Origin of the sequence: Polyangium jinanense (genome assembly GCF_028435265.1) — a bacterium.
Classification (GTDB): Bacteria; Myxococcota_A; Polyangia; order Polyangiales; family Polyangiaceae; genus Polyangium; species Polyangium jinanense.
This window is the reverse complement of sequence record NZ_JAGTJK010000013.1, coordinates 1-57,671: the sequence shown is the minus strand read 5'-3', so window position 1 is coordinate 57,671 and position 57,671 is coordinate 1. Positions and strand designations below refer to the sequence as shown.

Sequence of the window (57,671 nt, the reverse complement as noted above, 5' to 3'; positions counted from 1 at the left end):
TCGCGGAGCCGGCGATGCCGCCCGATGGGCAGCCTCTCCCACCGCCGGTTCGGACGAGGGCCATCGAGTACGCGGCCGGCGACGTGGGGACCTGCGACATCGCCAGGATCTGCGTACTCCCGCCACTACCAGGCTACAGGCTTTGCCGCGTCGCCTACGGGCTGGGGGCCTTGGCATCGTGTCCAGCGGGCTGGACGGACCGACATGATGGTTGGGCAGAGGTCGAGGAGCAGCGAGTTTGCTCGGCTTGCACGTGCGGCGATCCGCAAGGGGGAGCATGCTCGGTACGGGTCTGGGCTTATGCGAATGAGTCTTGCACGAACGAGCAGGGAGTTCTCGTTCTGCCCTCGACTGAGGGCCCGAAGTGCGTCGACCTGCCAATGGGCACGGCGCTCGCGAGCAAGGCGGCCGAGGTCGTCTTCTCAGAGCCTGGTACCTGCGAGCCCAGCGGGGGTGAGGTCATCGGCGCGGCGTACACAGGCGCTCCCGTCACCTATTGCTGCGTCCCGGAGCTCGCTCCTCCGCCATAGCGAGTCCGGCGCTAGAATCCGCAGATCCCGTTCGAGCAGACGAGGTTGAAGCAATCCTCGTTCTTCGTGCAGGGATAACCGTCCTTCCACACACAGGTCCCACCGAGGCCGCATAGCTGCCCGGGGAGGCAGTCGGCCCATGGGATGGGACCGGCGATCGGGACGCATTCCCCATCGACCTCGCACTGCTGGCAGCCATCGCAGACGACCTTGCAGCAGACCCCAACCGCTGCACAGATCCCCGTCGCGCATTGCTCGTCGGTCTCACACTTGTAACCGGTGCAGACGGGACAGTGGCCAAGCAAGGAGCCGCAATCGACGCCCGTTTCGTCCCCATTCTGGATTCCATCGTCGCACCGGACACACAGGCCCTCCCAGCAGTAGCCCCCAGGGCAGTCAGCATCCACGTTGCAGGTCCCCGGGCACAGCGGGCATGACCCGCCGCAATCGACCTCGGTCTCGTCCCCGCTCTTCACGCCGTCATCGCACCGTGAGCACACGTTTCCGGGCTCGCAGGTATGCCCCGGCTTGCAGTCCGCGTCCTGCAGGCACCCGATGCACGTGCCCGCGCCGTCGCACACGCCGGGGCACTTCTCACCGCTGGCGCAGGGCTCGATCCGGCAGCGGAAGCCCACGCGCTCGTTGAAGCTGCGACAGGTCCCGTCGCAGATCCAGCCCGTGCACATGGGCGGCCTGCCACACTCGGCGCCTGTTGTACACGGGCAGCCCTCGCCGCCGTCCTTGCACGCAGGGCCGCTGCATGACGGCAAGGTGATGAAGACCGGGACAAGAAGCGCGAACGTGAGCGCGACGACGACGCGGGGCAGGATCATGGAGATAGCCTCCTCGGCTCCGTCATGCCCCCAAGGCTCCCTCATGTCGAGAGGGGCACTGCAGGCGCAGCTCGCGACGGCATAGAGCACCCCGCGTATCCCGCGCGTCGACCGGGTGTGCCGCGCCAAGAACTTGGCCCGTTGGGTGCGCCTGTGGCAGGCCCGCTAGACCACGCGGAAGGGGGCGCATGCCGGCGGCGGCCAAATGGGGGGATCTGGTTCTCGGGATCGACATCCACATGGTGGTCGTGCCGGGCTCGCCGAACCCCTGGCCGCTCCCGCACCCCTTCATCGGCATCGTCTTCGACCCCCTGGGCGCGGCGCTTTCGGCCGTGCTCGGCGGCGGCCCCGTGCTCGTCAACGGGCTGCCCGCCGCGACGGTGGCGACCGACGTCCTCGGCCTCTCCCACGCCCCGATGCCCCCGGGCACGACGTTCGCGCCGAACGATGTCCCCGACAACGCGGGCACGTTCGTGACCGGCAGCAAGACCGTGTACTTCGGCGGCTTGTCGGCGGGGCGCGCGGGCTCGCTCGTCTCGAGCTGCAACTTCCCGATCAACGTGCCCACCTCGTCGTGCATCGCGCCCCCCTCGGGGCCACCCGTAGACGTCGGCGGCCCGGACGCCTTCGACGCCGCGGCATTGATCATGCGGGGAATGCGCACGAAGTGGTTCTCCAACAAGATCCACAGCGCGTTCCGGATCAAGCCCCGCTCACGGATGAGCAAGCTGGTCTGTTTTCTGACGGGACATCCGGTGGATGTCATGACCGGCGAGGTCCTCACGGACGCGGTGGACTTCGAACTCCCGGGGCCACTCCCTCTTGTCTTCGAGCGCAACTACTACAGCGGCGACGAGACCGCGGGCACGCTTGGCCCGGCCTGGCATCACCCGTTCGAGGCGAGCGTCGACGAGAGCCCGCTACGCGGCCACCGGCTGAGCCTCGATGTGCGTCTGCCTGATGGGCGCGTGGCGCGGCATCTGGACCTCGCCGTGGGCGCTTCCGAGTGGCGGGACCAAGACCGCTACACGCTGGCGCGTGACGAGGCCGGGTACACGCTCACCTTCTGGGACGGCACGAGCTACCGCTTCGAGGCGGTCGAGGGGGCGGCTGTGACGCACCCGCTCGCGAAGATCAGCGATCGGTGCGGCAATGCAATCACGCTGCGCTATCGGGATGGGCGGCTGCACGACGGGACAGATAGCGCGGGGCGCCATCTTCGCTTCGTCATGAAGGGCAGCCGCCTTGTCGCAGTTCGCGTGCTGCGTCCCGAGGGCGGTGGCGACACGTGGCACACGCTCGTTCGGTATTCGTACAACGAAGAAGGCTACCTCGTGGCGGCCGAGGAGGCCGCGGGGCACTCGTTTCGATATGCATACAAGGGCGGCGTGCTCATTCAGGAGACGAACCGCAACGGCCTCTCTTTCTACTTCGAGTACGACTGGTACGCGCCTGGCGGCTACTGCGTGCACACGTGGGGGGACGGCAAGATCTACGAGCGGAAGCTCACGTACCACAAGGAGCAGTTCGCCACGGTCGTGGAAGACGGGCGCGGTGGACGCACAGCGTACTTCGGTAACGGCGACGGTCTCGTGGAGCGTGAGATCGACCCGATGGGGGTCGAGCGACGCTACGAATGGGATGACGGTTTCCGCAAGGTCGCCGAGATAGACGGGCTCGGCCGCCGGACAGAATGGGCGTATGACGCGCGTGGAAACCAGACCCTCGAGCGCGATGCGCTGGGGCACGAGACGCGGTGGACTTACAACGCGTTGAACCTGCCTGTGGAGATGGTCGACGCGGCTGGCGCGGTGTGGCGCTGGGCGTACGACCATCGGGGCAAGCTCGTGCGGGAGGTGGATCCGATCGGGGGCGAGAGCCGATTCAAGTACGACCGGCGGGGGCTCCTCTTGTCCGTCGAGGCCCCCCTGGGACGCAATGTACAGCTCGAGCACGACGGCCATGGCAATTGCATCGGGGTGATGACGCCTGGAGGTGCCGTCAGCCGGTACGAATTCGACGACCTGGGGCGGGTGATCAAGGCGGTCGACGCCCGCGGCGTGGAGGTGCGGCTCGAGCATGACTTGTGCGGCCGCGTGGTACGCGCGGAGCGCTCGGACGGAGCCTTCATTCGCATGAAGCGGGACGCCGAGGGAAACGTGATCGAGGGCGAGGATGAAGCGCGGCGAGTGTGGCGCTATGCGTACCGTGGCCTCAACAAGCTCGAAAAGCAGGTGGACCCCGAAGGCGGGATCGTGCAGCTCTCCTATGACAGCGACGAGGCCCTTGTCGCCCTGACGAACGAGCGGGGAGAGGTTTACCGCTACGAGCGAGACCGCGCGGGGCGCGTGATCAAGGAGGTCGGCTTCGACGGCCGCACCCTGGCCTGCCTGTACGATCGGGTGGGGCACACGAAGCGCGTGACCACCGGCGGTGGCAAGCACATCTCGCTTGAGCGCGACGCGCTGGGCCGCCTGATCAAGCTGCGGATGCCGGGGCCGATCTTGCCGGGCGCGGTGCTGCCCTCGGTCCAGGAGGTCGAGTTCGCCTACGACGCGAGGGGCGAGCTCGTGCGTGCGACGAACGCCGCATCCGACGTGACCTTCGTGCGCGATGCCCTTGGGCGTGTTGTGGAGGAGCGCGCGGGAGACGTCATTGTCGAGAGCCGCTACAACGCCGCGGGAGAGCGGGTGCTCCTGCAGACGAGCCTCCGACACGAAGCGCACTTCGGCTTCGATCAGCGGGGTACGCTTGAACAAGTATCGTTCGGTCACAGCCAGCGGTTCGGCGACTTCACGCCGGAATCGCTGCGTGAGGGCGGTCCGCGGGTGCGTGCGCCGTGGAAGTCGGCCATCGCGCGGGACCGTGTGGGCGATGAGGTCGCGCGGCAGCTACCCGGCGAGGTGACGAGCCACTGGGACTGGGATCATGTTGGCAGGCCGGCGGTTCGCACGATGGAGGCGCCGGAAGCCGCCCTGGAGCTCGGCTATCGCTGGAAGTCCGATGAGGAGCTCGAGGCGCTCGTGATGGGCAAGGGGCGAGAGGTCGTCTTTGGCCATGATCGACGGGGATATCTCATCTGGTCGGTAATGCCCGGGGGACGTACTGAACATCAGCCGGTCGACGCGGTCGGTAACGTGTATCGAAGCGAGGGCCGATCGGATCGAAAGTATGCAGCAGGCGGGCGCGTCGAGGAGGCCAACGGTGTTCGGTACGTGCACGACGCCGACGGGCAGCTCGTGGAGAAGGTGCTGCCGGACGGGGCGAGGTGGCGGTACGCGTGGGATGCGCTGGGGCAGCTCGTCGATGTGGTGCGGCCGGACGGGGCGAAGATCTCGTTCGCATACGACGCCCTCGGGCGGCGTATTCGGAAAGACAGCCCGGGGAAAACAACACGGTACGTCTGGGATGGCGACGACCTAATCCACGAGATCACCGAGGGTGCGCCGCTCGAGACGTGGCTGTGGGAGCCAGGCAGCCTTTCGCCGGTGGCGAAGGCCGTGGGAGATGAGCGGTTCGCCGTGATTGCAGACCACCGGGGTGTCCCGCTGATCCTGGTGGATGAGGAAGGGAAGACTGCCTGGCTCGGCGGTATCAGTCCCCTGGGCGAGGCGTGGATTCAGGTGGCGGAAACCGCGTGCCCCTGGCGGTTTGCGGGGCAGTATGCCGACGAGGAGACAGGGCTCTACTACAACCGCTTCCGCTACTTCGATCCCGGCCTCGGGCGGTACATCAGCCAGGACCCGATCGGGCCTGAAGGCGGGCTCGGGCTGTACAACTATGTGCCGGAGCCGTGGGCGGGGATCGACCCGCTGGGGCTCGCGTGCAAGAACCACCAGACCGGGAAGAGGGGCGAGCGGATCGCGAGGAACTACCTCCAAAAGCTGGGGTTCAACATCCTCGGGAGCATCCGGAACAAGTCGGGCCACGGCATCGACATCGTGGCCCGCGATGCGGCCGGAATGCTGCGGTTCTTCGAGGTTAAGACGACCGAAGGACTGTATGCGGCCGGGCTCGCCGGTGCACAGAAGAATGGCGCCACGCAGTTCGTATGGAGCCGCCTTGTTCGAGCCGCGCAAGGTCGCCGCTTCTGGCAGGCGACGAGCGATCCACAGACCCAGAGCAAGGCTTTGAGTCTGATGCAGGAGATTCGGAACAGTGGCGGATCGGGCTCTATCAAAGGCGAGGTGTTGAGGGTGGTGCTGGGCAACGGAACCATAACGCGAAGCCCTTGGTGAATAGCGTGAAGACGGCTGCACAGAGAGAAAAACACGTCCGAAGCTTTGCCCGTGATCTGAATGCATGGTGCAAGAATCCTCGCCTCGACCAGCGAAAGAAGCTCTTCGCCGACATCGAAAAGTGGATCCGAAGTGGAGAGCCACGTGCGGCTGCTGTTGCAGCCGGCATCCTGCGCCAGCTTGGGAATTGGTACGCTCAGCATGGCATGTTTGATGTACTGGGCGGTAGAATCGAGGGTTGGGCACATCTTGACCGGGTTCTCCACTATAACTGGTGGGATACTCGTATTGATCCTGGTGGAACCCATGTCCTGGATGCCGCCCACACCCTCGCGCATGCTCTTGTTTTCGGCGAGGAGCGGATGGCCGCGTGGCTTGCCTCACGGATGATCCGAAGCCTCGATGACAATGCCTTCGGTTCTTGGGATCTCAGTTCGTTCGCGGTCTTCATGCTGGAGCTATGGCATCGCTACGCCGGCGCGCCTCGACCGGAGCTAGATCGCCAGGGGATTGCACGCATCGGGGTCTACCGTTCCGTGCTTGACACCTGGAATGATGGGCAGGGCCTTGTCACCGCCTTGCTGAACGCCTGTGACTACCACCTCGACGAGGCCGTGTACTCCGATGCGAACAAGGAGTTCCTGACGTCGCCCTACGATCTTTTCCCCGTCGACATCCTCGCCATCGCGGCCGTCCGCGCGAAGCAGGGTCTCCCCATGCCCGAGCTCGACCATCCCCTCATGCAGACCCCACTGGCCAAGCCCCCACCGAACGACATTCGGCCCCGGATGCCGCCCGATCCTCTGCTCGATGCCGTGATCGAAAAGGCACGGAAGCAGGGCTTCTTGCCGGCTGACGGAGACGTGTTCGCGCCCTGAAAGGAGATGTCCATGGCAAAGGTCTCGCTCGGAACGCTGGGGACCACCGCGATGAGCATCGTGGACCGCCTGCGCGATCTCGCTGCCGGAGCCCGGCTCGACTTCACCTTCGCCTGGGAAGGCGCTCCTGGCCCGAACCCATGGGACCATCTCCCGGTCGTACGCTTCGCGGCCCGCGAGGCCATCTCGACCCTTTACCGCTACGACATCACCGTCCTGCTCCGCGGCCCGGGGCTCGACGACCCAGAGGAGCTGCTCGGGGCCCGCGCCTGCCTCCGGATTGCCTCCCTCACCGATCCCGGCTTCCGCATCGTTCACGGAATCATCACCGAGGCTCAGGAGCTGGCCCTTGCCCCCGAGGGCATGCTCTATCGCGTCACCCTCGAGCCTCCGCTCGCCCTCGCGCAGCGCCGCACGCGCTCGCGCATCTTCCTCGACAAGACCCTCCGCCAGATCATCGATGCCGTGCTGGCGCCGATCTTCACACGCACCGACGGGGCTGCCGCCCACGGCGACGAGCATCATCCCCTCGCGTTCACCCCTGCGGCTCCGCGCTTTTGCTACCGCATCACGGATGTCAGCCGCCTCGATAACCCGGCCGCCCGACCATACTGCGTCCAGTACAACGAAAGCGACCACGCGTTCCTCTCACGTATCCTCGAAGACGAGGGCATCGCCTACCACTTCGAGCACGGCTCGGATATGTGCCTCCTCGTTCTCTCGGACGCGGACGAGGGCAAGACCTGGCTCGCCCCCTTCCGCTCCCTCGGCCCAGGTGTCCACGGTCGCGACATCACCGCAATCACGCTCGGTGCACGCCTGCGCGAGAAAGCTGTGCGACTCCTGGATTACGACTGGCGGAAGCCCAACATTGCCCTCCATGCCGAGGCCGGCACACATGCTGACCTGTTCGAGGAGCAGTTCCCAGGTGCCTTCCAGGACAAGTCCGCGCTCGGCGCGCCGCTCGCCCGTGCTCGCCTCGATCGCCACGCCGTCGAGGCGTCATACGCAACTGGCTCGGGGGGAGTCCGCGTCCTGTCCGCCGGCACGGTTTTTCATCTCGACCATGACGGCACCCATCATGATGGCGAGTACCTTGTCACGCGCCTTGAGCTCGAGGCCGAGCAGGCCGGCGTGGTGTCGCTCCCTTCCGGCGACAAGCCAGAACCCTTCAAGTCGCGGTTCGAGTGCGTGCGCCGTGGGCGGGGTTCTCGGTCTTCTCCCTCGCGCTTCCGGCCCGCCCGTACCGTGCAGAAGCCCCGCATCGTGGGTTCACAGACGGCCTTCGTGACGGCTGAGCCATCGACCAAAGGCGCGGAGATACACGTCGGGGGACCACCGGGCGCCGAGATCGGCTGCGTACGCCTGCGCTTCCATTGGGACCATGATCCGGAGCGTCACGATGCAGAGCCGACGTCATGCTGGGTCCGCGTCAGCCACGCCTTTGCAGGCGCAGGTCGGGGCGCGTTGTTCCATCCGCGCGTCGATGACGAAGTGGTCGTCGAGTTTCTTGATGGCGACCCCGATCGACCCATCGTGACCGGCTGCGTCTACAACGGCCAGAACCTCCCCCCGGCGCCAGCCAGCGGGTCACCGACCGTGAGTACAATGAAGTCCTTCTCCACACCGGGTGCTGGTGTGGTCAACGAGTTTGCCTTCGACGATGCGAAGGGACGCGAGCGGGTCGTGCTGAATGCCGGCCGCGACTTCTGCGCGACCGTCGGCCATGACAGGGCCGAGAAGGTCACGAACGACAGCAATTCGCGGGTTGGCGTGAATCGGAGCGAGCGTACGGGCTCGAACCGGAGCACAGACGTCGGGGGAAACAACGCGGAGCATGTCGCGGGGAACGAGAGCATCGCGGTCGACGGGAACCAAAACACAACCATCGGATCGAATCGTTCCACGAAGATCGGTGCGGACGACAGCCTCAGCGTCGCCGCCAACAGAACTGCCATGGTCGGCGCGAGCGACGCTCTCAACGTCGCGGCGGCCCAGCGCATTCAGGTAGGCGCTGATCAGACGGTAGATGTGGGCGGAAGCCGCGCGGAGACCGTCGCAGGCAGTGCGAGTCTCATTGTCGCGGGAAGCCGTTCCATTGCCGTCGCAGGTAGCGACGAGCAGAACATTGCAGGTAACCGAACCGTTGCCGTCGGAGGCAGCGTGCTCGAGGCCATCGGGGCCGCGTTCCTGCGCAGCATCGCAGCCAGCGCAGAGGGTGCCGTGGGCGCGGATGCCTCGCTGGCAACTGGCGGCGGGGTCAACGTCCAAGCCGGAGGGAGCGTGGTTGTCCTCGCGCAGGGAGAGGCGGCCATCCAGGCGCCCCTCATCAACCTGACGGCCGACGGGGAGATCGTGCTCAGCGCGGGCGGCAGCGCAATCAAGATCGGCGCCGGTGGTGTCGAGATCATGGGTCCCTCCGTATCGGTCGCCGGAGGCACGGTCAATGTGGCCGGGGGACTGGTCAAGCTCAACTGAAGGGAGGACCCATGGATCCGGTATCCGCTGCGGCGTATCGTTTCGTCTCGGAGATAGCTGAATTCTTATGCGCCGAACGGGTGCGGAGCCTTCGGATCGTGGCGGAGCCAGACCGATACCGGGAGGTCATCAAGGCGCTCCGGCTGCTCGAGCACGCGCCCGACAACCGGCGCCCGTTCTTTCTCTTCGACGAGCCCTTCGAGGATGCACATCGCTACTTCACCGCGCTCACGCAGGCGGTCACCACGCAATACGAGCAGCTTCGCGGGGGCGTAGGTGCCGAGGGCATCGAGCTGCCCCGCCTCGGGCCCTTGCCGCCCGGAGATGCGTCCCACCGTGCTGCCGTTGCACTGGCCCACGTGGCGGAGTTCTTGGCGCCCCATCTCGATGGCGTGCTCGTGGGTCTCCTGCCCCGACATGTATCTGATGGGCCAGGCTTTCTCGGAGCCGTACAGGCATGGCTGCGGCTGCCTTTCCCGCCCGGCGTGCGGTGTGCCGTGCTCGATGAGTCTCGGTCCGTGAAGAACCTGGACGCCGAGGCGCGGTTTATTGTCCCCGAGGGTTCGTTGTTCGGATTCATGAACGCGCTGCCGGCAGAAGCAGCGATGCAGCCTCTCCGCGCCGCGCTCCTCGCCGCGGCGCAGGCATCGGCAACCGGGGAGCCCCAGGCGGCGACGGGAGCGTACGAGGACGCGGTCGAGCTTTGCCGCGGGCGTGGGCTCGCGCGGGAGCTCGGAGGGGTGTTGATGGCGCTTGGGGCCGCCGCGCTCGCCAGAGGGGCCCAAGAGGATGCTCGGCGGCGGTTCACGGAGGCCGCGGTCCATGCAGAGCGTGCTGGGCTCCCGGCCCAGGCGGCGGCGGCGTGGATGGCTGTTGGGTCGCTCGCGGCGGCCGTCGGCCTGCAGGAGGTGGCGGACAAGGCGCTCGAGGCCGCCCGCGCCGCGGCCGAGCGCGGGGGGATCGCATCGCTACGGGAGCACGTCGAGCGATTGCACAGTTGATCGCGCGTCCTGGCGCCGACGTCTACTACATGTTCGGGGAGGACGACGATAAGTGGGTGCTGCGGGCCAATAACCGCGGGGAGATGGCGCTGAGCCGCGAGCGATGGGGGCTCGCGTTCACGTACGGCGAGGCGTGATGCCGGAACCCAACAACGGGGGCTACTTGCCCGGCGGCTTGGGGCCCGAAGGCAGGTTGGAGGGGACCGGCTGCCCGCGCGACTGATAGTACACCGGGCTGGTCGGGTTGCCCTGATTGCTCTTGTTGTTGCCGGCAGGCGTGCCAGGGGCCGGCTTGCCGCCGCCCCCTTTGGCTCCCGAGCTCCCGCCTGCTTTCCCACCACCACCCTTGCCCATGGACCACCTCCGATGATGTAGAGCCGGAGAGGATCATACATCTCGCTCAAGATGGCGCTACGCGAGATCTTCAGGCACATCCATAGGAGGGCGGCCCAGCAACTCCAGCCCAGGCAGAGGGATAAGAACGATGGAGGGAATCCTCATGAATATCTTTCGTCGTGTTGCCCATGCCGTTCTCGATCTAGAGAAGGTGCGCTGCGAGAAGACGGTGAAGCTCTTCCGCAAACTCGGGCTCTACAGGCGCATCCTCGAATCGACCGGCACCGAACCAGAGGTCGCGGCGGCGATCGAGCTCCAGATGCTCTCCATCACGGAGGAGGGCATCCTCGAGCAGCACAAGCTCTGCTCTCGCTTCGTGCGGGGCGAGCTCGCGTTCGCCGAGTTCGTGCAGGAGTGGAAGGTCTGGTACGCGGAGTACGCCGCGTGGTGCGACCGCGTCTCCCTCGACGCGTTCCGGCACGCCGCGTGAACCCACATGGGAACGGGCTAAATGCCCGTTCTTTTAGCTCCGCTGGCCGTTCTATTCCGAGCGTGTTTCGGCACGACGTGATGACACTCCAACCATAAGTTCGTCCTCCGCAAACATTCGTCAGGCTGCGGGATAAGAACAATGAGGAGAACTCCTCATCATCGTTGAAACGTCTCCGCGCCTGCGTGGCGCGCGTTCTGCGCGTCACGGGGCAAGGGCCTCCGTGTGCGCGCTCCATGGAGGACCCCGTGACGACCACGATTCCGAAGAACATTCGCCAGGAGTTCGAGAAGAAGATCCGACGTGGCATCTTCAACCCCGTCGCGCGCTTCCTGCACGACAACATCCGTGAGGATCGAATGCAGGAAGCACTCGGCTTTACCTGGGCGCTCTACAAGAAGCACGCCGAGGTGGGTGACATCCTCGACGATGCCCTGCTCGTGCATGCCTGCCGTCTACGCGCCATTGACCTGAGTCGCCATCTTGCCTCCGGCGATCGGACCCAGAGGCTGAAGGACGTCTTCGACCAGCGCAACTACAACCACCGCCGCGTCGAGGTCCTGGGCCTCGGCGAGTACGTCGCGGAGTTCGAGGACAACCCGCAGATCGACAACCAGGAGTCGAACGCGGATGTCGGCAGGGCACGGCCCCGCAGCCTGAATCCGATGGGTCGGATCATCAGCGCCATCAGCTTGAACGAATGGCTGGATACGCTGGCCCCGCGGGATCGCCAGCTCATCGAGCTGCGGGCCGCCGGACACGGCCTCGATGAGATCGGCTCCGTGCTCGGCATGGACAGGGTCGCGGTCTGTCGCAGGGTCAAGGAGCTCGGCGAACTCCTGGCCCAGCACGCCGGCATGCCGGACGCTGTCCATCGCCGGCAGATCAAGCGGGCGAAGGCCAGCGAGGAGCCTGCGCCGGAGAGCGGCATCCGGGCGAAGACGCGGGGCCGGCTCAGAAAGGCGCCGACCCCGGGCACCATCAAGAGGGACCGGCCCTCTCGGTGGGCACGTCGCGCGGCGTGATGCCGCGGGGAACGGGCAGGGCCCGTTCTCATAGCCCCTTGTTCCAGCGTGGTGCGGGCAGACATATCCTCGGTGTCCCAGGCGAGTCATGAGAGACCGCGAAGAAGATCGCGCGCCCTCGTCAGCGAAGAACGCGACCGTCGCGTCTTTCGTCAGCGCCCGGCACTGAGCGCCGGCTCGGGGAAGCTCTGTGACCGGGGGAAATGCGCGTTGTCCTCAGGCGCGCCAGGCGGTACGTGGCCAGTTGCAGGACCTGCGGCTGCGAGGGCAGCTCCCGCGCGCTGCTGGGCGGGGTTGGATTCTTTGGTCGGTTGGTCTCGAAACCCATCGTTCTTCAAGATGTCGTACTGACGGGCTCGATCACCAGATTGAAGAAGCCGCGCTCTACCGAGACGCAGAGCCGCTACCTGGTCTTCCTCCACACCTATACGGCCGTCCACGGACACGCCCCCTCTGAGGCGGAGATGTAGAAGCACTTCCAAGTGAGCGCGCCGTCCGTGCACCGAACGATCGTCACGCTCGCGCAGCGCGGGCTGATCGCGTGGGAGCCCGGCGTGGCCCGCTCGATCAGGGTGCTCGTCCCGGAGGCGGAGCTGCCGCCGCTCGATGTGCAAAACTAGTTGTCGTCAATGACGATGGTACCCAGCATTGCTCAGCGGGATTTCGCGGGACGACCCTCATGTCGATCTACCTCGAGAGAGCCCTTGAGCCATTGGATTGCTTCTTGTGTCGGTTCACCATCGTTCAAACGATATTTTTTGAGCACCTTTTGCACCTGCGAACGTGAGAGTTCACCGCAACGCAGGAGTTCACGAGCCACTGCTTCAAGTGGCTCTAAATTTAATCGGATCACCGAACCTGTACGGGCCAATAGCCAGAGGAGCCACGCTCGGCGCTCCCGCTCTGGGGTCTCCGAAGGTATCGTGAACGGGCCGAGGAGCTGAGAAGCCCCTGTTGTATCGCTGTGCGCGCCTCCAAGAACCGTTCCATTATCAGTATGGCACACGATCCGTTCTGCTGCGAGCCCACCCAGCCCTACCATCACAATCCGTTGAATAAACTCCCGTAGCTCAACAGCGCTTGACGTCTTGCTCGCCAGGAGAGAAGCCATCGGGACCCTCATCACGAGCCCTGCCGCTTCTTGCTCTTCCGGGTTGAGCGTCACGCCCGAGTAGTCGAGGTCATAAAGCTCGTGTAACAAGACATGACCAGCCTCGTGAATAGCTGTGCGCCAGCGTTCCTCCTCAGGCGTTGGAGCCTTGATCTCCTTGCCCATGAGACGCAGCACGAGTTCCAATTTCCTGCCCCGGTCGCTGACGCCGGCAGCCGCACACATGCTTTTCAGCTCGACCCGCTTGAGCTCCATAAGCACGCTATCGAAGCTGTCGCAGAGGGCGCCGAGCTGCTCCAGCTCCGTCGTGTAGCTCGCGCCAAGGCACTCGGAGAGTTCGGCAATGCGTGATCGTGACAGGGTTTTCAGTAAAGATAGTTTCAGCGCGGTCGACGATGCCTGCGGTAAGGCTTTCCCATCCGCAAGTGTGTTTCTTCGATCGTTAACGCGGCGCGCACTGTTCGTGGACACGATCCCAAGGCTAACTCATCGCTTCGTTGTTCATCAAGGCCGAGGTCAGCGTGTACTGCTTCTCCCGGAACAAGTCGGCCCAGCGGCAGTGCTACGTACTCCTCGTCTTCCGGAGTTCGAAGCCGCGGACGCACCGTTCGTTTCGTTCAGACTGCCCTGGCTCGTAGGTAGGCAAGGGCGCGATCCCGGAGCTCGACCAGCTGTCCCATGTCGCCCGTCCCGCCCTTATCCGGGTGCTCGGTCTTCACCCGAGCGCGGTAGGCACGGTAGACGTCATCGACGGTGGCCGACCCATCAAGGCCCAGCTCGCGGAGGGCGGCAAGACCCGGGTCAGGCTCTGCCGTCGCGCTGGAGAAGCCGTCGAAGAAGTCTCCCACGCGCTGTTTGAACCGTGCATCCTCAGCGGCTCTCCGCGCCCTCTCTGCGCCCGCCGCGCGCAGTTCGTCAGCGGTTGGCTTCTTGAGGTACGCCGTCTCGGCATCATCACCACGCCCGAGGCGGGCTTTGCCTTCCACGGCAAGCGTCATCATGTCGACCGTCTCGCTCGCCCAGTCCTCCCCTGGCCGTCGAACCTCGAGTTCGTAGCGATACACGCAGTCGCCAATGACGTGCCCGATCGCTCTCCGCGCTGCGCAGCGGGTCACCTGGTCGGGCGCGCCAGGCCGAACTCCGGGGCGCGAGATCCAGACATGCTTGGGGGGCGACTTCAGCAGCGCCTGCTCGAGGTGTCGCCGCCGGAGCCATTCCGCTCGCTCTTCTCGGGTTGGCAGACGATCGTACACCAAGACGGCCAGATCGAGCGACACCGGGTTGTATTGGTCGTCCGTCCTAAGGGCTCCGAGACCTCGGGAAACGCCGTTCTTGGCCAGTTCTTCCCGCTTCACCGACATCGACCCGTACGGGGTCTCGACTTCCATCCCGTCACAATCCGAAAGGACGCGGCGCTTGACGGCCAGCGGCAGGTCGTCGAGACGCCCAGGGACCCGGTGCAGCGTCCAGACATATCGCGGAGACCAGCGCGAGCGGAATTGCGGCGCGACGCCGGGACGCGCACGCGCATTGGCTGTCCATTCCGTGGCCACGGAATCCTGTTCACATTTTGTGGCCACGGAACCGACCACCGCGTTGGCCGTCTCCTCCGCGGCGAGCCACGCGCGGAAGAGGTCCGACGCCGTCATGCCCTTCTTCTTGGCAATGGCGGCGATGCGCTTCTTCTCCTCGTCGGTGACACGCACCTTGAACCAAGCGAGGGAAGCGGAATGCGAGCGGGGCGGGCGTGCCATGGGTGCGAATCGTGGCCACGAAACCCACTTGGATGCAAGAGCGCTGCGCGGCAGCGGCTCGCAGAGCGACACCCCGACGCGGCCCGTGCCGATCCCAGCCCTCTGGAGACCGAAACCGCGGCTTTGAAGCCAAATGTCGAGTCTGACCGGGGTCGGCGGTCCGGCGTAAAGGAACAATTTGGTGCCTAATCCCGAGGGAGTCATAGGGACGACGCACAGAAGAACGTACGCCCGGATGAGCGCAGCGGCCCGATTCGTCGCCCCAAAATTGAGCATTTTCGATGGCTTGCCCATCCATGGCCCGTGCGGGCGAGAGGACGACGTTCTGCACGACCACGGCCAGGATCGGGCACTTGTGCGTCACGGCCAGGGGGCGGCTTGGTGCGGTCGACAACACGCCGTGCGCGCTCTTCAGCAGACCCATCCGTCTCGCAGCGGTCACCTCCGTGCCAGGTTTTGCGCGCCCGCCCGCATGACGTCGCTCACCGTGCGTCTCGGCCCGCGCAGATGGCGCCGTCGCTTCGGGAACTGCTACAAAGGACCGCCCCGCGTCGGCGGCCACCGACCGGGGCGGGCGGCTCGTACGCTCTTCTCGGGAGCGCGAGCGGAGGGAACCTAGCATACGCACGCCCTCGGGGTCGCTCGGAACCTACCGGCCACCTCGACCGGCATGCCCATTCCTGAAGTTCAGCGCCTCCTCGCCCGTGGACCGGGCACTCTGCCCGACGTGCTCCTCGTGGACGTCGGGGCGCTGATCCGCTGGGGGTACGACGAGGATCCGAACGCGGACATCTGGCCCGCGGTGCTCGAGGCCGGGCAACGGACGCACCGCCGGCTCATGTGGATCGTCGCCGGCACGGCCGTGCCCCATCCTGCCCTCGATCCTGCCACCCTCGGCGCGCTCGGGGCCAGGCTTGCGGCCGCGTTCGGCGCCGCATCGGTCCTGCGGTCGCACGAGCCGCTCCCCGCCCTGCTTGCGGCTGTTGCGGCCCCTGGAGACCGGGTCGGTGTTGTTACGGCTGGGCTCGACAACCGGCCGTACGAGATGTGGTTGCTCGACGATGGCAAGGCGAATGCGCTGGTCGACGTCGCGACGGGGCAGATCTGGACGCATGCCGATGCCGGCGAGCATCTCGGGGATCCCTACCTCCTACCATTCTTGTACGCGATCGTCGGCACCGAGCCTGGTAGCCGCCCCATCGTCAGGGAGGCGCGGAACTACGTTGAGGTGCTCCGACTCGCGGCCGTCTCGGGCACGCCTTTCGAGGATGCCGACGTCCCGCCGCGGGTGAAGAAAGCGCTGGTCGACAACAAGAACAACATCGAGGTCGAGGCACGCCGACTACGAGGAGAAGGGCTGGCAGATCCAGCAGCGCGCGCATGGCTGCGAAGCTGGCTCGATGCTCCCTCACCTCTTGAAAGCGTGCGGGAAACGCCACGCACCACGTACGTGCTGGCCGAGCTCGATCGTGCTGGCGGCGCAATTGTCTTCAAGCGTGTCAGCGTGCAGCACGGGGTACAACATCGAGCCGTAGCGGGGCACGGGCCCTCGTTGTCCTTGTTGAAGAGTGCCGTGCAGGATAACCCGGACCGCTGGTTTGTCCCTCACGCGCTCGATGTGCTCGGCGGCATGGCCGATCACGGGCTCGTGCTGCCCTCCGCAGCCGTGGACCCGGCCTACGTCGCCTTTGCGCTGCGTCCGGACATGCCACTGTCTGTCACCGATCGCTGCACGGCCGCGTTGTCGCTCTCGACGGCGGCCAGGCGCTGGCTGGAGGACGCCCAGCGGAACCTACCGTTTCCAAATGCAGCTCCAGACTGGAACGACCTCATCGAGATTCTGCCGATCCTCGATCGAAATTTGTCCGGTGCCCTTCGACAAGAGGGGCTGGATGACCTCCTCGAGCACGACATCGGCCCGACGTTGCCCGTGCTCGCGAAGCTCGAACGCCAAGGAGCATGGATCGACATCCCCGCCGGCTACCCGAGCTGGGATCATGTTCGGCGCAAGCTCGAGCGGCGGCTCCGCTTCCTGCAGAAAACCTTCATGCCGCTGTTCTCCGATCTGGACCCATACCGCGCCGAATTCCGGGAACTCGTCGGCCTGCTGAAGAGGAAGTACGGCTTGATCCCAAGCGCTGGCTGGTCACCCGAACTCTCCGCGGAGGACGAGTTCAATCGGTATGTGGTGCTCGATGCTCCTGAGGCGGTCGCGCTGGATCGCGCGCGGAGCATCGCGACCTCGGCGTTCTACTGGCAATCATCGCTGCAACAAGCTGGAGGGCGTCTGCGCGGCGTGCTCGCGCCGACGGCCACGGGGCGCTGGAGCTTTCACGACCTGCCGCTCCACAACTTGCCGAAGAAGTCGATCGAGGGGCAGTTATTTCGATCCGCTCTCCGCGCTCCGCCGGGCTACATCCTCATCGGTTGTGATTACAATGCGTTCGAGGCGCGCCTGCTCGCGGCGCTCTCGGGCGATCCAGCCCTTGTGGTTGCGGCAAACGCCGCCGATATGCACGCGGAGATGGCGAAGCACCTCTCGGGCACCGATCCTGGTTCGATCTCGAGAGACGATGCAAAGGTCGGCGTGTACGCGATCATCTACGGCCAGAGCCTCAAGGGCTTCCGCCGCAGGCAAGCAACCTTCACGCATCAGGGCTCGACCGAATTGTACCAACGGGTCGAGGCTACGGTCGCCAGCGCTCTCGCCTACCGCCATGCAGAGCTCGGCGCCTTCGCGAAGAACAAGTACGTCAAGACGCGAGGGGGCTGGCGCAGATGGGCGCCCACCAAGCGCGCGGCGTTCAACACGCTCATCCAGGGCCTTGGTGCGGACATCCTGCGGCGGGTTTTGCGGGAGCTCGATTGGCAGCTCGCTGGCACGGATGCGTTCATCGTGCACCAGGCCCACGACGAGGTCATCGTCGCAAGCCGGCCGGCCTGCGCGGATCATGTAGCCCAGATCTTGGAGGGGACGATGAAGAACATGGCGACGCAGGCGCCACGACCGCTTCTCCCCCGACCTGTACCGCTCCACGTCAAGATCCACCGAGGCGATCGATGGGCCGATCTCTTGTAACCCTCTCCAACCGCTGGAGGGACTGCACCCGCTGCGCGCGCCACCAGCGTCGCCTGGCCGTCTACGCACCCGTTTGGCCGGAAGAAGTAGAAGTCGTCGTTCTCGGCGCAGGGGCTTCGCGAGCGGTGCAAGCGGCGCAGACGCCAGGGCCCGATCTTCTGGTAGTTGTAGAGGCACTACAAAGGGAGCTCGGCCTCTCGGAGAAGACGTGCATCGCAGACTATCTCGCAGCATGCGGCATGGGCACGCGCCTCACCGCTGACGAGGTTGCAGCCTGCGCGCAGCGGTTCGTGCAACATGCGGCGAGCGGCGCTGGCCCGAAGGTGATTGTTTTCTTCGGGCAGAAGGCGCTGGGGGTGGCGTTCGAGGCTGGGCTCGTCGACGCAGATGGGCTCACCTGGCGGCCGGTGGGCGCGACTGTCGCCAAGGTCGTCACCATCGAGGACCACCGCGCGCTCGGAAAAGGCATCCAGCGCGTTGCGCGCCTGCTCCAGAAGAATGCGGCCCCGATGCGCAAGGAAAACCGAGGGCTGCTCAGCGCAAAGGCCCAAGATCTGCTGCACGCGCTCGGCGATCACACTGGCCATGGCGTGCTCGAGGCCGAGGCCTCGTGGAACCGATCGAAGCGTGGGCGTCTCAGCATCAGGCACGTCCAGGCGCATCTCGCCGGGAAGTACTACGTTGCCCCCTTCCATCCGAAGGGTTCGTGGCCCTTCGTTGTGATTGATGTTGATCGCCACAACGCCGTCCAGGAGGCCGTCTTCCCGAAGACGCTCGGGAGCCTCCAGAAGCTCTTCCCCAAAAGCGTCGCGATCAGGAGCTCGCCGTCGGGTGGCATTCATTTCTACGTGCGGCTACCCCCCGGCCTCTCGTACGCGGATGGTGCGCTGGTATTGCGCGCATTCGTCACGCTGCACAAGCTCCGCTGGCACCACGCCGGACATCGGCAACGCTCCCTCCGGGCTGAGATCGTCGAGGTCCCCGAGCAGCCAGTCCGGCTGCCGTTCGGGCACGGCTCGTTCTTACTCGGGTCCTCGAAGGCGCTGCACGAGCAGTTCGACGAGTACATCCAGTTCATCCGACGCGCAGATCATGACGACTTCGACAAAGCGAGCCGGTATGTCGGCAAGAAGCTGAAGCTCGGTGGGCACTCTCTGCTGGTGAGGCGCGGGTTGCTCCTCAAGAGCATGCTCGCGGAGGAAGTGCGTGGGCTACCGCGGCTGCCGCTCGGCGACACGGATCCCTGGCAGGAGGTGATCAAGAAGCTTCCTGATTCGCTGCAGATCATCGCGGCCAGTGGCATTCCGGCCTATGGCACGCGGCACCGCTGGACACGTGCGCTCGTAGAACATCTGGTTGACCTCGTGCCGCCGGAAAACGTCCGGAGCCTCATGCGGCACTGGTTGCACAACCGCGACCACGTGAGCGAGGACTGGGAAGTCGATCCTGCACTCGTCGAGCGTCAGACCGTGACGATCATCAACGGCATCTACAAGAAGCTACACGGCGTGCCGGAAGAATTCTGGAGTCACATCGAGCAGCACATCTTGGCGACGTTCCAGCTCAACTCCCGGCCGCGCGTGGGCTCCAATGAGCACTCGCTCACGGCGGGTCGAACCGGCTGGAACTTCCAGTTCGAGTTGGAGGACATCGTGCGCACCGTCTTCTTCATCGCCCGCCGCTTCTTCGACCTCGGACGCAGGGAGCGGACGGTCTCGTTTCGGGAGTTCGGGCGCTTCGTCGGCAAAGACAATGCCCGCGTCATGCGGCGCATGATCGTGGGCATGGGCGCGTGGCTCTGGCAGACGGCCAGCGCGGAGCCTGGGAAGCACGCTAGGATCTACAGGCTGACCGACGCCGTCTGGCCACCAACGCCAGGACCTCGGCTCTTCTGCCCTCCGATACGGGACGCATCAAAGACCTTGTTTTGAAGGACTTTGCGCGCATCGTGCCCTCCCACGAACCTTCTAAACTTCTAAAGCTGCGCGGGGTGGGTGGGTGGTTCGTAGGCGCCGGTTCGTGGATGGGTAGGGGATGTCGATCTTGGTATGTGTGGGGTGGGGTTGTCGTGGTTGTACTTGTTTTCAGGTGTGGTGTTTGGGAGGGTTGGTAGGGGCGATCCGAGGAGGTCGATAGACCGCCCGAGGAGCGCACCCCTTTCGCTTTAAACGGTTCGACACGGCCGCGGGCACTCACGAAGTCCTTCAAAAATAGGTGTTTTAGCGATCGGCTGCCGGACGAGGTGAACCCGATGAACCACGCCGGAGAACATGTTGTACATCGGGCCTTGGGACCCTCGACTTCATCTTGCACCGGTCAATGTTCCACTTATGCTACGCCCTCCTCACGAGCTGCCGAGGAACAACACGGTTATGCCAAACGCTGACGACGGGTGCGAGAAGTACCCCATGCCCGACGAAGACGAGCTCGAGTGGCTCATGCACTCTGCCAGGGAAGAGCCACCGGAGCCCGGCGACGCAGAGGTCGGTGCGCGTGCCGTCCACGAGGCCTGGGTGATGGCGATGCGCATCTCCGAGATGGCCTGCAGGTCGGAGACGATGAAGAACTCGCACCCCAGCGTCCTCGAAGCGCGGCGTGTCGCGATCGCTCCGGCTCCCCCCCGCACCCAGCCGCGATCACGCGCGCCCAGAAGAACACGAACGCGCAGAGCTTCCACGACAACCTGTACGGCCGCCAGCGACGACGGCCCAGCCCCAGCTTCAAAAGAGCCAGCACCGACCGAAGCAGACCCAATGGCCTCTCGGGTGAGCACACACCTGGGTCGCGGGGCTCGGGTGCTGGTTGTCCAGAGCAACCTGCCGCGTTTTACCAGTGTCCCCGCATGGGAGCGAGAATTGCTCCTCCCCCACGCCGTTAGCCTCTTGCGCGCTATACTCCCCGCCTCGGAGGACGAGCGTGAGTAAGGTGCCGGGCAAGAAGAAGGAGATCCGCAACGTCGTCGTCTACGCCCGCGTGAGCACCGCCGAGCAGGCAGAGAAGGATCTGTCCATTCCGGCACAGCTCGATGCCCTTCGACGCTACTGTGCCGATCGCGGCTTCAAGATCGTCCAGGAGTACATCGAGCCGGGTGCGACTGGCACGGACGCGAATCGGAAAGCCTTCCGCAGGATGATGGAGGACGTGCTCACGCCCTCGGCGGACGTGCAGGCGGTGCTCGTGTACCAGACGTCACGCTTCATGCGCAACGTCGCCCAGGCCCGCGCGCTCAAGGACGCGCTCCGCAAGCGCGGTGTGCGCGTGATTGCGATCTGCCAGGAGACCTCGGACGACCCGATGGGGCAGTTCATCGAGGGCATCTTCGAGCTCGTCGATCAGTACGAGAGCGACGTGAACGGGATGCGTACCTCCGCTGCCATGCGTGAGAACGCGAAGCGTGGCTACTTCAACGGATCGCAGGCGCCATACGGCTATGTCGCCAAGAAGCTCGAGGCGAAGCCGGGCCTGTTCCGCAACGTACTCGTCCCCTGCCCCGAGGAGGCCGAGCTCCTGCGCGAGGTCTTCCGCGTCTACGTCGCCGGAAGCGGGGCGAAGAGCGTCGCCCGCACGCTCAACGCACGCGGGCTGCGCTACCGGAAAGGGCGCCTCTGGAGCAAGGATGTCGTGCTCAAGGTCATCGAGGAGACCGCCCCGATCGGCACCTACTACTGGGGCAAATTCCGCAATCGCACCAGCCCGCACGACAAGGCCGACTGGATCCCCATCCAGGTCGATCCGATCCTCGATCGCGAGCTCTTCGAGATGGCCCAGCGCGTGCGCGCCGACCGTGATCCGGAGAAGAACCCGGGCCGGACCTCATCGAGCCCGCTGCTGCTCGCCGGGCTGCTCAAGTGCGGCAAGTGCGGCGCGGCCTACCAGCTTCAGACCTCGGGGAAGCGGTCGCCCACCAACGAGAACGGCTACCGATACTACAACTGCCGCAGCGCGCTCCGCATCGGCAAGGAGAAGTGCAGCGGCGGCGCCATCCCCACCGCGCTCCTCGAACAGGCCGTGCTCGAGCACATCGCCGACCGCATCTTCACCGAGGAGCGCTGCAAGGCGCTGCTTCACGATCTCGTCGAGGAGAGCGGCGTCCTCCGCCAGAAAACCAGCGAACAGCGCCAGCAGCTCCAGCGCGAGCTCGAGGACGTCGAGCGCCGGATCAAGCGATGGCAGGAGGGCTTCGAGACCGGGACAGTGACGGCCGAGCTCGGGGGCGAACGGGTGCGCGAGCTACGAGCCCGGCGCGAGGAGCTCATGTCCACGCTCTCCAAGGTCGTGCCGTTGCGGCCTCCGCCGGCGCATCTCTACAGCCAGGTGAGCATCTCGCGCTTCCAGCGCTCGCTTCGAGAGCTCTTCCTGTCCGACGACCCGGCCCTGACCCGGAACTACCTGCGTTTCCTGGTCGAAGAGATCGTCGTCACCGGCGACCAGATCGATCTTGTCGCCCGCACGGCGGCTGCCATCCAGATGATGGCCGCAGCGGGCAGCGGACCCGCGCCGATCGCAGGCCACAAAAGCACTGAGGCGGGGGTTTGCAACCACCCGCCTCAAGTTCGCACTACCGTCGTGGATTGGCTCCAGCTGCTGGACTCGAACCAGCGACCCGGCGGTTAACAGCCGCCTGCTCTACCGACTGAGCTAAGCTGGAATGGCGTCGTCGAAACGGACCGCGAGGATACCCGCGGAGCTTCGTCCGTCAAGAACTTTTTTCGAGCCCACGCGAAGAACGCCTCCCGGCCGGGCAACGAGCGGTTGCTCTCCCCCGTGTGTTCTGCGAAGAAGCCGACGTGCAAGACGCCGCGCCCGCTCCCGCGACGAACGCCTCCGCGCCTGCCGGAAGCGGTGCCGCCCCCGCGCCCGCCACGCCGAGCGCCGCACGCACGGCCGGCCGCGGCGGCCTCGCCATCGCCTTCGCGAAGGTCTCGTTCATCATCTTCGGCTTCGCCCAGCAGCTCCTCCTCGAACGGCTGCTCGGGCAGGCCGGCTACGGACAGATCTCCCGCGTGCTCGCGATCGTCGGCGTACTGAACAACGTCGTGGTCGCGACCGCGATCCAGGGCGTGTCCCGCGTGGTCTCGACGGCGACGGAAGAGAATGTGGACGCGGCCTTCGCGCGTACGTTGCGCGTGCACGTGGCGCTCGCGATCGTGCTTTCGCTCGGCTTCGCGCTCGCCGCGGGGACGATCGCGGCCGAGGTCGGCGCGCCGCACGTGGCGACGCCGCTGCGCATCGTCGCCGCCGTGGTGCTGCTCTACGGCATCTACGCGCCGCTCGTCGGATCGCTGAACGGGCGCAGGCGTTTCCTCGATCAGGCCGGGCTCGATGTGGGCTACGGGCTGCTCCGCACGCTCGGGATGGGCGTCGGGGCCTTCGTGCTCCTCCGGCTCGGTGGGAGCGGGACGCTCGGCGCGACGCTGGGGTTCGTCTCCGCGGCCGCGCTCATCGTGCCGATCGCGATCACGCGTTCGGGCGTGGGCAAGAGCGGCACCGCGGGGCCAAGCACACGCGAGTACCTCGGCTTTCTCGGCCCGCTCGCGCTCGGCCAGCTCGCGCTGAACCTCTTGCTCCAGACCGACCTCCTCTTGCTCAGCCGCTTCGTCGGGCGTGAAGCCGGCCGGCTCGGGCTCGCCGCGACCGCGGCCGACGATCTCATCGGGATCTACCGCGGCGTGCAGCTCTTCTCGTTCCTGCCCTACCAGCTCCTCATGTCCGTGAGCTTCGTGCTCTTCCCGATGCTCGCGAAGGCGCGTGCCGAGAAGAGCGAGCCGCTCGTCGCCGAGTACACGCGGGCCGGCGTGCGCATCGCGCTCCTGGTGACGGGCGCGGTCTCGGGGACGATCGCGGCGCTCGCGCCGCACGTGCTGCGCTTCGCCTACAAATCGAGCGCGATCTGGGAGCACGGCGGGCCGGTGCTCCGGGTGCTCGCGCTCGGGATGGGGTCGTTCGCGATCCTCGGGATCACCTCGGCCGCGCTGACGGGGCTCGGGCGCGAGCGGATGAGCGCGACCTTCAACGCGCTCGCGGTTTGCCTCGTGGCGCTCGGGTGCGTGGTGGTGACGCCGCGGCTCGTGTTCGGACCGCCGATGCTCTTCGGGACGGCGATCTCGACGTCGATCGCGCTCGGCCTCGTGGCCGTGGTCGCGGCGATCGCGCTGCGGCGCGAGGCGGGTGCGTTCGTCGCGCCGCTCTCGCTCGTGCGGGTCGTCGTGGCCGCGGCGGTGACGGTGGCCATGGGGATGCAGCTGCCTTGGCTCGGCAAACCGGCCGTGCTCATCCAGGGCCTCGTGACCGGCGCGCTCTATCTGTCGGTGCTCGTCGTGACGGGCGAGCTTGGCACGAAGGACCTGTCGCTCGTCCGGAAGGTCCTCGGAAAGGCCTGAACATGCGGGAGAACCCGCACGTCGGGCGTGACGAATCGTCGGCTTTCAGTATCCTTCGCCGCCCCCCTCCTCACTTCACCCATTCATCAACTCGCTAGAGCGGTAAGACAAACGTGGCGCATCAGTTCATTTTCACGATGCAGGACGTCCGGAAGGTGCACCCCCCGAACAAGGAGGTGCTGAAGGGCCTGTGGCTCTCCTTCTTCCCGGGCGCGAAGATCGGCGTCCTCGGGCACAACGGCGCAGGCAAGAGCACGCTGCTCCGGATCATGGCGGGCACCGACAAGGAGTTCCTCGGCGAAGCGAAGCCGGCCGACGGCACGCGCGTGGGCTTCCTCCAGCAGGAGCCGAGGCTCGACGCAGGCCGCACGGTGCTCGAGAACGTCGAGGCCGCCGTGTCCGAGACGCGCAAGCTGATGAAGCGCTTCGAGGAGATCGGCGTGCTGCTCGGCGAGTCGCCGGACAACATGGAGGAGCTGCTCGAAGAGTACGGGGTCCTGCAGGACAAGATCGACGCGTCGGGCGGCTGGGAGCTCGATCGCGTGCTCGAGCGCGCGATGGATGCGCTGCGCCTGCCGCCCGCGGACGCCGAGGTCGAGCACCTCTCGGGCGGCGAGCGTCGCCGCGTGGCGCTCTGCCGGCTGCTCCTCGAAAAGCCGGATCTTTTGCTGCTCGACGAGCCGACGAACCACCTCGACGCCGAGAGCGTGGCGTGGCTCGAGCGGTTCCTCGCGGAGTACACGGGCACCGTCGTGGCTGTGACTCACGATCGCTACTTCCTCGACAACGTGGCGGGCTGGATCCTCGAGCTCGATCGCGGCATGGGCTACCCGTACGAGGGCAACTACTCGGGCTGGCTCGAGCAGAAGAAGAAGCGCCTCGAGCTCGAGCAGAAGCAGGAGTCCTCGCGGCAGAAGACGCTCGAGCGCGAGCTCGAGTGGGTGCGGATGAACCCGCGCGCGCGGCAAGCCAAGAGCAAGGCGCGCCTCGCGGCCTACGAGACGCTGCTCGCCGAGGATCAGAAGGCGAAGGAGTACTCGCCGAGCCAGATCCACATCCCGGCCGGCGCGCGCCTCGGCAACGTGGTCGTGGAGGCCGAGCACCTGACGAAGGCGTTCGGCGACAAGCTGCTCATCGACGACCTCTCGTTCTCGCTGCCGCGCGGCGGGATCGTGGGCATCATCGGGCCGAACGGCGCGGGCAAGACGACGCTGTTCAAGATGATCATGGGCCTCGAGAAGGCCGACAAGGGCGCGCTCCGGATCGGCGAGAGCGTGGAGCTCGCGTACGTGGATCAGTCGCGCGACGCGCTCGATCCGAACAAGAGCGTCTGGCAGGAGATCTCGGGCGGCGAGCCGACGCTGCTCGTGGGCAAGCGCGAGGTGAACTCGCGCGCGTACGTGGCGTCGTTCAACTTCCAGGGCGCCGATCAGCAGAAGAAGGTCGGTGATCTCTCGGGCGGCGAGCGCAACCGCGTGCACCTGGCAAAACTGCTCCGCCGCGGGGGCAACGTGCTCCTGCTCGACGAGCCGACGAACGATCTCGACGTCGACACGTTGCGCTCGCTGGAGGAGGCGCTGCTCGAGTTCGCCGGCTGCGCCGTGATCATCAGCCACGATCGCTGGTTCCTCGACCGCATCGCGACGCACATCCTCGCGTTCGAGGGCGACAGCAAGGTCGTGTGGTTCGAGGGGAACTACGAGGATTACGAGGCGGATCTGAAGCGGCGCAAGGGCGCCGACGCGAACGAGCCGCACCGGATCCGGTACCGGCGCATGACGGACGTGGGCTAGCCGTTCCTTTCAGGGCAAAGGAAAAACCCTCGGGATCCTGGCTGGATCCGCCGGGGTTTTTCCTTTTGAGGGTGATCCCCCTCGGCTACGTCGGCGGGGCGTTCGGCGCGCATTGCAGCGTGCCGGAGGCGCAGATACCCGGCAGGGGCGTGGTGCAGGCGACGCCGCCGCCGGGGTTGTCGTCGTCGATGATGCCGTCGCAATCGTTGTAGGTGATCGCCGCATGGGCCGGACGATCCTGTAAAGAATAGGGAGCCGTCCTTTGCATTCATGATCCGTGAGCCCAGCCGGACCCGGACGATCCGACAATCCCTCCGCAAAGTGGCGGGGGATGGTCGCGGACCTGACCACGTCGTGGAAACCGAGAACGACGGCACTTGCCACGCCGAAATGGCGACGGGACACTGAGCGCATGTTGCATGCTTCTTCTCGGTCCCAAGGCTCTCGTTTCGGTGGATGGACAAGCCTCGCCCGCGCGGGAAGGCTCACGGCGAGCGGCGCCCTCGCCGCAGCGCTTCTCGTGCTTTCGAGCGGCGGATGCGGACAGGATGGCCGCGTCCGGGAAGGCTCGGGCGGCGACGCCGGCGGGGGCGGCGGGGGCGGCGGGAGCGGCGGGAGCGGCGGAGCGGGCGGGAGCGGCGGAGGGGCGCCGAAAGATCCGATGCCGCTGCGCGTCGTCAACTGGAACGTGCGCAATTACCTGAACGACAAGAACGACAGCGCCGCGGTGGACGAGGTGGTGCGGACGACGGCGCAATACGTGGCCCATCGAAAGGCGATCGGCGTGGTGCTTTCGGCGATCGACGCGGACGTGGTGGTGCTTCAGGAGGTGGAGAACGAGGCGTCGCTGTCGGACCTCGTGCAGAGTGAGCTCGGAGGGAAATACACGAGCATCGGGATCGTGGACGGGAACGATCCGCGCGGCATCGACATCGCGATTGTATCGAAACTGCCGATCGACGACGTGGTCTCGCACAAGGACGAGCAATTCCCGCTGAACGGGACGGTGGGGCCGACGTATCGATTCTCGCGCGACTGCCCCGAGTACCACCTGACCTACAATGGGCGAAAGCTCGTGCTCCTCGGCGTGCATTTCAAGGCGAAGGAGGACGACAATCCGAACAAGCGCCTCGCGGAGGCGCAACGCACGCGCGCGATCGCGAATGCGCTCGTGAAGGAGGACCCGTCACGGGCGGTGCTGGTGCTGGGCGATTTCAATGACACGCCGGGCTCGCCGCCGTATCTCGCCGTCATGGGCGAGGGGGACGGGACGTACACGAATGCGCCGGATTTCGTCCCGACAAACGATCGATGGACGTACGATTATCAGGGAGCGCTGGAGCTCGTGGACCACCAGATGTCGAATCCGCTGCTCGCGGGAATGCTCGATCAGGTCTCGGTGACCATTCGCCACGGCGATGATGTGGACGATGCGACGGACCATGCGCCCGTCGTGGCGACCTATGGCGTGAAGTAGCGGGGATGCGAGAGGAGAGGCCCGGCGATTCTCCGCGACGGGGAGCGCCGGGCTACTTGGCAGGCAAACGTCACGGGCAAAGCGTGTTCGAGACGATGACGTCGTCGATGTTCCACGAGGCGTACGGGTAGACCAGCGTCGACGCGATGTTGAAGCCCCAGCGAATACGCATGTTGGCGTTCTTGTACTGGGAAAGGTCGTAGGAGACCTTCGTCCACGCGGACGCCGTCGAAGCGGCGCTGCCGCTCTGCCAGACCTGAACCCAGGCCGTGCCGTTGAACACCTCGATGACGTTGTTCATGAACGGCGTCACGTCGCTGTTCAGCCAGCGCTGGAACTGGAGGTAGACGCCGGGGGCCGCCGAGGCGTCGAAGACCGGGCTCGTCAGGTAGTAGTAGGCGTGCGTCGTCGCGCTCTGCGAGCTCGTCGAACAGCCGCCGACGACGACGCCCGCGATCTTGTTGTCGGCCGACGCCGAGGTGTCGTTCGTGGGATCGTTGTGGGTGCCGCTCGAGTTCGTGCAGGCGCCGCCGACGGCCGCCTTGATCTCCCACTCGGACCCGAGGGTCCAGTCCGGCGCGTCCGCGAAATCCTCGTAGATGAACATCGTCGCGGCGCTCACGCAGGTGAGCTGGCCGCTCGAGCACGCCGTCTTGCCGCCGCAGGCGCACGCGACGTTGCCGCCCGGGTTGCCCTCGTCGATGATGCCATTGCAGTTCTCGTCGATCCCGTTGCATTGCTCGGGAGTCGCCGCCGAGTTTGGCTCGCAGATGAGCGCGCCGCTCGCGCACTTCAACGTGCCGCTCGAGCAGCCGCCCGATTGGCCCGTCTGGCAGGGGACGCCGCCCTCCGGGTTGTTCTCGTCGACCACGCCGTCGCAGTCGTCGTCGATGCCGTTGCACTTCTCGGGCGATTGCGGGGTGACCGGGAAGCAGTCGATGGTGGTGCCGTTGCACGCGATCGCGCCGTTCGAGCAGGCGCCGAGCAGGCCCGTGCCGCACTGGCCGCCCGTGCCCGGGATGTCCTCGTCCGTCGTGCCGTCGCAGTCGTCATCGACGCCGTTGCAGGTCTCGGGGACGGGCGTGACGTCGGGCACGCAGATGAGCTCGCCGCTCGTGCAGGCGTACTTGCCCTTGGCGCAGGCGCCGACCAGCTCGGACGTGCAGGTCTTGCCCTTCTCGGGGAAGGAGTCGTCGGGGATCTGATCGCAGTCGTTGTCGAGGCCGTCGCAGACCTCGAGCGTGGGCTGGAGCGGGATGCACTCATTGAGCTGGCCGTTCTCGCACGTGACGACCGTGACCTGGCAGGCGCCGAACCCGCAGGACGTCGGGGCCATGTCGTCGACGGCGCCGTTGCAGTCGTCGTCGATGCCGTTGCAGGTCTCCTGCGTCTTCGGCACGACCTCGCCTGCGCACTTGCTCCACTTGCCACTCAGATCACACGACTGCTGGCCCGCGGTGCAAGGACCGATGCCCTGCGTGCCCTCGGCGCCCGAGTAGCAGGACTGCGTTTGTCCCTGGACGCAGGGGCAGTCCTCGTCGACTTCCTGGTCGCAGTCGTTGTCCAGGCCGTCGCACTTCTCGTCGGTCGGCGTGCACATCATGCCGCCAGCGCCGCCCTGGCCGCCGGCGCCACCCTGGCCGCCTTGGCCGCCGGTGCCGCCCACCCCGGCAGTGCCGCCTTGTCCCGCCCCCGTGTTTTCGTCCGTGCCGCCCGCGCAGCCGAACGCATGAATTGCCAAGCAGCCAAGCGCCACCAGCGTGGCGGGGATCGTCGATCGCATCGGCCCTCCGAACAACACGAGGCCGAGCACACGCGCACCCGGACCTCGCACGCAAGACAGCCGGATGTTTCCAGGATTCTCGAGCCGCGTAAAGCGCTGAAGGGCCTCGCGAAAGGTGATCCCGGCACGGGGGACAGGCCTGAGGTAAGCTCGGCGTCATGGCTTCCGGCAGCGCCCCGACGAACAAACGCACGCGAAAGCGCGGGCGTCGTGACGTCGGCCGCGTCTTCGCCATCGCGCTCTGCGTGCTGTTTGCCCTGGTCGGGGCCATCCCGCTCGTCCTCGGCGCGCTCGTGCGAACGGGCCCCGTACGCGCGTGGGCCGCGCGCGAGACAGCGGCGCTCATCGAACGGGAGCTCGGCGTCGTCGCGCGCTACCAGGTCGCCGTGCAAGCCTGGCCGATGGCGATCGATCTCGAAGAGCTCGTCGTCGACGCGACCGACGGCGGCGCGCCCGTGCTCTCGGTGGAGCGGATCAGCGTTCGTCCGCGGGTGTTTTCCCTGCTCGACGGGGAGCTCGACGTGGGCGAGGTCGAGGTGCTCGGGCCGCGGATCCGCGCTGTCGTCGAAGGCGGTGCGCTCAAGAACCTGGCGCTCAAGCTGCCGGCCTCGCAGCCGTCGGCCGAGAAAACGCGAGCCCCCTTCTCGTCGCTCGCCGTGACGGACGCGCGGATCGACGCGCTCGTCGAGGGCGTGCACGTCGTGACGAACGAGGTCGACGTCGACGTATCCGCGGAGGACGACGGGGCCTTCGAGATCGCGCTCCGCGCCGGGAAGAGCACGATCGTCCGGACGCACTCCATGCCTGGTCGGCCCGACGAGGACATGGTCGACGAGGACGTGATCTGCCGGCTCGACACGCGCGTGCGTGTCGACGCGGAGGGTCTGCTCGTCCGGCGGCTCCGGCTGCTCGGCGCGGCGGATCTCGATCCGGACGCAGGAACGAGCCCGGGGTGCGAGCTGGCGAAGGAGGACTGGCGCTCGGTGGAGCTCGAGCTCGGCGCGCTGCGCGTGGAGCTGCCGAGCGGAGCGCCGCTCGCGATGCCGGCGTTTCGTGGCCGCGTGCGGACGCGGCTGCCGGTCCCGATCGCGCATCGCTTCGTGGACACGCCGTGGCTCACGGGTGCGGTGGGGCTCGACGTGGAGGTCGCGCACGACGGCAAGTCCACGCTGCCACGCGTGGTGGGGCGCATCGAGGCGGATCGGCCGGGGCTGTCGGGCAAGGTCTTCGCGACGACGTTCGAGGGCGAGCTGTCGATCGCCGAGGACGTGGTGCGCGTGTCGAAGATCGAGGTCGGGTGGGCCGACGGCACGGCGACGATCGCCGACGTGAAGATCGAGCCGTTCGCGCCGGGCGCGCCGCTCAACGCGGGTCCGATCGAGCTCCGCGACATCCAGTTCCCGGGGCTGCTCCGGGATCTCGGCGTGCACCCGCAGGCGCACGTGGCCTGGAACCTCGAGCGAGGCCACTTCGAGCGGTTCGGCGGGACGCTCTCGCCGCTCTCGCTCGACGGGCCCATGGAATTCGCGACGCGGAACTTCGAGGTCTTCGACAAACCCACCACGGATCCCGCGCGCGGGCACATGATGGGCGTGGCCGAGGGCAAGCTGCACGGCACGTTCCGCGTGCGGCCGACGGGGATCGTGCTCGACGACGTGGCCATCGAGACGCCGAAGTCGGAGCTCCACACCACCGTAAAACTCTTCTTCAAGAGCTTCCTCGACATCGAGATCGCGAAGGGCTCGCACGTCGATCTGTCGGAGATCTCGCCGCTCAAGAACATCCCGATCGCGGGGATCGCGGAGGTCACGGCCGCGGCACGCGGGCCGTTCACGCGGCCGAAGATCGAGGCCGACGTGTCGATCAAGGGCTTCGAGTTCGCGGCATTCTCGTTCGGTGACGTGGAGAGCGCGCGCGTGTTCTTCGAGCCGTTCGATCTGCGCCTCGCCGACGTGCACCTGCGCAAGGGCGACAGCAAGATCCGCGCGCCCGAGGTACACATCGACTTCGACGCGGGGCCGAACGTGGTGGTCGACGCGGAGATCGACACGCAGGCCGCGCCGCACCTCTGGATCCACGACTTCTACCGGATCGTGCACCTCGACGACGATCCGCGCTTCGCCGACATCGACGGCAACGCGAGCGGGACGGCGCGCGTGCACTTCGTGGTCGGCGGGGCCGAGGATCGCTGCGGCTCGGGCCGGCTGCGCGTGAAGACGAAGATGCACCTCGAAGAGGTGGCGCTCTTCGGCGAGAAATACTCCGACGGCGATGTCGACGTGGATCTCGACTGGGAAGATCGCGATGCGGGCGCCGCGGGGATGAACCTCGACGTGCACGCGGCGAGCCTGCGCAAGGGCTCGGGCTCGCTGCTCGCGACCGTGTCGGTTCGTCCGGGCGGGCGTGTGTCCGGGCAGGCGATCGCCACGGGGATCCCGATCGATCACCTCGACGCGCTCGGCCGCATGGGCAAGCCGCTCGACGGCTCGATCTCGGCCATCGCGAACATCTCGGGCACGGTGAGCCAGCTCGAGGCGCAGGCCGACGTGCAGATCTCGCCGATCCGGATCGGGCCCTCGTCGCTGCCGTCGTCGCAGCTCCGCGTGCTCATGGGATCCGAGAACACGCAGGTGAAGACGATCGGCTGGACGCGCTGCGGCAACCCGCGCTCGGCGCCCTTCGATCGGGCCGAGTTCGACAGGGACACGTCCTCGGGCACGTTCCGCGTCGACGGCATGCTCGCAGGCGGGCAGCTCGCGCTCGAGGACGTGCGCATCACGCGCCAGAAGCACAAGGTCGTGACGGGCAAGCTCACGACGCGCGGGCTCGATCTCGGCACGCTCGCGAACCTGATCCCCGGCGTCGCGTTCAGCGCGACGCCGCCGCACGGGAGCCTCGACGCGGCGCTCGAAATCCGGCGTCTTCCCCTCGACGATCTCGCGAAGAGCGACGTGGTCGTGGCGCTGACGGGACTCGATCTCGAGCGTGGCGGGCGGCGCGTGTCGCTGCGCGGGACGCCGGGGCCGATCGTCGTGCAGAACAACACGCTCGCGCTGCCCGATCTCGATCTCGTGGTGCAGAGCGGCTCGGGTTTGTCGGCGCCGATCTCACTCGGCGGCCGCGTGCAGCGGCTCGTGACCGCGCCGGAGTTCGACGTGGGCCTGCGCGTGGGGCCGCTCGATCTCGGGCGTCTGTCCGCGGACATGCCGCAGGTCTCGCGCGCGAAAGGATCCCTCGAAGCGAACCTGCGCGTGCAAGGTACGACGAACGCGCTGCGGTACGGAGGTTCAGCGCGGCTGCGAGGCGGCGAGCTCGCGCTGCGAGGTTTGCCCGTGTCGATCGACGACGTCGAGGTGGACATCGCGGTCACGAACAGCGAGGTGCGCATCCTCCGCGGAGCAGCAAAGGTCGGCGGCGGCGAGGTGAGCGTGACGGGGCGCATGCCGATCCGCGGCTTCGAGCTCGGCACAGCCGAGGCCTCGATCCTCGCGCGCGGCGTGAAAATGCCGCTCGGCGAGGGCATCAACCTGACCGCAGACGCCGATCTCGCCGCGACGTTCCGGCCGAGCACGTCCGACGAGGAGCGCGCGGAGAAGAACCTGCCCGAAGTGAAGGGGACGGTGTCGCTGACGTCGTTCACGTACTCGCGGCCGATCGCACTGAGCCTCGATCTGAACCAGCTCGCAGGCGGGCCGAAGCGCACCGCGGTCGAGACGTACGACCCGAAGAACGACGCGCTGCGCTTCGACGTGAACGTGGTCTCGCCGCGGCCGATGCGCTTCTCGAACGGGCTCGTCGACATGCTGCTCGAAGTGACGCCGCCCGGGCTCGCGCTCTCCGGGACGAACCAGCGATACGGCGCACGCGGCAACCTGCGCATCCTGCCAGACTCGAAGCTCCGGCTGCGAAACAGCGAGTTCACGGTGCGCGAGGGTTCGGTTCGATTCGACGATCCCCTGCGTCTCGCGCCGCGGATCGATCTGCGCGCGCAGACCGAGTACCGGCGTTACGCAGCGACGAGCGCCGCAGGCACGGCGCCAGCGGACACGAGCACGAGCGCGGCGGCGACGGCGACGCTCGGGCAGCAGTGGCGCATCAACCTCTACGCCCACGGCGATCAGGAGAACGTGAAGCTCGACCTCACGAGTGATCCGCCACTCGGGCAGGAGGACATCGTCCTCTTGTTGACGCTCGGCCTCACGCGGGCCGAGATGGATCGTGGGCTCGCATCGTCCCTCGGCGAGACCGTGGGCCTCGAAGCACTCGCCGCGCTCACCGGCGCAGACAAGGCCGTGAAGACGATCGTGCCGCTCATCGACGAGTTCCGGTTCGGCACGTCGTACTCGTCGCGCACAGGCCGCACCGAGCCGACGGTCACGCTCGGCAAGCGCATCACAGAGGACGTGCGCGCCACCGTGACGACAGGCATCACCGAGAACCGCGAGGTCCGTTCAAGCATCGAGTGGCGTCTCGGCAAACGCGTCATCGTGCAGGGCGCATACGACAACACGAACGACGTCTCGAGCTCGCCACTCGGCAACCTCGGCGCCGACTTGCGCTGGCGGCTCGAGTTCGAATAGCGGGCGTATCGCCGGGGTTTCACCCCGGACCCGACCAGGGGCTCTTCGCCCCTGGACCCGAACCAGCGCAAGCGCTGGACCCGGGGCGACAGCGCGCGATGCGCGCTGTCGACAGGGAAAACGTTCCAAGCACGTAGGACAGCGCTGCTGTCTTGGTTGGCAACGCCGCGCGTGGTCTTGCCCCGGACCCGTCCGAGAAACCGCGCATCGCGCGGTTTCTCGGCCCTCGGTCCAGGCCGTGCCTGGTCCGGGGTGAAGGGGGCGGACAGCCCCCTTCTGGGGTGCGGGGCAAAGCCCCGCGCTCAGCCGAAGCCGGGCAGATCGTCGAGCGCGGCGCGCACGGGCGCGTAGCTCTGCTCGCGGCCGGGGATCCAGCGGCGCAGCCCTTCCATGTCGAGGAGCTTGCGGTGCTTCGGGTTCGCGTACGCCATCTCGGAGAGGGTGCGCTTGAACGCCTCGACCTTGTCCGCGGCGAGCGTGGGCATCGCGTCGAACATGCGCAGGTCGAACGTCGGCGTCGTCCACAGGACGTCGACGATGCGTGGATCGACGTGCCCTGCCGCCTGCTCGGCCTGGAAGACGAGGCTCCCGACCGCGCCCGCGTGGGCCCGACCTTCGTGCACGGCCGCGAGCACCGCGAGCTCGCTCGCGCCCGTGTCGCCGTGTTTGCCGACGTCGGAGTCGAACGCGAGGATCTTCACCTGGTTCAGATCCACACCCGCCTGCTTCAAGTAGTAGAGCGGCAGGATCCGCGACTGCGCCGAGTCCCGCGTCCCCACGGCCAGCACCTTTCCGTGCAGATCCGTGAGCTTCCGAACGACGACCTCCCGACGGATGAGGATCTTTGCGCAGACGTCGCGGTCGCGGTCGCGCATGGCGATGCCGATCGACTTGCCTTCGGTGCGCCGCTTCACACGCACATGGGAGATGCCCGAGTTCCAGGCGATGTCGACGTGCCCGTGGAGTAGGGCCTCGATCTGCCGCTCGTAGCTGGAGAAAAGCGCGAAATCGAGGGACACGCCGTGCTCCTGGAAGTGCTCACGCATGCCCTCCCAGATGGTCACGACCTTCGGGTCGTATGCGACCGCCCCTATCAGGATCGTCGGATCAGCCATGCCGTACCTTTTGGCGAGCAACTCGGGCGGACGGTAGCATCGGGACGGGCGTCTCCAAAGGGCCGCGAGCCCCTCCGTGCCCCCCATCTACCTCGGCCCGTGCCCATCCCGCGTTTTTCCCGGTCCCAACGAGCCCGCTGCCTCGCCGCGGCATGCTCGCTCGTCTGCCTGCTCGGCGCAGGGTCGGCAGAGGCCGAGGACGCGAAAAACCAGGGGACGAGCCCCGGCGAACGCGCGGCGCTTGCTGGCGAGGAGCCGCAAGCCGCGCTTGCCGCGCCGCAGCTCTCGCCGCCGCCGGACACGAGCGCGCTCACGGGCAAACCGATCAAGCGGGTCGACGTCGTGACCGTGGGCTCGCGATGGAGCACCTCGCTGCGCATCACGAAGGTCCGCGCGGGCGAACCGTTCGAGCCCTCGGCCGCGCGAACCGTGATGCGCGAGCTCACGGAGTCGGGGCAGTTCGCGCGCGTGACCGTGGAGGCCATCGCCGAGGGAGACGGCGTCGTGCTGCGCGCGCACGTGCTGCCGCGGCGCCTCGTGGCCTCGATCCGCCTCTCGGGCGCGACGCTGGATCGCGCGGCGACACTCGACGCGGCGCGCGTGCGCGAAGGCGGCGAGATCACGTCGCCGATGCTGACGGAGATCGGCCAGCGGATCCGCCGGTACTACGCGGATCACGGCTACCCCCAAGCGAACGTCACGTCCGACGTTTCGGACACGGACGATCCAAACCGCGTCGTCCTGCGCATCGACATCGACGCGGGCGCGCCGCGCACGGTGACGCGTCGCTACTTCGTGATCACGCCCGGCATGGAGCGCGAGGTGAACGGCCTCGAAGATCGCTATCGGCTCGGGGTCGGCGCGCGCATCGACGAACCGCTGCTCGAGGAGGCCGATCGGGAGCTCGCCGAGGTGCTGCGGGAAAACGGCTTCTACCGCGCCGACGTGAAGCACGTGGTGCGGCTCTCGGCGTCGAGCAGCGAGCTCTTCGTGTACGTCACGCCCGGGCCGCGCATCGTCCCGGTCTTCGAGGGCAACCGCTCCGTCGACGAGGTCGAGCTCTCCGCCGCGATCGCGCCGAAGAAGGGACTCGAGCAGAAGACGCAAGAGCTCGTCGAGAGGCTCACCCGCTTCTACGTGCAGCGTGGCTTCTTCGACGCGCGTGTCGTCCCCGAGGAGCGCGGCGGCCCGAACGATCCGGTGCACCACCTCGTCTTGCGGATCGACGAGGGTGATCAGGTGCGCGTCGTGCAGCGCATCTTCCCGTGCCTGCCGAAGACGTGGAACGCCGAGCAGGTGCGCGGCGAGATCGACAGCTTCCTCGTGGAGGATCTGCCCGGCGACAAAGGTTTTTCGCTGAAGGATCCGAACGCGGTCTCGGCGCTCTTCGGCGGGCGCGGACCACGCGCCGTGGCGAGGCCGCTCGATCTGAACCCGGTCGAGACGTACGCGCCCGAAACCTACGAGCGCGCGCTCAAGCACCTGAAGGATCTCGCCTACAGCAAGGGCTACCTCAACGCCGTCGTCGGGCCCGTGCAACTCGAGCGCGCGACGTGCAGCGCGCGCTCCCCCGCGGGCCGCTGCATCCCCGAGCCACGCGAGCCGAACGAGGCCGTCTGCGCGAAAGACGCCCTCGGCCTACCGCTGCCCGAGCCCGATCCCCCGCAGACGCTCGTGTGCCGCCCCGATCCCGTGAAGCACGTCGAGTGCTCGCGCGAGATCGCGCTGCGCATCCCGATGCACCTCGGCCCGCAGACCTTGCTGCACGACGTCGCCTTCGAGGGCAGCCGCACGGTCTCCGAGCAGGCGCTCTTCGAGACGAGCCGCCTCGAGCTCGGCAAGCCGCTCTCCACGATCGAGCTCGAAGCCGCGCGCCTCCGGCTCGTCGAGTCCTACCGCGATCGTGGCTACGCGTTCGTCGAGGTGAAGGCCTCGATCGAGCCCTCGCCCGACCGCACGCGGGCGCGGGCGCGGTTCGCGATCACCGAGCGGGATCAGGTCATCGTCGGCGGCTTCGTCGTACGCGGCGCGCTCCGCACCAGCGAAGAGCTCATCCTGCGCCGCATCGCGCTCGAGGAGGGCAAGCCTTTCGTCGAGCGCGACGCGCGGCGCAGCGAGGAGCGCATCGGATCGCTCGGCGCGTTCTCCAGCGTCTCCGTGGGCCTCGAAGATCCAGAGGTCCCGCAGAAGCAGAAGCGCGTGCTCGTCACGGTCACCGAGCAGGTCCCGCAGTACCTCGATCCACGCGTCGGCTTCTCCACGGGTGAGGGCCTGCGCTTCGCCGTCGAGTACGGCCACAAGAACATCGCGGGCCTCGCCATCGCGCTCACCCTGCGCGTGCAGCTCTCCTACCTCTTCGACTTCATCGTCGTCGATCCCGGCGTGCGCGCCGACTACGAGAAGAAGCTCAGCGTCGGCCAGCAGCTCGAGCGCCGCAACACCGCGTCGATCACCTTCCCCGAAATCGGGCTCGGTCCGCTCGTGAGCCTCTCCGTCGACGGCATCGACGTGCGCGACAACCAGCGCGGCTTCGGCATCACCCGGCAAGCGCTCGTGCCCACGCTCGCCTACCGGCCGAGCCGCACGATCACGATGCGCCTCGGCGCGTCCGCGGAGGTGAACGAGGTCGACGTCTTCAACGAGACGGCCATCGACTCACCGATCATCCCGCTCCTCCGCGTGCCGTTCGGCAGCACGTTCGCCGTTGCCGAGCGCATCAACTTCGCGTGGGACGGCCGCAACAGCGCCTTTGCCGCCACCAAGGGCGCGCTCGTCGCGCTCGGCGTCGAGCACGTCAACGCGCTGCCCACCGACGAGGGCGAGGCCACGATCAACAGCCACTTCCTCCGCATGTCCGGCCGCGTCGCCGGCTACTTCGAGCTCAGCTCGAAGGGCCCGAGCATCGCGATGAGCCTCGCGGCCGGCTACAACCTGCAGCTCAAGGACGGCAGCTCCACCTACCCCGACCGCCTCTTCTTCCTCGGCGGCGTCGACACGATCCGCGCCTTCCTCGCCGACGCGCTCGTGCCCGAAGACGTCGCGCGAGGGCTCATCGCGAAAGGTCAGACCACGCGCTCGGCCGTCCTCGCGAACGTCCCGATCCGCGGCGGCGACCTCTCCATCAACCCGCGCCTCGAGCTACGCGTGCCGGTCACCGACCTCTTCCAGGCCGGCTTCTTCCTCGACACGGGCAACCTCTGGAAGGAGCCGACGGCCATCGACTTCACCCTCCGCTACGCCCTCGGCGGGGGCCTGCGCATCACGACCCCCATCGGCCCCCTCGCGCTCGACTACGGCTTCAACCTGAACCGCCGCCAGTGGGAGGACATCGGCGCCTTCCACTTCTCGATCGGCCTGTTCTGACGGAAATTTGGGATCGGACATAACCTGTCCGCTCTCCCGCCGTTCCGTCTTGCCTCCTGAACAGCCGGACAGTATACGCAGCCGAGACGAACGGTTCGTGGCGCAAAACCCGCGACCCATTACCCTCACTGCCCCCCTGCCCCCCCCGAGGTCGCCATGAGTGACGAGAAAAACCCGAAGCAGAAGCTCGCCGCGCTGGAGCTCGCCATCGCGAGCGTCGAGAAGGAATACGGCAAGGGCGCGATCATGCGCCTCAAGGAGGGGCAGAGCCTGCACGACGACGTCGCCGCCGTCTCCAGCGGCTCGCTCTCGCTCGACATCGCCCTCGGCATCGGCGGCTACCCCCGCGGCCGCATCATCGAGATCTACGGCCCGGAGTCGTCCGGCAAGACCACCCTCACCCTGCACGCGATCTCCCAGATCCAGCGCTCCGGCGGCGTCGCCGCCTTCATCGACGCCGAGCACGCGCTCGACGTGAACTACGCGAAAAAGCTCGGCGTGAAGACGGACGAGCTGCTCATCTCGCAGCCCGACTACGGCGAGCAGGCCCTCGAGATCGCGGACATGCTCGTCCGCTCGAACGCCGTCGACATCATCGTGGTCGACTCCGTCGCCGCCCTCGTGCCCAAGGCCGAGATCGAAGGCGACATGGGCGACAGCCACGTCGGCCTCCAGGCCCGCCTCATGAGCCAGGCCCTCCGCAAGCTCACCGGCACCGTGGCCCGGTCGAACTGCCTGCTCATCTTCATCAACCAGATCCGCCTGAAGATCGGCGTGATGTTCGGCAACCCCGAGACGACGAGCGGCGGCAACGCCCTCAAGTTCTACTCCTCGGTGCGCATGGACATCCGCGCCATCGGCAAGATCAAGGAGGCGGCCGCGAGCGGCAAGGAGCCCGCCGTCGTCGGCAACCGGACCCGCGTGAAGATCGTGAAGAACAAGATGGCGCCGCCCTTCCGCGAGGTGGAGTTCGACATCCTCTACGGCCAGGGCATCAGCCACGCCGGCGACGTCATCGACCTCGCGACAGAGGCGAACATCGTCGAAAAGAGCGGCGCCTGGTTCTCCTTCCAGGGCGAGCGTATCGGCCAGGGCCGCGAGAACGCCCGCACCTACCTGGAGCAGCACCCCGACGTGCTCGAGCGCATCGAGACGCTCGTGCTCGCCAAGCACGGCATCCAGCGCCCCGGCAAAGCGCCCGAAGCCGCGTCCGCCCCGGCCGGCAAGGCCGCCGGAGCCCCCGCCGAAGGTCGCCGCGCCCCCGCGAAGACCAACTGATCCATCCCCAAGGGAGCCTTCCTCATGGCAGGCTCCCTCTCGTCACCATGAACCTCTACGTGATGCGCCACGGCCTCGCGGCCGAGAGCTCGCCATCGGGCCGGGACCGCGATCGCCCCCTCACCTCCGAAGGCATCCTCGGCGTCGAGGAAATCGGCAAGACGCTACGAGCCCAGCACGGGCCGACGCTCGGCCGCATCGTGGCAAGCACGTACCTGCGCGCGCACCACACCGCCGAGCTCATGGCCGGCGTGCTCAGCGCCGCAGCAATCCCGATCGAGACCTTCTCGGAGCTCGAACCAGACGAGCCGCCGCCCGTCGCGCTCCTGCGCGAGCTCGCCACGGCAAACGCAGACGCACTGCTCGTCGGCCATCACCCGATGGTGATCGCCCTCCTGCGTCTGCTCGTGCGTGACGTGGCAGAGCTGCCACTCGGCCTGCATCCAGGCATGCTCGTGGGTATCGCGCGCCCGAGCGGGCCCGACGTAAAACCCGAGCTCGGCGGCTCCTTCCGCGTGACGACGGTGCTCCGCCCAGCCCGGTGACGCGCGCGCTCGACAGGCAAGGCGCGCCGCGCTACCCGTTCCCTCCCCCATTTTCACCGAGATTGCGCGTGCAGGAAGAGACGAAGGCCCCGAAGTCCCCCGATCCGCAGCGCGCCATGACGGCCCTCGCCTGGGCCGTCGAGCGCGCCGAGAGAGGCACGCCCCCACCGCCCCCCGAGCCCGGCGACGCCCCCACGCACCCCGTCGCAGACAGCGACGACTTCCGCGCCGCCTCATCGCTCTACCTCCCCGACGTCCGCCGCTCCATCGACCGAATCATCATGTCGCGCGACGCCGAAGACGGTCTCGACGCGCTCCTCGAGTGCGGCGCACTCGCCGCCATGCTGCCCGAAGTCAAAGCAATGGTCGGCTTCGGCGACGGCGAGTGGCGTCACAAGGACGTCTGGAAACACACGAAGCAAGTGGTGCGGCAAGCCGTGCCGCGGCTCGAAGTCCGCTGGGCAGCGCTGCTCCACGACATCGGCAAGGTCAAAACGCGGACGATCTCGCCCTCAGGGGAGGTCCACTTCTTCGGCCACGCCGAGGTAGGCGCGCGCATGTTCGACCGGCTCGATCGGCGTCTGCCGCTCTTCAACCCCGAGCCCGCGCTGAAGAGCTCCGTGCGGTTCCTCATCCTGCACCACCTGCGGGCAAGCCAGTACGAGGCCTCCTGGACGGACAGCGCCGTGCGTCGATTCGCAAAGGAGATGGGGGACGGGCTTCAAGATCTGCTCGACCTGTCGCGCGCAGACATCACCACGAAGCGACCCGAAAAGAAGAAGAAGGGTCTGCGCCAGATCAGCGATCTCGCCGAGCGCGTGGAGCAGATCCAGAAGCTCGACGCCGTCGTCCCCCCGCTGCCGAGCGGCATCGGCGACGAGATCATGCGCTCGTTCGGTCTGCCGCCGTCGCGCAAGATCGGCGAGCTGAAGAAGGCACTCGAAGCCGCTGTCGAGAGCGGCGAGGTCCCGTCGCACCAGTGTGCCGACGTGTATCTCGCGTTCCTGCGGGAGAACGCGGGGCGCTTCGGGCTCTGAGAGGGAGCGTCGCGCCGGGGTTTCACCCCGGACCCGAGCAGGGGCTATCCGCCCCTGCACCCGGACCAGCGCAAGCGCTGGACCCGAGGTGCATCGACCGCGATGCGGTCGATGCAAGGGGGAGCCTGTAGCAGCACCCGCTGTACGAGCAGGCTGTTGAGAAACGCCGCGAGCGCCCTGGAGCTAGGGAGGAGGACGCAGGAATACAGGCGTATTCCGAGGACGACGACCGACGATCCAGGGCGCGCAGCAAGTTTATCAACAGCCTGCTAGCGGCGGCGGTTCTCGACGAGCGATACGACAAAGTCGAGGCCGCTGCGCACGCGGTCAGGCAGGACGCCGTCGATCCGCTTGCCCAAGCTGCGCTCCAACTTCGCGCGCTCTTCACGGAGATCCTCCAGGGAACGCGCGAGGTCCCCCCTGGATACTTCGAGCTCGCGTTTCACGCTGGCGAGTTCGTCAACCCGCTCGCCGAGCTCGCGTTTCACGCTGGCAACTTCACCAACCCGCGCGTCGAGCTCCCCTCTCACGCTGGCAAGTTCACCAACCCGCTCGCTGAGCTCCCCTCTCACGCTGGCAAGTTCACCAACCCGCGCGTCGAGCTCCCCTCTCACGCTGGCGAGTTCACCAACCCGCGCGTCGAGCTCCCCTCTCACGCTGGCAAGTTCACCAACCCGCGCGTCGAGCTCCCCTCTCACGCTGGCAAGTTCACCAACCCGCGCGTCGAGCTCGCGTTTCACGCTGGCGAGTTCACCAACCCGCTCGCTGAGCTCCCCTCTCACGCTGGCAAGTTCACCAACCCGCGCGTCGAGCGCCCCCCGCAGCGCTTCGACCTCCTTCCGAAGCGCCTCGACCTCCTCCTTCGACGGCCCCTGCACGACCGGCGCCGCGAGCTCCGCGACCGGCGGCTCCGGCGCCGCAGCCACCTCGACGACCGCCGCCCGCATCACCTCGCCCTCGGCCGTCCCAATCCAGATCGACGTCGCCCCCTTCGTCGTCGTCGCCAAAAGCACCCGCGGCCGCCCCTTCCCGCCCGCCGCCGTCGTGCTCACCGGCGCCTTCGGCCCCTCGCTCGGCGCCGAAAGCGACGCCGCGTCGTACAGCGCGATCTTCCCATTCGCGAACGCCACGACCACGCTCGTGTCCGTCACCACCGCGTCCGCGATCGGCGCCTCCAGCGTGACGAGCGACGCCTCCGCGCGCTCCCCGTCCCGCGTCACCACGCAGATCCCCGCCCCGCCGCGCTTCCACACCACGCAATACACGCGGCCGCCGCGCACCTGATCGAACTCCGCCGCCCCCGCCGGCAACGTCACGCGCGCGCTCGGCCCGCGCTCCGGCGCCGTGCCCGGATACACGCGAAGCTGCCCGCCCTGCTCGCCCTCGGCCAAGAGGTACGTCACGCCATCCCCCGCATCCCCCGCGCGCACGCGCCCCGGAACCTCCACAGGCCGCGCGCCCACCTCGCCACGACCAAGCGACAGCGAGAGCACCCTGCCCTCATCGCTGATCGCGAGCGCGCCTTCCCCCGAAGGACGCGGCAGCAGCGTCCGCATATCCCGCACGATCTCGCGCACCCGGTACGGATCCCCGAGCGGCACGGACCACACCGTTCCTTCCTTGTCGCGAACGAGCGCCACGTCTTTCGACAGCAGCGCCACCTCCTGCGCGGTGATGCGAGGCAGATCGATCGCGTCTCCACTCGTCGCCGTCACGGGCGTGACCGCGATGCGGGCCGGCCTCGACGTCAAAAACGCGACGAGGCCCGTGGTCCCGAGCCACGCAGACGCCGTGGTGCCAGCGCCGAGATCGAGAATCTTGCGCGGAGATTCGAGGTGCGAAGTCGACATGGCCCCGAGGTTACCCGAGGCCGCCCGCTTTTGTCCCGAGGGTGACGCCTCGCGTCCCCCTCTCGGCCAGGCGAAGCCCGGCCGATTCACCCCCCGAGGCGAGCTCGCTGCGCGATCTCGCGGAGCACCGAACGAGTTCGGCGCTCGAGCGGACTACTTGAGCCGCGCGTCACACGTCGCGCAGCGCTTCGGCACGGCATCCTTGTGGTAAACCTCGCCGCACCGGCCGCAGAGCCGTGCGTCGCGCTCGAACGCGATGAGCTTGCCACTCGCCTTGCACTTGAGCCCCGCGACCTGCGCCGGCTCGAGCGGCAGCGTCTCGGCCGCCCCCTCGCCCGCGTTCTCCAGCGCGCCCGCCTTGACGTCCTCCATCTTCGCCGGGATCCGCTCGCGCGCCTCGCGCAGCACCTTGCCCGCCGCCTCGGGCAACGCCGCGAGGGAGATCACGATCGACGTCCCCTCCCCCTCGACGGTCAAGCTCCGATCGCCGAGCACGATCCGGCGCACCGCATGCCACGCGATCCGCTCGATCTCGTTCGTGCCCTTCTCGACCCCGACGCCTGCGTCGCCCACGCGGATCGTTTGCGCCGGCCGTGGCCCGAACAGCGCTGTCACGAGCAGCACGGCCGCGCCGGCGGCGAGCAGGTACGGCGCGGCCTTGTGCGGCCCGAGCGCCTCGTCGCGCAGCCATTGCCCGTACGTCCCGGCCCCGACGAGCACCGCCGCCACCGAGAATGCGAGCACCGACAGGATCGCCGACGGCGAGCTCTTCGGCTCGAACCGCTTCTCCGTGCGCGGATCCGAGCGGAGCTTCAGCACGACCTCGTCCCGCGAAGGCGCCTTCTTTCCGCCCTTCTTCGTCTTTGCCTCTCCCATCGTCCCTCGCGCTTGCTCTATCGGATGCGCTGCCCGAACGCAATCCAACCGCAGTAGACTCGGCCTCGCATGCTCGGTCGCCTGGCCACCTACGTCGTCCCCGCGGCCTCGGTGACCGTCACCGCCCTCGTGCTCTTCGGCCCAGGTTCGCCGAACCCAGCGCCCTTCGTGCGGGTCCGCGGCGTGCCCGTGGCCGGCGGCCAGACGCTCGCCCTTCGCCTCGAAGGCGCACGGCGGCTGTTCGGCGTGGACGACGTCGCGGCACTCGAAGGCGTGACCGTCGAGGTGACGGACGCCGGGGCGAACCTCGCGCCCCGGGCGGTCTCGCTCGGCCCGGACGGCGTGGGCGAAGCCTCGGTCGAGAAAAACGCGCCGCTCACAGGCCCGCTCGACGTCCGGGTTCTCCAGGGAAACACCGTCCTCGTCGAAGGGACCGTGCCGCTTCGGCCTACCGAGCCCCCGCGGCTCGGCAGGCCGCCCGTGCAAGGCGTGGCGACGGGGGATTTGCGTATCTCGGTGGTCGTGCCGCGAGGCCAGCTCGCCGCGCCTTTCCCCGAGGCGATCCAGGTCCGCGTGCGCGAACCCGACGACCTCCCGCTCCTGCCCGGGCGCGTTCCGCCAATCACCATCAAGGCGTCGGCGTCCGGCGCCACGATCGAGCCACCAAACGTGAATTTGCGCGATCCGCGTCCGGCGACGTTCACCGTCACGCCCCTCGCGCACCTCGTCGAGCTCATCCTCGTCGCCAACGATCACCGTGGAAACGAAGGTCGCTGGGAAGGCCTCTTGCCCGTGCGGCCGGGCGCCATCTGGCTCGACCCCGATCTCCACGCCGGCCTCACGTTCGTCTCGCCCGCCCCGCGGGATCGCGTCTACGCCTCCATCGTCACCGACGCAGGCCGCATCCTCGGCGCGATCGTCCCCGTCACGCGCGACGACGCCGGTTTTTTCCGCGGTCGCCTCGACGTGAAGCTGCCGAAAGAACCCGCGCAGATCATCCTCTCCGGCGACCCCGGCGAGCGCGGCGACGCCACGACGGCCTGGCCCCTCGCACCTCACGCCGCATCCGCCGCCGCGCCCCGCCTCGAGCTCCTCCTCGACGGATCGGCCGCAGCCGAAGCCCGCGAACACGCGCGAGCCTCCTCGGCGCGACGCGCGGCCGTCTTCCTCGTCGCCATCGCGGCCCTCGCGGAGGTCCTCTTGATCCTCGTGCGCACGCGGGCGTCGCAGCGCGATCTCGATGCAAACCTCGCCGCAGCCGTCTCGCTCGAAGCCAGCGACGAGGCCGGCGCGCCCATTCCGTCCGAAGACCAACGACGTATCGTCGAAGCCGCGCGCGATCGACATCCGGCGCTGCGCGTCGCGCTCGTGATCACGCTCGTCGTGCTTGGTTTTGCGCTCTTCGCGGCCCTCTCCACGTTCCGCCGTTGATTCGTGGGACGGCTTGCCAAGGGCCTCGGAGTCGTGTCTGATCGAGGTTCGCGGTTTCCATCCACCCCCACGAGGAATGTGCCGATGGCTTCCAGGCTCGCGTTTGGTTTGGTTCTTCTCTTGATGGGCTGCGGAGGCGGTGCGCCTCTTCCGGAGACGAAGGAGCCTAGAGCCGCGGCCAAGGTCAACGTCCCCGAGATGCAGCGCAAGGCCACCGTGCGCGTCAAGGCCGAGTTGCCCGAGGACGTGAAGACGGCCTTCGTCGAGACCGTGAAGCAATCGCGCCTCCCGGACGCCATGGGCACCGTCGGCGTGGGCTGGACCTCGACCGGCAGCGGGTTTTTCCTCAAAACGCCGGACGGCAAGGGCCTCGTGCTGATCACGAACCGGCACGTCGTCGACAGCGCGCCGAAGGTCACGATCGTGCTCGACGAACACACGTCGCTCAACGATTGCGACGTCCTCTACACGGACGACAAATACGACGTCGCCGTGGTGAAGGTGCCCGACAGCCTTGCGACGAGCGCCATTGCGGTGGCCACGCTCGGAGACGGCACCGCGAAAAACGACGAAGCCGTGCAGGCCTCGGGGTATCCGCGCGTCGGTGAGCAGCAATCGTACCGGCTCACGAGCGGCACCATCTCGAACTCCGATTTCGCGGTCACGGTGCGCGGCCACAAGTCCTCGTTCCTGCAGCACACGGCCGCGATCGATCCAGGCAACAGCGGCGGCCCGCTCTTCCGCAAGGACTCGCTCGAGGTCATCGGCATCAACACGCTGACGATGCGCTCGAACGACAACCTCTACAGCGCCGTCCCCGCCGCCACGGTGAAGGGCGTGCTCGATCGCGCCTTCAAGGTGCCTTCGAAGACGGACGTCAAGGCGACGATCAAGCAAATCCAAGGCTCGTGCAAGGAGCTCACGGACGAGCTCAGCATCGGCGGCGAGCCTCCCATTTCCACGGTCTCGCTCGTCTCGGATCGCCTCGTCGCCGAGCGTGGTGTGCCCACCTGGGAACTCCGGTACATCGAGAATGGCCCTCCGGAGCGCAACGAGGAAACGGGCGAGGTCACTCCGGGCAAACCCAAGGTCAACGAGGAGGCCTTCGGCGAGCTCGTGTCGGCCGTAAAAAAAGGCGACGTGATGGAGCACCTGCGCGGCCTCACGTTCGCCTACCTCTACGTCGACCTGAAACGGCAAAAGGGCATCACGGGGGATCCTTGCTCGCGCGTCGTCGAGAAGGACGTGCGTGATTACGAGGATCGCGGGTTCGTGCGTGTGGGCATGGATCTCGGCTCGGGCGAGCGCCGGACGATGCGCTTCCGCCTGGAGCAGGGTCACTGGCGTCTCGCCGGATACGAATGAAATACGGGATGGCAGGTGCCTCGGGGGACGCGCTTCTGGAGAGCCTTACGAGAGACGCGAACCTGCCAAGCCTTTTTTGCAGTTGTCCTCCGCCATAGCGTTTCTTGACGCGGCTCCGTTTTCGCCCTGCCTTCGCTGATCCTGGCGCCTCGAGCCCCATTTGACGACCGCGCACGAGCGGCCTACACATCATGTGGGGCGACATGGGGGAAGCCATTTCGGGGGGGCATCCATGCGAAACATTTCCATGATGAGGAGTTGGTTGAGTTGGGTCGCGGTGGCGTTGATTTCGATCGGCGCCGGGAGCGCGGAGGCTCAGACCATTCGCCTGAGCGTGGACTTGAGCCAAGCGCCCCGCCGGCTCTTTCATGCCAAGTTGATCATCCCCGTCACACCGGGACCTCTTACTCTGCTCTATCCCAAATGGATTCCCGGCCACCACAGCCCGCAAGGCCCGATTGTGAACCTCACGGGACTGAAGTTCACCGCCGCGGGCCAGACGCTCGCTTGGAGACGCGACGACGTGGACATGTATGCCTTCCATCTGGAGGCGCCTGCCGGAGCGGATGCCATCGAGGTCGAGCTCGACTACATCTCACCCACCCAAGCAGCTGAGGGTTCGTCGGCCAGTGCGCAACTGGCTGTGTTGAGCTGGAATCAGGTCTTACTCTCTCCCCAGGGCCGCACACCTGACGATCTGACCTATGCCGCCACGTTGCGCCTGCCCGCCGGGTGGAAGTTCGGCACCGCGCTACCGGTGGCAAAGCAGAGCGGGGAGACCATCGAGTTTGACCCTGTATCTCTGACGACCCTCGTGGACTCGCCGGTCCTCACCGGCGCTCATTTTCAGACGATTCCGCTCAGCGTCTCCAGCCTGCCTCCTCACCAGATAGACATGGCCGGCGATTCCGAGTCGGCGCTGGAAATGCCGGCGCAAATGGCCGAAAACTACCAACGACTGGTCGCCGAGGCCCACGCCCTTTTCGGCGCTCATCACTATCGCAGTTACCGTTTCCTGGTATCGCTCAGTGATCACGTGGGTGGTTACCTCGGACTCGAACACCATGAATCCAGTGACAACCGGCTTCCGGAGCGTTCCCTCAGCACCGACGGCTTGCGGCAGCTGGCGGGCAGCTTGCTTTCGCACGAGTTCGTGCATTCCTGGGTCGGAAAATACCGTCGCCCCGCTGGCCTGGCGACGCCCGATTTCCAGCAGCCAATGAAGGGAGAGATGCTGTGGGTTTACGAAGGACTCACGGAATACCTGGGGAATGTGCTCGCGGCCCGCAGCGGCCTCTTCACGCCCGAGGAGTATCGGGAGGATCTTGCGAGCACCGCTGCGTATCTGGATCGCGCCCGCCCAGGACGCACGTGGCGCCCCCTGGTAGACACGGCGATCTCGTCACAGATCCTCGGCAGCGCGCCGCGGGAATGGAGAGCCTGGCGGCGGGGCACCGATTACTACGGTGAGGGGGTGCTGATTTGGCTCGAAGCCGACGGGATCATCCGCCAAGAGACCCAGGGCCGGCGGTCGCTCGACGACTTCATCCGCCTCTTTTACGGCGGAAGCAGCGGCGCCCCCGAGATGAAGCCCTACACGTTCGACGACCTGGTCGCTGCCCTCAATGACGTGGCTCCCTACGACTGGAAGGGTTTCTTCGACGCTCGATTGAACTCCACGGAACCGCACGCTCCACTCGGAGGCATCGAATCGAGTGGGTGGAAGTTGACCTATACCGACAAACCCAACGAGCTCACGGAATCCCTTTATAGGGAGTATCGACGGCTAGCAGACTTCAGCTATTCGATCGGGTTGATGGTTCGCACGCGGAGCGAGGACGGGAGGATCGTGGACGCCATCAACGGTATGCCAGCGGAACGGGCCGGCCTCGCGCCCGGCATGAAACTGATTGCGGTGAATGGACGGCAATGGTCCGCCGAAGAACTCCGAAACGCCCTGCGGACGGCCAAGAGGACGCGCCAGCCCATCGAGCTGCTGGTGGAGAACGCAGGGTTTTATAGGACCTATTTCGTGAACTATACCGAGGGGGAGAAACATCCGCACTTGGAACGCGACTCCTCGAGACCCGACCTGCTCGGTGAGGTCATCAAGTCTCGGGCGCCCCGCGGTCCGGCGAGCTCGGGCAAAAACTGAAAAAACTGACAGCCGCGCGCGGACATCTCCTCCGAACTCGACCCGGACTTCCGTTTCCGCCTCCGCTTGCCGGTTCCGCTCTCCTCCGCGAGCAGGCTCGACGCGCCTCCGCGTGATACCCTCCCGCTCGTGCGCTCCCACGTCCTCGCCGGCTGCTTGCTCCTCGGCTTGCCCTTCGCCGCGACCGTCCTCGCGCCGCCGAGCGCCGAGGCCGCGGACTTCGACCCGTCCGGGCGCAACCGCAAGAAGCCGCCCAAGCCGAACCCGCAGCCCGGGAGCGGAGGTCAGCCGAAGCAGCCCAAGCAGCCGAAGCAGCCTCAGGGCGACGAGGCGACCGGCAAAGGCCCGGGGAGCGACGCGCTCATCGCGCGGTACACGGCGATCGTCATCTCGCAGCCGAGCGCGCCGTTCCCGCTCCAGCGGCTCTCGCAGCTCTATCGGGAGCGCGACGGCAACATCAAGAAGCTCGTCGAGGAGTTCGAAAAACGCGCTGCCACGCCGGGCGCCGACGCCTGGGCCGCGAAAGTCGCGCTCGCCGGCATCTACAAGCTCGACGGCCGCCCCGAGGACGCCGTCAAGACGTACGAAGCCGCGATCGCGGAGAAGCCGAACGATCCGCAGGCGATCCTCGCCCTCGCGCAGCTCCAGGCCGAGCGCGGCGACAAATCCGCGGCGCGCGCGAGCTACGAAAAGGCCCTCGCCCTGCTCAAACCCGGCCCGGACTTCGAGCAGACGACACGCACGCTCCTCGGGCTTTGCCTCGATCTGAAGGACTTCGAGGCCGCGAAGAAGCACCACGACGCGCTCGTGAAGGCCGCGCAGGGCTCGCTCTTCGTGAAGGCCGAGCTCGGCCGGGAGCTGCTCGCCCGGGCGCTCTACGATCGCGCCGAGGTCGAGTTCCGCGAGCTCGTGAAGGCCGCGGCCGGCGACAACCGCGCGCTTGCGCCTGCGCTCCGCGATCTCGGTCAGGTCCTCGCGCGACAGAAGAAGACCGAGGAGGCGCTCAGCGTGCTCAAGCGCGCGCTCTCGGTCGCGGGCGGCGCGGCCGGCGTGCGCGCCGAGATCCTGGTCATCATGACCGACGCCTTCCGCGCCGAAGGCAAGCTCGCCGAGCTCATCCCGATCCTCGAAGCCGAGAAGGCGCAGGACGCGCAGCGTCTCGCCACGCTGGGCGGCCTTTACGAGGAGACGGGCGACGTCGACAAGGCGATTGCCACGTACCGCAAGGTGCTCGGCATCGACAGCCGCGCGATCGACGTGCGCCTGAAGCTCGTGCACCTCTTGCAGACCGCGGGCGAGCTCGACGCGGCGATCAAGGAGTACGAGGCGCTCATCAAGGCCGCGCCGGGAAACCCGGACTTCGTCTTCGAGCTCTGCGAGACGCTCATCCAGCGCGGCGATCGCCCGAAGGCGCTGAAGCTCCTCACCGAGCTCGAAGCGCGCGTCGGCAGCGAGCCCGAGATCCTCGCGGCCGTCGCCGACTTTTACGAGCGCGTCGAGGAGAAGGACAAAGCCCTCAAGGTCCTGCAGAAGCTCGCGACCTCGGGCGGCGCCGACCACACGTACATCGTCGACCTCGGCGATCGCTACTACCAGGCCGGCGACAAGAAAAAGGCCCTGGAGACGTGGGCGCGCATCAAGCAGGTCGTGCCGAACCGCGCGCGGGCAAACTCCCTGCTCGGCGAGGTCTACCTCGACCACGACATGCCGCTCGAAGCGCTGAACGCCCTGCGCGAGGCCGTTCAGCTCGAGCCGACCAACGTCCGGTACAAGAAGAACCTCGCCATCGCGATCGAGCGCACGGCCGCGTCGCTCGGCAGCGCCGCGCAGCGTTACGCCGAGGCGCGCGTGATCTGGGAGGAGCTGCTCGCCGGCGCCCAGAACGACAAGCTCCTCGCGCGCGAGGCGCGCACGCACATCGTGAGCTTGTGGTCGCTCGCGCACGAGCTCCCGAGCCGCGTCGCGCCGCTCACGGCGCGCTTCAACGGGAGCCCCCCCGATCTCGAAGCCGGAAGGCTGCTCGCCGAGGTGCAGCGCCGCCTGCATCGCCTCGCGGACGCCGAGGCCACGCTGCGCAAGGTCACCGAGCTCGCGCCCGGCGACGAGGAGAGCCTGCTCGCGCTCGAACGAATCTTGGTGCTCGAACAAAACCTGCTCGGCGCGATCGGCGTCCTCGAAAAACTCGTCGAGGTGAACCCCAAGCGCGCCCGCGAGTTCTACCAGCGCATGGCCCAGTACGCGGCCGAGCTCTATCGGGACGACGACTCCATCAAGTACGCAGCGCGCGCCGTCGAGCTCTCGCCCGAGGACGCAAACGGCCATCAGAAGCTCGGCGACATGTACCGCCGGCGGCAGGATTTTCCGCACGCGATCGCGGAGTATCGGCAGGCCATCCAGCGGAACGATCGTCTCTTCCCGGTCTACTTCGACCTCGCCGAGTTGCTCCTTTCGAGCGGCCAGGTCGACGAAGCCGATCGCCTCTTCCGCCGCGTCGTGCGCTCCTCCCCCGACGAGGAGCTCGTCTCGCGCGCGGCGCGCATGAGCATGCAGATCAACCTCGGCAAGAACTCGCTCGAATCCCTCGAACGCGAGCTTTTGCCGGTGGCCGTCGGCAACCCGCAGAAGGGGATCTACCGGCGCCTGCTCGTCGAGCTGTACGGCGCGATGACGCTGCCACTCGTGCAGAAGGTGCGCCACGAGGGCGGGACGTCCCCTGCGGCGAAGGCGGCCCGCGCGGAACTCGCGAAGATCGGCGCACGCGCGATCAAGCCGCTGCTCGACGCGCTCGCCGACGACAAGGAGTCGCAGCAGAAGATCGCGATCGAGGTGCTCGCATACGTCGAGAACAAGAGCGCGGGACCGGCCCTCTACAACTACGCCACGGGCCAGGCCGACAAGAGCCTGCGCGTGCGGGCCATGATCGCATGCGGCGCGCTGCGGGATCCGTCGATCCTGCCGCGCTACGAGCAGATGCTCGCGCCAAAGGACACGGGCGCGGCGCTCCTGCCGAGCGACTCCATCGCCGTCGCCGCAGCCTGGGGCGTGGCGCGCATGGGCGACAAGAAGGCGGAAGCCTTGCTCGTCAAACTTCTCGGCTCGACCTCGCCGGAGGTGCGCGGCGTCGCGGCCCTCGGCCTCGGGCTCACGCACGACAAGAAGTACACGCCCGCGCTCGTGGCCCTCGCCCGCGCGCCCGAGGCCGGCGCCACCGCACGCGCCGCAGCCGTGCACGCGCTCGCGGAGCTGGGCGCTTCCCAGAGCGAAAACCTCCACATGCTCGTCGCACTCGCCGACGCGAACGAGCCGATCCTCCGGCAGGCAGCCCTCGTGGCCCTCGCGCGTCTCGCGCCAAAGGGCGACGCCGCGCAGAGCGCCTCGGCCGAGAACGCCCTCGCGTCGAGCCTCTTCGCGACCGACGAGTCGATGCGCCGCACCGCCGTCGCCGCCGCAACCGCGCTCGCCACAAAAAACTTCTCCCGCACGGGCGAAGCACTGCCGGTGCCCGATGGACCACTCTCCATGAAGGAGATCCTCGCAGGCCTCGGCCCCGACGCGGCACGCCTCGCGTCCGCCCGCGCCCGCGCCCTCGTCGCACTCGCGCCCTCGCTCGAACGCGCAGCCGTGGCCGCAGCCTCGACCTCACCAGATCGCGCCCGCGTCGTGGCAGATGCGCTTCTTGCAAGCGACGCAGATCTCTCACTCGCGCCCCTGCTCGGCGCCGACGACAAACTCGATCCCGAGTCGGCACGCGCAAGCTCCGCCGCGATCGAGCGCATCGCCGCCGCCGTCGTCCCCGCATTCGTCGCGCTCGTCCGCCATCCGGCGCTCGAGGTCCGCACGCGCGCAGTCGAGCTCCTCGCGCGCAGGCCCGAAAAAGAGGCACAAGACGCCGTGATCGACGCGCTCTCCGATCCCGAAGAAAGCGTACGGCGGGCAGCCCTCGCCGCACTCGGCAAGGTCAAGCACCCAGCCACCATCGCCGCCGTCGCGCGTCTCGGCCGCGAGGCTCCGAGCTGGCCGCTCCGCGTGCGCGCCGCCGAAGCGCTCGGTCGTCTCGGAGCAGGCGCAGGCGGCCGCGTCGCCTTCGACACGCTCACCACAATCGCGCAGGAGGACCCGTACGCCCTCGTGCGCGAGGCCGCGGCCCTCTCGATGGCCTCACTCGATCGCGCCGCCGCCGAGCCCATCCTGCGCAAGCTCTCCACAAGCGACCCCGAGCCCCGCATCCGCAAGACAGCCGCAGACCTGCTCGCCGGGAAGGCTACGAACTAAGCCGCTGCGCCGGGGCTCTGCCCCGGACCCCGCGGGGGCTGTTCGCCCCTCGACCCGAACCAGGGCAAGCCCTGGACTCGGGGTGGAAGAACTGCGCGATGCGCAGTTCTTCCAGCAGGACGGCGTTGCCGGTTGAAAGGTCAACGCGGCTGTCTTGGTTGGCAGGGGTTTCCTCGGCCTGTTCGATGAACTGCGCATCGCGCAGTTCATCGACCAAAGGTCCAGCGCTTGCGCTGGTCCGGGTCCCGGGGCGGATAGCCCCGGGTGGGGCCTGGGGCAACGCCCCAGCGCGGCGCCCCCGGGTCAAACCCGTTCCGGGATTGGCCCTTCCATGTTCACGATCTCCATCCGCACCGACGCGCCCGCCTCGATGAGCGCGCGTTTCGTTTCGGGATCGCCCTCCACCACGACCTGCGTGAACGCGTCCTCGGGCCGCGCGTGTGGCCGGACGGCTTCGAGCAGCGGCCGAACGAGCTTCGGCCTTGCCACGCGGAACGGGAATGACCCCGGGAACGACGGATTGAAGCAGGCGAACCCCACCCGCGCCTCCTCCGGCTGCGCCGCGTCAACGAGCCGGAGCAGCACCCACCCTGCCCGCGCGCGGCAGACCGTGATCGAACCGATGGGCAGCCCAAATGCCGCCTCCAGTGCCGCGTCCTCGCGCGGATCGATCGCTCGCGCCGTGATCCCTTCTTCCCCGCCGGGTAGACGCGCGAGCACGTCCCAGCTGAGTCGCATCGGCGTCGACTCGTACATCTTCGCCATGCCGAGTGACGAATACAGCGCGATCGCCACGGTGTTCTCGACCTTCACGTTGAGGCACCAGCGCGAGCAGCCTGCCGCGCGGAATCGCTCGGCGCTCGCCCGCATCAGCGCGCGCCCTGCGCCTTTGCCGCGCGCCTCGGGCGCGACGACCACGTGGCGCACGTACCCCGTCTCCTTCAGCACCACCACGTACGCGTACCCTATGAGTTCGCTCCCCTGCTCCAGGATCAGCGTGTGGGGCATGAGCTCCACGCCCCAGACCTCGCGCGACAGCGTGGGATCATCCGTCCCGAGCTCGGGAAACAAGCGCGCGTACGTGTCGTAATCGGCGGCCGTGGCGGGCCTCGCCGAGAAAAACGCAGACATGCGGGGAGCGTATCACCGAAGGCTTGCAACGCGCCTTCGCACGGCCTCGTCAAGCCGCCTTGCGCGTGCCTTGGGCGTCCACCGACAGCTCGCGGAGCTCGGGCTGCTCGACGTCCCAGCCCCGCAGCACGACGGCGCCGCGGATCCAGCGCATGTGCCGCCGTTCATCCTCGAAGTTCGCCGCGACGAGCGCGCGGATCTCCTCCGGCAGCCCCGCTTGCAGCGCCGACGCGTATGCGTTGTTCGAAAGCTCCTCGTTGCCGCGCATCGCGAGCACCGCTGTTCGATCCTCCTGCGAGGCGAGCGAGGTGAAGCCCTGGATGATCACGCCCTTCGTATCGAGCTCGCTCGGGGGCTCGAATCCCGCGCTGCGGACGTGCTCGCCGAGCTCGCGCACGTGCCGGAGGTGATCCTCCTGGAACTCGGAGAACTTCCCCTGGATCTCCTCGTCCTTGCAGACTCCGCGCGCCACCTCGTAGGCCGCTACGCACGCGAGATCGAGCTCGATGAGCTCGTTCAGACACTGGATGATCTTCTCGTCCATGTCCTCCTCTTCCCTTTCGTCACGCGGAGGGCGCCGCGCCCTCGGGAGGCTACGTGGCGAGGCCACGCATCACCCGCAAGCGTCGCGCGCCCATCGGAAGGTTTTTCCTGCCAGACGTGGCCCCCCGGGCTCGACCTTTCGAGGCGCGCGAGCCCGGCAAAACCATGCGCCCTGGTCGCCCTCCCGTGGCTCCCTTGCATTCCCCCCGCCCCGTCTGCTACATGGCGCCCCCTACCCATCACCGTGCGAGTGATCTCGCGCAACAACGGAGGAAAGACATGGCACGCAAGGCACCGCTCTCGATCGTCAAGGAGAAGTTCGGCGAGAAGGCGAAGCTCGTCGAGGCGCTCAAGGGCTTCATGACGGAGGACCTGTGGGTCGGCCGCACGAGCGCGGATCGCGGCGGCGACAAGGGCCTCGATCACGTCTCGAACGCCAAGCTCCTGCGCCTCCACGCGACGTTCTCCGAGGTCAAGGAGAAGTTCGGCACCCGGGCCAAGCTCATCGACGCCATCCTGACGGCCGAGAACCGGTCGAAGGACGCCGGTTACCGCAAGCGCCTCGAGGCCTTCCCGGTTCCGCGCCTGTACGACCAGTACAAGGCCGCGTCGAAGCGCGCCAAGGCCGCCACGCCTGCCAAGGCCTGAGCCCGCTCCCCCCTCTGCCTCCCCCCGTCTGTCTGTCCCGTCCTATCGGCACCACACCCTACCCTTGAAGGTTCGACCTTCCTGGCGTATTGAGCCGCAGCGCGGACGTACCGGAAGACCGACGTCCGTCGCACAGCATTTCACGTTCAAAGCCGCCCCTGGCTCCCTCGCGCGCTGCGAGGGAGCTCTGCCCCGTACAGCACGTCGCGCAAGGGCCATGGCCCTCGGGTCCCAAGGGAGACGAAGACGTTGACCAGCAGCCATCACGACACCGACACCGACGCGTGGAGCACCGACGACGCGAAGGCCCTTTACATGATCGACCGCTGGGGCCGCGGCTACTTCGACGTGAACCCCACGGGGAACATCACGGCGGCGCCCCTCCAGGATCGAGGTCGCAAGATCGCCCTCATCGACGTCGTCGAAGAGGCGCGTGATCAGGGCCTGCGCACCCCGCTCCTGATCCGCTTCCAAGATCTCTTGCACCACCGCGTGCGAACGCTGAACGAGGCGTTCAATCGCGCGATCTCCGACCTCAAGTTCCGCGGCACCTACCGTGGCGTGTTCCCCATCAAGGTGAACCAGCTCAAGGAGGTCGTGGAGGAGATCCTCGAGGCGGGCCGGACCTACCACTACGGCCTCGAGGTCGGCTCGAAGCCCGAGCTCTTCGCGGGGCTCAGCGTCCACACCGACAACGAGTCGCTCATCGTCTGCAACGGCTACAAGGACGAGAACTTCATCCGCACCGCGATGATCGGCCGCAAGCTCGGCAAGAAGGTCATCCTCGTCGCGGAGAAGCTCTCCGAGGTGCGGACGATCGTTCGTGTTGCAAAGGAAATGAACGTGGAGCCGATGCTCGGCCTCCGCGTCCGTCTCATGACGCAGGGCGCCGGCAAGTGGGCCGAGAGCGGCGGCGAGCACGCGAAGTTCGGCCTGTCCACGGCGGAGATCCTCGCGGCCTGCGGGATCCTCGCGGAGGCGGGCATGAGCTCGGCGTTCAAGCTCCTGCACTTCCACATCGGCTCGCAGGTCCCCGACATCCTCGTCATCAAGCGCGCGGTGCGCGAGGCGGCGCGGCACTACGCCAAGCTCCGCAAGATGGGGCACCGCATCGAGTACATGGATGTCGGCGGCGGCCTCGCGATCGACTACGACGGCTCGCGCTCGACGTTCCACTCGTCGATGAACTACTCCGTCGAGGAGTACGCGCGCGACATCGTCTTCAACATCGCGGACATCTGCGACGACGAGAAGGTCCCGCACCCGAACATCGTGAGCGAGTCGGGGCGCGCGATCGTCGCGCACCACTCGGTGCTCGTGGTGCAGGCGTTCGGCTCGATCGAGAAGACCCCGGAGGCGCCGATCGACATCCAGACGGAGGAGCACAAGCTCATCCGCAACCTGCTCGACACGCGCGACAGCCTCTCGGTCCAGAACCTCGCCGAGTCGTGGCACGACATCCTCCAGGCGAAGGAGGAGTCGCAGAAGATGTTCGAGCTCGGGCTCTTGAACCTCGACGTGAAGGCGCGGGTCGAGGCCCTGTTCTGGGAGACCGCCGAGCGCATGCAGAAGCTCATCACGGCGCTCGATCCCGCGGAGATCCCCGAGGACGTCGTCGAGCTCCGGAACAAGCTCGCCGACCAGTACATCTGCAACTTCTCGGTGTTCCAGTCGCTGCTCGATCACTGGGCGCTCGGCGCGCTCTTCCCGGTCGTGCCGATCCACCGGCTGCACGAGCGGCCTGGGGCGGAGAGCACGCTCGTCGACATCACGTGCGACTCGGAGGGCAAGGTCTCGAAGTTCATCGACCTCTCCGACGTGAAGGAGACGCTGCCGCTGCACGCGCTGCGCGGCGACGAGCCGTACTACCTCGGCATCTTCCTCACCGGCGCCTACCAGGACATCATGGGCGACATCCACAACCTGTTCGGCCGGGTGAACGAGGTGCACGTCTTCCTCGATGACGACGAGGAGTGCGGCTACTACATCGAGGAGACGATCGCGGGGAACCAGATCCGCGAGGTGCTCGCGATGACGCAGTACGACACGCAGAGCCTCATCGCGAAGGTGAAGGCCCAGGTCGACGGCGCGATCAAGCAGGACCTCTTGAAGCCCACCGAGGGCATGCGCCTGCTCGCCGACTACGAGCGCGGCCTCAAGGATCAGACCTACCTGAGCTTCTGAGAGCGCTCGCCCCCCGAGCGCCCGCCTCCCGAGAGCTCCGAAACCACCCGCCCCCCCGGTCGCGACCGCCTCCAAAGTGGTTTCGAACCACTCAAGACCGCCGCGCGCGGCA

At 67.3% G+C, this 57,671-nt stretch carries 37 protein-coding genes and 1 tRNA gene; 25 read left to right on the top strand and 13 right to left on the bottom strand.

Annotated elements, in window-relative coordinates; translation table 11 throughout:
* Nucleotides 1-541: 541 nt before the first annotated feature.
* Nucleotides 542-1,363: a hypothetical protein gene (locus KEG38_RS23705; protein WP_272422090.1), complete on the bottom strand. Its 822-nt coding sequence runs from the start codon at nt 1,361-1,363 to the stop codon at nt 542-544.
* 188 nt (nt 1,364-1,551) lie between these two features.
* On the opposite strand from KEG38_RS23705, the gene KEG38_RS23700 reads away from it, so the two are divergent.
* Genes KEG38_RS23700 through KEG38_RS23690 form a run of 3 tightly spaced genes read left to right on the top strand, consistent with a single transcriptional unit; the run spans nt 1,552 to nt 8,957 of the window.
* A complete protein-coding gene (locus tag KEG38_RS23700) occupies nt 1,552-5,601 on the top strand; it encodes an RHS repeat-associated core domain-containing protein (RefSeq protein WP_272422088.1) in 4,050 nt (1,349 codons plus the stop codon).
* Between the two features lie 5 nt (nt 5,602-5,606).
* Nucleotides 5,607-6,479 (top strand): hypothetical protein, encoded by an 873-nt coding sequence (locus KEG38_RS23695; protein ID WP_272422087.1) that lies wholly within the window; start codon nt 5,607-5,609, stop codon nt 6,477-6,479.
* A 12-nt stretch (nt 6,480-6,491) separates the two neighbouring features.
* Nucleotides 6,492-8,957 (top strand): type VI secretion system Vgr family protein, encoded by a 2,466-nt coding sequence (locus tag KEG38_RS23690; RefSeq protein ID WP_272422085.1) that lies wholly within the window; start codon nt 6,492-6,494, stop codon nt 8,955-8,957.
* Between the two features lie 65 nt (nt 8,958-9,022).
* On the opposite strand, the gene KEG38_RS23685 is transcribed toward KEG38_RS23690, so the two are convergent.
* On the bottom strand, nt 9,023-9,340 hold the full coding sequence (locus tag KEG38_RS23685) for a hypothetical protein (protein ID WP_272422083.1): 318 nt from the start codon (nt 9,338-9,340) through the stop codon (nt 9,023-9,025).
* Between the two features lie 135 nt (nt 9,341-9,475).
* Here KEG38_RS23685 and KEG38_RS23680 point away from each other — a divergent pair, with 135 nt between their 5' ends.
* Together KEG38_RS23680 and KEG38_RS23675 are read left to right on the top strand one after the other, a co-directional pair.
* Nucleotides 9,476-9,958, top strand: a complete 483-nt coding sequence (locus tag KEG38_RS23680; RefSeq protein WP_272422082.1) for a hypothetical protein — start codon at nt 9,476-9,478, stop codon at nt 9,956-9,958.
* Nucleotides 9,955-10,095, top strand: coding sequence for a hypothetical protein (locus KEG38_RS23675; protein WP_272422080.1), 141 nt, complete (start codon nt 9,955-9,957; stop codon nt 10,093-10,095). Before KEG38_RS23680 ends, KEG38_RS23675 begins: the two co-directional genes overlap by 4 nt.
* A 22-nt stretch (nt 10,096-10,117) precedes the next feature.
* On the opposite strand, the gene KEG38_RS23670 is transcribed toward KEG38_RS23675, so the two are convergent.
* Complete coding sequence (locus KEG38_RS23670; RefSeq protein ID WP_272422079.1) at nt 10,118-10,312, bottom strand: hypothetical protein; 195 nt, start codon at nt 10,310-10,312, stop codon at nt 10,118-10,120.
* Nucleotides 10,313-10,457: 145 nt separating this feature from the next.
* On the opposite strand from KEG38_RS23670, the gene KEG38_RS23665 reads away from it, so the two are divergent.
* The 3 genes from KEG38_RS23665 to KEG38_RS23655 all read left to right on the top strand — a co-directional run bounded on the left by KEG38_RS23665 (nt 10,458) and on the right by KEG38_RS23655 (nt 12,429).
* The gene (locus KEG38_RS23665) at nt 10,458-10,784 is read left to right on the top strand and encodes a hypothetical protein (RefSeq protein ID WP_272422076.1); all 327 of its coding nucleotides are present in this window, start codon (nt 10,458-10,460) and stop codon (nt 10,782-10,784) included.
* Between the two features lie 248 nt (nt 10,785-11,032).
* Nucleotides 11,033-11,809, top strand: coding sequence for a hypothetical protein (locus tag KEG38_RS23660; protein WP_272422074.1), 777 nt, complete (start codon nt 11,033-11,035; stop codon nt 11,807-11,809).
* Nucleotides 11,810-12,291: 482 nt separating this feature from the next.
* The gene (locus KEG38_RS23655; RefSeq protein ID WP_272422073.1) at nt 12,292-12,429 is read left to right on the top strand and encodes a LexA family transcriptional regulator; all 138 of its coding nucleotides are present in this window, start codon (nt 12,292-12,294) and stop codon (nt 12,427-12,429) included.
* 32 nt (nt 12,430-12,461) lie between these two features.
* Here the strand turns inward: KEG38_RS23655 and KEG38_RS23650 are convergent, their stop codons facing one another.
* Both KEG38_RS23650 and KEG38_RS23645 read right to left on the bottom strand, forming a co-directional pair.
* Nucleotides 12,462-13,391 carry a hypothetical protein gene (locus tag KEG38_RS23650; RefSeq protein WP_272422071.1) on the bottom strand — a complete coding sequence of 310 codons (930 nt, stop codon included), beginning with the start codon at nt 13,389-13,391 and terminating at the stop codon, nt 12,462-12,464.
* A 146-nt stretch (nt 13,392-13,537) separates the two neighbouring features.
* On the bottom strand, nt 13,538-14,674 hold the full coding sequence (locus KEG38_RS23645) for a hypothetical protein (protein ID WP_272422070.1): 1,137 nt from the start codon (nt 14,672-14,674) through the stop codon (nt 13,538-13,540).
* Nucleotides 14,675-15,344: 670 nt separating this feature from the next.
* Here KEG38_RS23645 and KEG38_RS23640 point away from each other — a divergent pair.
* The 3 genes from KEG38_RS23640 to KEG38_RS56040 all read left to right on the top strand — a co-directional run bounded on the left by KEG38_RS23640 (nt 15,345) and on the right by KEG38_RS56040 (nt 22,367).
* On the top strand, nt 15,345-17,753 hold the full coding sequence (locus tag KEG38_RS23640; RefSeq protein WP_272422069.1) for a DNA polymerase: 2,409 nt from the start codon (nt 15,345-15,347) through the stop codon (nt 17,751-17,753).
* Nucleotides 17,735-19,684, top strand: a complete 1,950-nt coding sequence (locus tag KEG38_RS23635) for a bifunctional DNA primase/polymerase (RefSeq protein WP_272422067.1) — start codon at nt 17,735-17,737, stop codon at nt 19,682-19,684. The genes KEG38_RS23640 and KEG38_RS23635 overlap by 19 nt, the downstream gene beginning before the upstream one ends.
* A 901-nt stretch (nt 19,685-20,585) precedes the next feature.
* Nucleotides 20,586-22,367, top strand: coding sequence for a recombinase family protein (locus KEG38_RS56040; protein WP_372518190.1), 1,782 nt, complete (start codon nt 20,586-20,588; stop codon nt 22,365-22,367).
* On the opposite strand, the gene KEG38_RS23620 is transcribed toward KEG38_RS56040, so the two are convergent.
* Nucleotides 22,326-22,401, bottom strand: a tRNA-Asn gene (locus tag KEG38_RS23620). The two genes, KEG38_RS56040 and KEG38_RS23620, sit on opposite strands and share 42 nt — an antisense overlap.
* Before the next feature lie 139 nt (nt 22,402-22,540).
* Here KEG38_RS23620 and KEG38_RS55585 point away from each other — a divergent pair.
* Both KEG38_RS55585 and ettA read left to right on the top strand, forming a co-directional pair.
* Nucleotides 22,541-24,133 carry a lipopolysaccharide biosynthesis protein gene (locus KEG38_RS55585; RefSeq protein WP_272422062.1) on the top strand — a complete coding sequence of 531 codons (1,593 nt, stop codon included), beginning with the start codon at nt 22,541-22,543 and terminating at the stop codon, nt 24,131-24,133.
* A 113-nt stretch (nt 24,134-24,246) separates the two neighbouring features.
* A complete protein-coding gene (gene ettA / locus KEG38_RS23610) occupies nt 24,247-25,926 on the top strand; it encodes an energy-dependent translational throttle protein EttA (RefSeq protein WP_272422061.1) in 1,680 nt (559 codons plus the stop codon).
* Nucleotides 25,927-26,011: 85 nt separating this feature from the next.
* Here the strand turns inward: ettA and KEG38_RS23605 are convergent, their stop codons facing one another.
* Complete coding sequence (locus KEG38_RS23605; RefSeq protein ID WP_272422059.1) at nt 26,012-26,194, bottom strand: hypothetical protein; 183 nt, start codon at nt 26,192-26,194, stop codon at nt 26,012-26,014.
* A gap of 144 nt (nt 26,195-26,338) precedes the next feature.
* Here KEG38_RS23605 and KEG38_RS23600 point away from each other — a divergent pair, with 144 nt between their 5' ends.
* Complete coding sequence (locus KEG38_RS23600; protein ID WP_272422057.1) at nt 26,339-27,403, top strand: endonuclease/exonuclease/phosphatase family protein; 1,065 nt, start codon at nt 26,339-26,341, stop codon at nt 27,401-27,403.
* Nucleotides 27,404-27,473: 70 nt separating this feature from the next.
* Here KEG38_RS23600 and KEG38_RS23595 read toward each other — a convergent pair whose 3' ends face one another.
* Complete coding sequence (locus KEG38_RS23595; RefSeq protein WP_272422056.1) at nt 27,474-29,186, bottom strand: MopE-related protein; 1,713 nt, start codon at nt 29,184-29,186, stop codon at nt 27,474-27,476.
* Between the two features lie 158 nt (nt 29,187-29,344).
* Between KEG38_RS23595 and KEG38_RS23590 the strand changes: the two genes are divergently transcribed.
* On the top strand, nt 29,345-33,766 hold the full coding sequence (locus tag KEG38_RS23590; RefSeq protein ID WP_272422054.1) for a translocation/assembly module TamB domain-containing protein: 4,422 nt from the start codon (nt 29,345-29,347) through the stop codon (nt 33,764-33,766).
* Between the two features lie 302 nt (nt 33,767-34,068).
* On the opposite strand, the gene KEG38_RS23585 is transcribed toward KEG38_RS23590, so the two are convergent.
* On the bottom strand, nt 34,069-34,881 hold the full coding sequence (locus KEG38_RS23585; RefSeq protein WP_272422053.1) for a phosphate/phosphite/phosphonate ABC transporter substrate-binding protein: 813 nt from the start codon (nt 34,879-34,881) through the stop codon (nt 34,069-34,071).
* A gap of 99 nt (nt 34,882-34,980) precedes the next feature.
* Between KEG38_RS23585 and KEG38_RS23580 the strand changes: the two genes are divergently transcribed.
* From KEG38_RS23580 to KEG38_RS23565, 4 genes are all read left to right on the top strand, one after another.
* Nucleotides 34,981-38,244 (top strand): POTRA domain-containing protein, encoded by a 3,264-nt coding sequence (locus tag KEG38_RS23580; protein ID WP_272422052.1) that lies wholly within the window; start codon nt 34,981-34,983, stop codon nt 38,242-38,244.
* A gap of 156 nt (nt 38,245-38,400) precedes the next feature.
* Nucleotides 38,401-39,522 carry a recombinase RecA gene (recA, locus tag KEG38_RS23575; RefSeq protein WP_272422051.1) on the top strand — a complete coding sequence of 374 codons (1,122 nt, stop codon included), beginning with the start codon at nt 38,401-38,403 and terminating at the stop codon, nt 39,520-39,522.
* A 47-nt stretch (nt 39,523-39,569) separates the two neighbouring features.
* A complete protein-coding gene (locus tag KEG38_RS23570; RefSeq protein WP_272422049.1) occupies nt 39,570-40,067 on the top strand; it encodes a SixA phosphatase family protein in 498 nt (165 codons plus the stop codon).
* 68 nt (nt 40,068-40,135) lie between these two features.
* Complete coding sequence (locus KEG38_RS23565; protein ID WP_272422048.1) at nt 40,136-41,104, top strand: HD domain-containing protein; 969 nt, start codon at nt 40,136-40,138, stop codon at nt 41,102-41,104.
* A 269-nt stretch (nt 41,105-41,373) separates the two neighbouring features.
* On the opposite strand, the gene KEG38_RS23560 is transcribed toward KEG38_RS23565, so the two are convergent.
* Together KEG38_RS23560 and KEG38_RS23555 are read right to left on the bottom strand one after the other, a co-directional pair.
* Nucleotides 41,374-42,954, bottom strand: a complete 1,581-nt coding sequence (locus KEG38_RS23560; RefSeq protein WP_272422047.1) for a hypothetical protein — start codon at nt 42,952-42,954, stop codon at nt 41,374-41,376.
* A 153-nt stretch (nt 42,955-43,107) separates the two neighbouring features.
* A complete protein-coding gene (locus KEG38_RS23555; RefSeq protein ID WP_272422046.1) occupies nt 43,108-43,830 on the bottom strand; it encodes a hypothetical protein in 723 nt (240 codons plus the stop codon).
* A 69-nt stretch (nt 43,831-43,899) separates the two neighbouring features.
* On the opposite strand from KEG38_RS23555, the gene KEG38_RS23550 reads away from it, so the two are divergent.
* From KEG38_RS23550 to KEG38_RS23535, 4 genes are all read left to right on the top strand, one after another.
* A complete protein-coding gene (locus KEG38_RS23550) occupies nt 43,900-45,261 on the top strand; it encodes a hypothetical protein (protein WP_272422044.1) in 1,362 nt (453 codons plus the stop codon).
* 84 nt (nt 45,262-45,345) lie between these two features.
* Nucleotides 45,346-46,626, top strand: a complete 1,281-nt coding sequence (locus KEG38_RS23545) for a S1C family serine protease (protein ID WP_272422041.1) — start codon at nt 45,346-45,348, stop codon at nt 46,624-46,626.
* 232 nt (nt 46,627-46,858) lie between these two features.
* A complete protein-coding gene (locus KEG38_RS23540) occupies nt 46,859-48,781 on the top strand; it encodes a M61 family metallopeptidase (RefSeq protein WP_272422040.1) in 1,923 nt (640 codons plus the stop codon).
* Between the two features lie 129 nt (nt 48,782-48,910).
* Nucleotides 48,911-53,053 carry a tetratricopeptide repeat protein gene (locus tag KEG38_RS23535; protein WP_272422038.1) on the top strand — a complete coding sequence of 1,381 codons (4,143 nt, stop codon included), beginning with the start codon at nt 48,911-48,913 and terminating at the stop codon, nt 53,051-53,053.
* Between the two features lie 303 nt (nt 53,054-53,356).
* On the opposite strand, the gene KEG38_RS23530 is transcribed toward KEG38_RS23535, so the two are convergent.
* Entirely contained in the window at nt 53,357-54,184 is an 828-nt protein-coding gene (locus KEG38_RS23530) for a GNAT family N-acetyltransferase (RefSeq protein WP_272422036.1), read from the bottom strand.
* 49 nt (nt 54,185-54,233) lie between these two features.
* Nucleotides 54,234-54,728, bottom strand: a complete 495-nt coding sequence (locus KEG38_RS23525; protein ID WP_272422034.1) for a ferritin-like domain-containing protein — start codon at nt 54,726-54,728, stop codon at nt 54,234-54,236.
* A gap of 278 nt (nt 54,729-55,006) precedes the next feature.
* Between KEG38_RS23525 and KEG38_RS23520 the strand changes: the two genes are divergently transcribed.
* Nucleotides 55,007-55,375: a hypothetical protein gene (locus tag KEG38_RS23520; RefSeq protein WP_272422033.1), complete on the top strand. Its 369-nt coding sequence runs from the start codon at nt 55,007-55,009 to the stop codon at nt 55,373-55,375.
* Between the two features lie 249 nt (nt 55,376-55,624).
* Nucleotides 55,625-57,559, top strand: coding sequence for a biosynthetic arginine decarboxylase (gene speA / locus KEG38_RS23515; RefSeq protein ID WP_272422031.1), 1,935 nt, complete (start codon nt 55,625-55,627; stop codon nt 57,557-57,559).
* The last annotated feature ends 112 nt before the right edge of the window (nt 57,560-57,671 follow it).

Excerpts from the sequence above, each read along its gene's own strand:
- KEG38_RS23570 (WP_272422049.1), top strand. The coding sequence starts at position 39,570 with ATGAACCTCTACGTGATGCGCCACGGCCTCGCGGCCGAGAGCTCGCCA.
- KEG38_RS23665 (WP_272422076.1), top strand. The coding sequence starts at position 10,458 with ATGAATATCTTTCGTCGTGTTGCCCATGCCGTTCTCGATCTAGAGAAG.
- KEG38_RS23545 (WP_272422041.1), top strand. The coding sequence starts at position 45,346 with ATGGCTTCCAGGCTCGCGTTTGGTTTGGTTCTTCTCTTGATGGGCTGC.
- KEG38_RS23525 (WP_272422034.1), bottom strand. The coding sequence starts at position 54,728 with ATGGACGAGAAGATCATCCAGTGTCTGAACGAGCTCATCGAGCTCGAT.
- KEG38_RS23670 (WP_272422079.1), bottom strand. The coding sequence starts at position 10,312 with ATGGGCAAGGGTGGTGGTGGGAAAGCAGGCGGGAGCTCGGGAGCCAAA.
- KEG38_RS23540 (WP_272422040.1), top strand. The coding sequence starts at position 46,859 with ATGCGAAACATTTCCATGATGAGGAGTTGGTTGAGTTGGGTCGCGGTG.
- recA (WP_272422051.1), top strand. The coding sequence starts at position 38,401 with ATGAGTGACGAGAAAAACCCGAAGCAGAAGCTCGCCGCGCTGGAGCTC.
- KEG38_RS23705 (WP_272422090.1), bottom strand. The coding sequence starts at position 1,363 with ATGATCCTGCCCCGCGTCGTCGTCGCGCTCACGTTCGCGCTTCTTGTC.
- KEG38_RS23590 (WP_272422054.1), top strand. The coding sequence starts at position 29,345 with ATGGCTTCCGGCAGCGCCCCGACGAACAAACGCACGCGAAAGCGCGGG.
- KEG38_RS23685 (WP_272422083.1), bottom strand. The coding sequence starts at position 9,340 with ATGGGGCGCCAAGAACTCCGCCACGTGGGCCAGTGCAACGGCAGCACG.
- KEG38_RS23600 (WP_272422057.1), top strand. The coding sequence starts at position 26,339 with ATGTTGCATGCTTCTTCTCGGTCCCAAGGCTCTCGTTTCGGTGGATGG.
- KEG38_RS23530 (WP_272422036.1), bottom strand. The coding sequence starts at position 54,184 with ATGTCTGCGTTTTTCTCGGCGAGGCCCGCCACGGCCGCCGATTACGAC.
- KEG38_RS23560 (WP_272422047.1), bottom strand. The coding sequence starts at position 42,954 with ATGTCGACTTCGCACCTCGAATCTCCGCGCAAGATTCTCGATCTCGGC.
- KEG38_RS23640 (WP_272422069.1), top strand. The coding sequence starts at position 15,345 with ATGCCCATTCCTGAAGTTCAGCGCCTCCTCGCCCGTGGACCGGGCACT.
- KEG38_RS23550 (WP_272422044.1), top strand. The coding sequence starts at position 43,900 with ATGCTCGGTCGCCTGGCCACCTACGTCGTCCCCGCGGCCTCGGTGACC.
- KEG38_RS23700 (WP_272422088.1), top strand. The coding sequence starts at position 1,552 with ATGCCGGCGGCGGCCAAATGGGGGGATCTGGTTCTCGGGATCGACATC.
- KEG38_RS23635 (WP_272422067.1), top strand. The coding sequence starts at position 17,735 with ATGGGCCGATCTCTTGTAACCCTCTCCAACCGCTGGAGGGACTGCACC.
- KEG38_RS23690 (WP_272422085.1), top strand. The coding sequence starts at position 6,492 with ATGGCAAAGGTCTCGCTCGGAACGCTGGGGACCACCGCGATGAGCATC.
- KEG38_RS23595 (WP_272422056.1), bottom strand. The coding sequence starts at position 29,186 with ATGCGATCGACGATCCCCGCCACGCTGGTGGCGCTTGGCTGCTTGGCA.
- KEG38_RS23555 (WP_272422046.1), bottom strand. The coding sequence starts at position 43,830 with ATGGGAGAGGCAAAGACGAAGAAGGGCGGAAAGAAGGCGCCTTCGCGG.
- KEG38_RS23645 (WP_272422070.1), bottom strand. The coding sequence starts at position 14,674 with ATGGCACGCCCGCCCCGCTCGCATTCCGCTTCCCTCGCTTGGTTCAAG.
- KEG38_RS23605 (WP_272422059.1), bottom strand. The coding sequence starts at position 26,194 with ATGCAAAGGACGGCTCCCTATTCTTTACAGGATCGTCCGGCCCATGCG.
- KEG38_RS23585 (WP_272422053.1), bottom strand. The coding sequence starts at position 34,881 with ATGGCTGATCCGACGATCCTGATAGGGGCGGTCGCATACGACCCGAAG.
- KEG38_RS23520 (WP_272422033.1), top strand. The coding sequence starts at position 55,007 with ATGGCACGCAAGGCACCGCTCTCGATCGTCAAGGAGAAGTTCGGCGAG.